A 54,253-nucleotide genomic window follows, 5' to 3' on the forward strand; every position below is an offset into this window, starting at 1 on the left:
CTGCAAAGGTACTAATCCATCTGCGAATAGTTAGTCTATTTACATGAAAATCTGCACTCAATTGTGAAATTGGAACATGATTTAACAAATGAGCTTTCACAATCATTAGTTTTTCCTCCAAAGTTTTTTGCTTTTTGGATTCTTTGTGTCTCAATGCAAGTTCTTGCAACTCCAATAAAACTGAATCTTCGTTTTTCTCCATTTTAAAACGTTTTTTTGATTCAACGTTTTTCAGGGTAAGACAACACGCTATCCTCTATATATATTAAGGTATATGTGATTTGTTGCATATCTCGTAGGGGTGGTTGTTATAATCCTACGAGCGTCCTAACAGATGCTCCCAACTGGCATCCATCTTGCGGCTTTGAAAACGTATAACGCTCCCAAGGTAATGAAAGAACATACCTTCGAGAATAGCCTCATCGAATAGAATGAGAGGTGTGTATTGGATGCCTATACGCTCGACATAGTTCTTGATGTCCTCTGCATTTAGATGTACCTCAGTACGGTAGAGCCTCTTGGGATTGCCGTAGTAGTCGAGTATGTACTGCTTGTCAGAAGCATTGCTGATTTCTGCCGTTTTGTCGTAGGTTAGTACCGTTATGCCCTTACTCTTGTCCTTTATGGCATTGCGTTGCTTGATGTTCACCGTCTTATACTTGTCTTGTTTGTTGAGGCTACCGCTGTTTGTGTATGTGATTTCTGGTCTGTCCTCGTCTCTGTCAATGATGCGTTTGCCGTTCAAGATGGCGGTCACGTCTTTGTTGTGGAGGTATGCCTTAACGAGTGGACTAACACTGAATGGGGTATCAAGGCACAAGTCAAGACTCGTCACGTTATGGAACTCCAGCCCAAGTCTCTGCTCTATGTAGGTCAGAAAAAAGATGTCCTTTGAGTAGAGAGTCTCGTTGTTGAGGCTGAGCCAAACCTTACGCAGCCCATTTGTGTGCGTGTTACTCTGCTCGTCACCTCGTGCGAGATTGAATTTCAGATGTCCGAACTCTATATCACGTGTGCCATTGTCCAATCGAATGGCATAGACGTTTTCAAAATATCTGCCCTCTGTTCTGTATAGTCTAAAGTTGCTTTGGCTTTCATCTTCTATGTCGTTCACATCTAAACGCTCACCCATTTCAAGGTGGCTGAGTTGTTCAAAGTAGTAAGGATGCACGACCTCGTAACAAAGGGTCGCTGCATCAAGTTGAATAGGTCTGTTACATACTCGTTTCATCGTTTTGGTTATTACTCTCGTTATTTTCCTCATCCTTGTAAGGGATTGTTGACCAGTACGCTTTCATTGCGTCTGATATTGCTTGTTTGTGGGTCTCGCTGTGCGAACGCCCCTTCAAACTCTGTGAGATACGCATTTTGGTATCGTCACGTAAATCTCTGTATTGTCTTTTCATTGTCTTAGTTCTTTTATTATAAATATTACGTTAGATAGAAAAAGTTGGTATAGTAGCGATAAAAATATTTAGTAGGTTGGCAGAATTAATTGAAAGAACGGTTCTATCCCTACTATTAAGTAGGAATGAAAAAGTGCGAAGAGGATACATAGACCCTACCCCCATAGGCAGAGGGCTTTCCCCCTACTTATGGCGATTTTGGTTTTACTATGCGTGAGACATTGCAAGCATAAAGTTCACGATTTTGTCGAAGTCCTCGATGAATTTTATGTTCGATATTTCGTCAGCGATGCCGACTGGAAAAAGCAAAGGTGGTCGAACATGACCACCTTTGCTTTTTTTGTTGACTACTCAAAGACTTACCTCGGGTACCACCTGACCATCAAAAAGATTGATGATGCGTTGAGCATAGCCGGCATCGCGCTCAGAATGAGTAACCATCAGCACAGTAGTACCTTCTTGGTTCAGTTGTGTGAGGAGCTGCATCACCTCCAAGCCGTTCTTTGAGTCAAGATTTCCAGTAGGCTCATCGGCAAGGATCATCTTGGGATTCATCACTACAGCACGAGCAATGGCCACTCGCTGCTGCTGTCCACCTGAGAGTTGCTGGGGGAAGTGATGGGCACGATGACTGATAGCCATGCGGCGCAGTACCTCTTCAACACGCTGCTTGCGTTCCTTCTTAGGTACACCCAGATAAGTCAACGGCAGTTCCACATTTTCCTCAACATTCAGTTCATCAATCAGGTTAAAGCTCTGGAACACAAAACCAATCTGGCCCTTGCGAACCTTGGTACGCTGACTTTCTTTTAGCGAACCAACATCCTGACCATCAAGCAGATACGTACCACTCGTCGGATTGTCGAGCAGACCCAAAATATTGAGCAGCGTTGATTTACCACAGCCCGACGGTCCCATAATGGCCACGAACTCACCCTTCTTTACTTCAAACGATACGCCACCTAAGGCTACGGTCTCCACCTCTTCCGTGCGGAACACCTTCTGGATGTTTTCTAACTTAATCATATGCTTATTTGACTATTTGACAATTTACAACTTGACAATTTATTCTGTCTTGATGCTGTCGACAGGGTTGGCCCTAACAGCTTTTATAATCTGGAAGCCAACGGATAGCACAGCTACAATGAGGGCAAAGGCGCAAGCGGCGACAAATATCCAAGGGCTCAGCGTGAGGCGGTAACTGAAGTTGGTAAGCCAATCGCGCATGATATACCAAGCCAACGGCACGGCAATAACAAATGACACCAGCAGCGGAGCACAGAACGTGCGGAGCATCAGAGCCATGACCTCAGCCGAAGTCGATCCCATAATCTTACGAATGCCTATTTCCTTCTGGCGCTGGCGGATAAAGAAGAGCGACATGCCTACATAACCCATCACTGAGATGATAATGGCAATGATGGTGAAGATGGTGATAATCTTCAACGTATTCTGCTGTTCAACGAAGGTCTTGGCAATATCCTCCTCCATGCCAGAAACATACCATTCCAATTGTTCCTCAGGAACATCTAATTCTCTCATCAGATCGACGAAAGCTGCCTTCGCCTGTTTATCGCCGTTAGTTCTGACAAGGAAACTGGGATTTTCCATATGCTCATGCAACTGAATGCCAAAAGGATCTGCTTCATGTAGCACGTTGATGTTATGGAATTCTTTGAGGATGCCGTTAACGGGGGCCTTATCATTCGCCATACCTATGGGCATCTCGCGGTCATCATCCTTCAACTCCATCGTACGCATGGCAGCCTCGTTCAGATAGTAGCCTTCAATGGTATTACCATAATTCTTAAGCAACTCTAGGTCTAAGAGATTGAAGGCAGTAGAATCCATTTCTGCAACAAACAGGCTCATCCATTTACCATCGCGCATGACACCCACCATGATAGCACCACCGCTGTTAGTAAAGGGCGTTCCGCTGTACTCACCAATGCGCTCCACAAAGGGCATCTTCTCCAATTTATTCCTAACCGTCTGACTCTTATCCTGTGGTGCACCCACATAGTAGAGATTCTTAGTGTTGTAGCCTAACGGCGCATGAATGAGATGGTTCAATTGGAGCCAAATGACAAGACTTGCTATAAGCATGGTAACTGTGATGACGTTCTGCAAGATAATGAACAAACGGCCCAACACCATCTTTGAGCGGAAGCGGAAATTACCCTTCACGATGTCGATGGGTTGGAAACGTGACATTTGCCACGACGGCAGGAGACCAGAGATAAAACCCACCAATAGGATAAGGCCCAGACAGATGCTCACGCTACCGATATTGATATCGTCGACCAATGCTATCTTACCCTTGAACAAGTTGGCAGCATCTTGCTGAAAACTAAGCGCCAATGCCAGTCCGATAGCAAAAGAGACAGCCACCATCAATGTTGACTCAGCAATCAATTTCAGAGATATCCTACGCTGACTGCTGCCAAACAGACGACGAGTAGCCATCTCCTTGGCACGAAAGCCCGTATTGGCTACCGTCAGATTGATATAGTTGCTGATAGCAAAGAAGAGGATGGCCAGCACAGCAGCCAGCATGATGCGGAGTCGCGTCTTGTCGCCTTTCAGCACCCCTCGTCCATCATTCTGAGGCGCAAACATCATATCCTTAAGAGGTATGATACTCACCTTATAGTCGCCCATCGCAGGTTGATAATTCTTGGCTAGAAAGTCGTTGATGGTTTTCTTCTTGCTGTCAAGCGACATACCTGGACGAAGCATGAAAAATCCCTTGCAGGCACTTCCAGAACTATAAGCATATGAGTAATTTTCGAACTTATGTCCCTCAATCTGTGGATAACGCTCCATGCTGGCAATAACCTGTGTTTCATTAGGCAGTGCCGTATAGTCGAAATTCCTGGCAACAGCACTAACAGTATACACCAAGGTGCTATCGTAAATGGTATTGCTTGGATCCACCTCGCGATCGCCCATAATCTGCAAGGGCTCACCTATAGGGTCTTTATCACCAAAGAGGCGTTTAGCCAATCTATCAGTAATGACACATTTGTTGGGGGCATCTAAAGCCGTACGACGGTCGCCCTCTAACAAGGGGAAATCGAAGAACTGGAAGAATGTAGAGTCGACCAGCAAGACAGAACCATTCCCCTTATCATCATCTTTTACCTCCAACTGATGATATCTGATTTTGCATTTTGAACTCATCACACAGCATTTCTGCTCAATCTCAGGACACATATTCTTTATCTGGACGGCAGCCTCTGGCCACAAGGCGAACGACGTTTCGCTGCCTATCATACAGATACGGTCGGCATTCTTATGCCAGGTATCAATACTGTACTGGCGCCAGGCATAGTCGCCCAACAGAATGATAAACATCAGCGATACTACTAGGCCCGCTATATTAATAAAGGTATAGGCCTTATTACGTGACAGGAATTTGAAATAACTCTTCATTTCTTATTCTGTTTTAATACTTTCTACGGGATTAGCATTAGCAGCACGCCAGCTTTGGATGATGACGGTAGCAAGGGTGATGGTGCCTACAGCGAGCAGGGTTAGAGGGAAGAGCCACCAATAGATAGGGGTGCGCTCGGCAAATGACTGGAGCCATTGCTGTCCGATATAGTAAGCAACGGGAGCAGCAACGATGAAACTTACGGCGAGCAGCAGGGCATAGTGACGGCAGAACATCATGAGGATTTCCTGTGTCGAAGAACCCATCACCTTGCGGATACCAATCTCCTTACGACGATATTCTGTCTCGAACATTGTCATGCAGAACACACCGATAAGGGTGATAATGAGACAGATAATCGAAAAGACCATAACCTGACGGATGAATCGAAACTCGTCCTGATAGGTGTTTTCCAAGTCCTGGTCGAAGAAACTGACATTCGGTTCATGCTTGGCACCAAGTTTCATGCAGATGTCCTTGATTTTCTGGCGCATCCGAAGCTTATCAACACCCGCCGCCACACGGACATTCATCACGCCGAGATTGTTAGTCCACCCATTGCTCAGGTAGTTTTCGCCATAGACGAGGAAAACCATAGGCGTGTCGTTGTTGTCTACACGGGTAGAGCCATAGCGCACATTCTGGCACACTCCGACGACAGTCATTGATTCGTCGTTGTCTAACAGTTTCTTGTCCATCTCCACCCAGTCCCATTTCTTGCGGGCAGTCTCGTTGATGATATAGCAGTCGCCGTCATGTTCCGTAAAGTCACGCCCCTCAACAACCTTGATACCCATTGTGCGCAGATAGTGATAATCTACGGGCAAAGCAACAAACTGCACCTGATGATCCTTGTCGCCACGCCCCCAGCTCATATAACTGTCGGAGGTTCCAATCATAAACTGCGAATAAGCTACATCTACAACACCCGTCTGCTGTAGCAACTCAGAGCGCAGGGCCTCTTGCTTGTCAAGAATCTCCCATGTGTCGCAATACAGAATCTCGTCCTTCTCATAGCCATAGTCAGAATTAAAGATGTAGTGACTCTGAAGATAGAGAATACCGATGTAGACCACCATAATACTGGTGATGAGGAATTGCAGGCAGAGCAGAGCGGTACGCAACTTGCGACCTTTTGGTGTAAGTCCGAATGAGCCTTTCAATACCAAAGCTGGTTGGAACGAGGTGACATAGAAAGCAGGATAGAGACCGGCCACAATACCCACCAAGATGGCAGCGGCGGACAGAACAGCCAATAGAATACCATGATCGCCAAGCGCGATACTACCAACAGTAAGTTCCTTTAGGAACGGCCATTGCGACAACAGGTAGCATACAACTACAGCCAAGCCAAAAGCCAATACCGAAGTTAAAACCGTTTCAACAACAAAGCTGAGACGTAGCGAACTTACTGAGCTACCTAAAACACGCCGTGTATTAATACTCTTGATGCGCATGGGGCTCTCAGCCAATGTAAAGTTCAAAAAATTGATAGCAGCAATAATGATGACCAACAAACATGATATCTGTAGAATCATGTCAACAGCCTTGTTACCCCTGTCTTGCCCGGCATCCACACCCGAGAACCAAGTCTCTGTGAGTGGTTGCAGACGCATTTTGTAGCTTTCTCTTGCATCAGCCTCATCCCACTGGCTTTCCATTCCATGGTCTATGTACATTTGGTGAATCTGTTCCACTAATGGTTCTAAGATAGTTTTCCTGGTCTCTGCAGTATCCAATTGTTGGCGGAGGCGCAGATAGCAATAATAGTTGTAGTTCTGGAAGTTACCCTTGTTTTCGTCTCCCATATTACCATAGACACAATTCCTTATAAGACAATTCTCAGGAAAATCCTCGTAAACGCCTCTCACCAAAATGCTATCTTTGCCATTCCAGAAATAACGACCTGCAGCCTGTATCGTTCCGAAGTATTTCATGGCTACAGAAGCTGGTATGACGCGACCTTTTGTGTCTTCATCCGTCCAACCTATCTCACCATCCAATACTTTCGGAGCAAATGTCTTAAGTGCATCATTGGTTACTCTACAGCTACTAAACATCATCTCCGTATTGCCCTTCATAAATCTGGCGGTATTATACCATGCCTGGAAAAGACCCATACTTTCCACTTGAGGCATAGAATCAAGCCGTTCTGCTAGGAAGCGACTTGACAGCGATTGCCACTTGCTGTTATCCATCATGGCTGGAATCTCCACACGATAGAGCTGTTCGTAACCAGTCAGTTCCTTATTATAAGAATGGTTATACGTCACCTGCGTCAAGAACAGATAGCAGGCAGCAAAGGCTACCGTGAGTCCCACAAAGTTCAGCATCGTCGCCGTCTTGAAGCGTCGTGCCATATACCAGATGTTTCTAAATACTTCTTTCATATTGCAAGCGATTTTTTGATGCTGCAAAGTTACGCCAATAAAACGAATCCGCCAAGGCTTTTACCCCTGACAGATGTAGTTTGTCTAAAAATTAGACATCTCAGCGTATGATTTTTAGACACTTTACGCATTTTTTCTCTCATCTCTCAACAAATCTCTCGAAACGCCCGTGTATAAAGGCGATGCGAAGCATGAGAGATATTAAAAATCTCTCCCTAATCTCTCAACCATCTCTCAAAGGACAAGGATACGCTTACAGATAACATGAGAGATTAGGGAGGGATTCCTGAGAGATTCCTGAGAGATAAAAACAGTAAGAATGCCCTGTTTATAAGGGTTTCAAGAAATTTTAGGGAGAGATGAGAGATTTTCTATGATTTTCTATTTTTTCTGCAAAAAGAAGCATTCAAAGTAGAAAAAAATTCCCAACTTGGGAACAAAACATTCCCAGCTTGGGAACAAAACGTTCCCTTACTGGGAATAATCTCAAAAGCTATGCTTTTGGATTTTAATTCAGGACTAACACCTCATTGTCCTTAAATGCCTCATAGCCGCTGGTAACTACGCGCTCGCCTAGCTCCAGGCCCTCAAGAACCTCGTAATATTGAGGATTCTGGCGACCTACGCGGATATTGCGGCGATAAGCTTTTGAGCCGCTCTTGTCGAGAACGAAAATCCATTGCCCGCCTGTGGTCTGGAAGAACGTGCCGCGAGGAATCAGTATGGCCTGCTCGGGCTGACCTAACTCCAAATCAATGTAATAGGTCTGACCTGTGCGGATATTCTCAGGGCGCTCGCCTTTGAAGACGAAGTCGCAACGGAACTTGCCCTCGCGCACCTCGGGATAGACCTTGCGCACCTGAAGCTGATACTGCTTGTCGCCACGAATAAAAGTGGCGGTGAGTCCTTGGCGCACGCGATCGATATAATGTTCGTCGATCTGTGCCTGCACCTTATAGTCGCTGAGGTCGTTCAGCTGTCCTATCTTTTGTCCTGGTTGGATGCTCTGACCCAGTTCTACATCAAGCAGTCCCAGTTCGCCATCGATAGCTGAGCGGACTTCAAGCTTGTCCTTACGCTGACGAACCAGCACCACATTCTTCCGCATGTTCTGCAGATTGTCTTCCATCTGGTCCATCTGTGTGGTGCGATAGAGCGAATCTTGCTTCAGGCGCTTGGATATCAGCGTGCGTTTCTTGGCAGAAAGCTGGTAGTCCTCTTGCGACTGGAGGTAGTCCTCACGGCTAATGAGCTTCTCCTGATAAAGTCGCTTGTTCTGCTCGAAGGTGCGCTGCTTGCGCTGGGTGTCCATATCCAGCTGCGCCTGCTCCGTCTGGTTGTTCAGTCGGTCTTGCTGCATAGCAACCTGAGTATTACGGAGCAGGTTCTGTTTCTCGGCCAGTTCAGCCTCAGCATTCAGAATCTGTAGGTCGAGGTTAGAGTTGCTCAGACGTACGATAACGTCGCCCTTCTTCACGTGAGTGCCCTCTTCAACCACCTTCTCCATCACGATACCGCCTTCTTCTGGCGAGATCTGAACAACTTGGATGGGCAGCACTTGTCCGTTGGTACGCACATAGTCCTTGAACTCCGCCTTAGTTACATCACTTACCGTCAAGTCGTCGGCACTTACTTTCAATGTTGAGGCGTGATTGCCGAACACCAGCCAACCGATTGTCAGCAGCAGCAATGCACCGCCTGCTGCGTATGGCCAATACTTCATCAGTCGTTGCGACTTTGTCTTTTCTATTATTCTGTCCATATCGTTTCTCCGTTATAATATCTTACTAATTGTTCTTTTACCATTGCCATCAGTTGGCATTGCAGCAGGGTGGCTTTTGAGTTCAGCAGTTGGGCTGAAGTGGTTCGCAGGTCGATAGCCGTCGATAATCCTTCCTCGTACTGACGACGTGTGAGCTGATAGGCAATGCTGTCGGCCTCAACCTTATGAGTCATCTGAGCCGTCTGCTTCAGGTAGCCCTGCAGGTCTTGCCAAGCCTCGCAGCTCAGTTTCTCCAACTCCAACAGCTTCTGTTCGTAAGCCTCGCGGGCCATCTTATAGTTGTTCTTTGCCTTGCGGATGTTAGTGATGGACTGCAGACGATTAAAGAGCGGAATACTCAGTGTGGCACCAACGTACTCACCCATATTGTTCTTAAACTGACTGCTGAACGAGGCTGCAGTCTCAGATTGTAACGTTTTATAATAAGTGGTATTCAAGCCCGCACTCAGAGAGAGAGCAGGTAACAGCGAAGCACGGGCCTGACGCCACTCATGTTTTGATGCCAACATCTGATAACGCGATGCAAGCAGCTCTGGATGTTGTTCTGTCATGTTCAGTTGTTCAGTCGGATTTGTCGCTCGGCTTTGGCGCTTGGCTTGTCCAAGAATTCGATTGCCGTAATCAAGTGTTGTGCTGAGGCTGTCGTTCAAAGGATAACCCATCGTTTTCTTCAGTTCCAGCATGGCCGAGGCGTATAGGTTCTGCTGACGAGTCAGCTCGTAGTCGGCTTCAGCCTGCTGCGATTCTACCTGAGCCACATCAGCCGCACTCTTGCGCCCCACCTCCTCCAGCACTTTTGTCTGCTTAAGCAACAACATTGTTTCTTCTACCTTTTCGTTGGCCATCTTGACCAATCCCTCGTAGTAAGCCACATTGGTATAGGCTTGCAACACATCGAGGGCTGTCAGATTCTGACGTTGGCGAAGAGCCGACTGTCCCATTAGCACACTGGCCTGAGCAGCCTTGAGTGCATGCAGACGGTTGAACCCATCGAACACAGGTAGCGAGGCCGACAGCTGATAGCCATTATAAAAAGTGCTGACATCTGTATAGGTGTTAGTCTCAGGGTCGATAGCGCGTCCGAAGTTGTATTGGGCACCAATGCCGGCATCAACATATGGCAGGAACGAACCTATGGCGCCAGTCTTCTGTGCCTTGTAGTTGTCGAGTTCCAACTCAGCCCGTTTCACGTCGTGGTTATGCTCCACAGCGTACTGCATACACTGCCACATAGTCCACTGCTGAGCTTGTGCTGTAGTAAAGCACAGAACAGCCGAGGCACATAGAACAATACTGATTCTTTTCATATCCTTGTTGTTTTTGATTGCAAAGGTAGATGTTTTACAGCAAGTCTGCAAGTTTTGGGGTATCGCCAGAAGCAGAACGTCTAAAATTTATACACTCTGATGTATGATTTTTAGACAGAAAGTAGTATCTTTGCAAACAAAAAGACAGCATGAACAAATACGGAACTATATTAATCGCTGACGACAACGCCTCGATACTGACGGCGATGCACTATCTGCTGGACGAGACCTTCGACCAAGTGCTGACAACAACCCAACCCGATGACATACTGAAGCTGATGGCTCAGCAACCCATTGATATGGTGTTGCTCGATATGAACTTTACGCTGGGCGTGAATAGCGGTCAGGAAGGTCTGTTCTGGCTTCGCACCATCCGCAAGCAGCACCCGCAAACGCCAATAGTATTGCTTACAGCATATGCTGATGTGAACCTGGCAGTAAAAGGACTGAAGAGCGGAGCTGCCGACTTTATCACCAAGCCTTGGGACAACGACGAACTGGTGCGCAAGCTGAAAGATGTACTCGATATGCAGAACGAAATCGTCAGCCTCGACGAGATGGAGAAGGATCATATCCGCCGTACCATCGATCATTGCCACGGCAATCTCACGCAAGCTGCTGAAATACTCGGCATCACGCGTCAAACTCTCTATAACAAGATGAAACGATTATGATTTGGCTATATATTATAATAGGTGTAAGCGTTGTTGCATTCGTATGGTGGTTCGCACATCACCAACGAAGACTTCGACTGCGTGCCCACTTGATGCAGGAAGCCATTCGCAATCAAGACTTCACCTTCCGCCTGCCTACCGACGGACTGTTACCTGGCGAACGTGCTATGCAGGAAACGCTCAACCAGTTAGGCGACACTATCCGCCAGCAAGTGAGTAAGAACGAAGTAGAGTCGTGGGAGCGACTCACCCGTGTGCTGACTCACGAGATGATGAATGCCACAGCCCCCATCACCAGTATCAGTCAGTCAATGCTCAATCGTACCGACGTGAAAGGCACGCCACTTGAAGACGGCATACAGGCTATTCACGACACATCACGTCATTTAAGCGAGTTTGTAGCCAACTATCGAAAGATGTCGGAACTAGAAAAGCCCGTCATGACTGATGTGCAGCTCAGACAAATGCTTGATGACATCAGCAGGGCTTATCCACAACTAAGTTGGGAAATCAGCGTGTCGGCAGATACCATTGTAAATGCCGATGCAGGTATGCTACGCCAAGTTTTAATGAACCTCATCAAGAATGCGATAGAAGCCGAGGCTCAGAAAATAGTGATTGCCATTATCAACGAAGAGGCAATATCGAACAACCAATCATTAACACTATACGTAGGAAACGACGGAGTGCCCATCCCTGCCGAAAACCGACAGTCTTTATTTGTGCCATTCTTTACCACCAAACGCAGTGGTAGCGGTATCGGCTTATCGTTAAGCCGCAGAATGATGATACAACAAGGCGGCATGCTCGACCTGGCCGAGAAACCTTTTGAGGGATGTCGGGCAGGTTTCATATTGACACTTCGAAAACAGCAAATTATGCATATATGACATTTTTTTGGGGCTATTTTCGCATTTTTTTGCGTTTTCTTTTGGTTTTCCCGTCAAAAATGAATAATTTTGCACCCCAAAAGTTGGTATTTAAACAAAATATTATGGCAGAAACATTGGAAGTGAAGGAGCTAGACCAAGTGGTCGTACGCTTCTCAGGTGATTCCGGCGACGGTATGCAGCTCGCAGGAAACATCTTCTCTACGGTCAGTGCCACCGTTGGTAACGGCATTTCTACGTTCCCCGACTATCCCGCCGATATCCGCGCCCCGCAAGGTTCGCTTACTGGTGTGTCTGGTTTCCAGGTACACATCGGTGCTGGCAAAGTCTATACCCCTGGCGACAAGTGCGACGTTCTGGTTGCCATGAACGCAGCAGCACTTAAAACTCAGTATCGTTATGCCAAGCCTGGTGCCACTATCATCATCGACACCGACTCTTTCGGTCCTAAGGATCTGGAGAAAGCCCAGTTCCAAACTGAGGATTATCTCGGCGAGATGGGTATCGATCCAGACCGAGTTATCCAATGCCCACTCACCACTATGGTAAAAGAATGTCTGGCCGACTCTGGCATGGACAACAAGGCCATGCTGAAGTGCCGTAACATGTTCGCTCTCGGACTTGTTTGTTGGCTCTTCGACCGCGACCTGAACCTGGTAGGTAACTTCCTGAAGGAGAAGTTTGCCAAGAAACCCGCTATTGCCGAGGCTAACATTAAGGTTATCCAGGCCGGTTGGGACTACGGACACAACACGCACTCAAGTGCCATCAATGTTTATCGCGTAGAAACCAAGGAGAAGACTCCTGGTCGCTATATGGATATCACAGGTAACAAGGCTACAGCCTATGGTTTCATCGCAGCTGCCGAGAAGGCTGGTCTGCGTCTCTACCTGGGTTCTTATCCTATCACACCCGCAACAGATGTTCTGCACGAGCTTTCTAAGCACAAGTCATGCGGTGTCATCACCGTTCAGTGCGAAGACGAGATCAGCGGCTGTGCATCAGCCCTCGGCGCTTCATTCGCAGGTGCACTCGGTGTTACTTCTACCTCTGGTCCTGGTGTATGTCTGAAGTCTGAGGCTATGAACCTCGCTGTCATCATGGAGCTGCCTCTGGTTGTTCTCGACGTACAGCGTGGTGGTCCTGCTACTGGTCTTCCCACCAAGTCAGAACAAACCGACCTGCTGCAGGCCCTCTTCGGTCGTAACGGTGAGAGTCCCATGCCAGTAATGGCTGCTACCAGTCCTGCCGACTGTTTCGACGCAGCTTATCAGGCTGCCAAGATTGCCCTGGAGCACATGACTCCTGTCGTACTGCTCACCGATGCATATATCGCTAATGGTTCTGGAGCCTTCAAGCTGCCAGAGATGGCTAAGCTCGACGCTATCAATCCTCCATACGTTCCAGAGGAGCTGAAGGGTAAGTGGACGCCATATATGCGTGCTGAGAATGGCACACGCTACTGGGCTGTTCCTGGTCGTGAGGGATTCGCTCACATCCTGGGTGGACTGGAAAAAGACTCAGAGACAGGTGCTATCTCAACCAACCCTGAGAACCACGACCTGATGACACGTCTGCGCCAGCAGAAGATTGATAATATTCAGGTGCCTGACCTCGAAGTAGACGGCGACGTACAGGATGCCGACCTGCTCATCGTAGGCTTCGGTTCTACTTACGGTCATCTGCACTCTGCTATGGACGAACTCCGTGCAAAGGGCTACAAGGTAGCTCAGGCTCAGTTCAAGTATTTGAACCCACTGCCAAAGAACACTGCCGAGGTACTGAAGAAGTACAAGAAGGTAGTTGTAGCCGAGCAGAACATGGGTCAGCTCGCAGCCTACCTCCGCATGAAGGTCGACGGCTTTGTTCCTTACCAGTTCAATCAGGTAAAGGGCCAGCCATTCATTGTTTCCGAACTCGTCAATGCGTTTACTGAGATAATTAAAAAGTAAGTAACGACTACGAATTAAACGAATTAAACGAATTTAATGATGATGGAGTTGAATCATAAGACAAACCTGACATTTCCAGAAGAGTCACATCAGATTATTGGGGCAGCAATGGCTGTGCACAGATATTTCGGTTGTGGTTTTTCTGAGAAGGTATATCAAGATGCTCTTGAGGTTGAATTCCGGAATCAAGGAATACCCTATCAAAGAGAGGTTCAATTGAAGGCCGTTTATAATGGGGTGGAATTATCCTCTTCATATATTCCAGATTTTATCTGCTATGATAAGATTATAGTAGAACTAAAAGCTGTAAAGGAGCTTGAAGACATACATCGATCTCAGGCCATCAATTATGCGAAGGTATCAGATTATCCTTTGGCCTTACTGATTAACTTCGGTGAATACTCACTCAAGTTCGAGCGTTTCCCTAATCGAAGATAATTCGTAAAATTAGTGCAATTCGTAGTATAAAAAATAAGAAGTTATGAATAATTACAGTGCAAGTGATTTTAAGAAAGGCCAGCCTCGTTGGTGCCCTGGTTGCGGCGACCACTTCTTCCTGGCTTCACTCCATAAGGCTATGGCCGAGATTGGCGTAGCTCCTGAGAACGTAGCAGTTATCAGCGGTATCGGTTGTTCAAGCCGTCTGCCCCACTATATGGCTACCTACGGCATGAACACCATCCACGGTCGTGCTGCAGCCATTGCTACTGGTGCCAAGGTGGCCAACCCTAACCTCACCGTATGGCAGGTATCTGGCGATGGCGACGGACTCGCTATCGGTGGTAACCACTTCATTCATGCCAACCGTCGTAACATCGACCTGAACATGATTCTCTTGAACAACCGTATCTACGGTTTGACCAAGGGACAGTACTCTCCAACCTCACCTCGTGGCTTCGTGTCTAAGTCAAGCCCTTACGGCACAGTAGAGGATCCATTCCGCCCTGCCGAGCTCTGCTTTGGTGCTCGCGGACACTTCTTTGCCCGTTGCGTTGCTACTGATGCCAAGGGAACCGTTGAGGTTTTGAAGGCAGCTTACGAGCACAAGGGTGCAAGTGTAACCGAGGTACTGCAGAACTGTGTAATCTTCAACGACCACTGCCACGATGTTGTTTACAACAACGAAGGCCGTAAGAAGAACGCCATCTACGTAAAGCATGGTGAGAAACTGGTGTTCGGTGAGAACAATGAGTTCGGTCTGGTACAGCAGGGCTTCGGACTGAAGGTAGTAGAGATTGGCAAGGATGGCTATACCATCGATGATGTACTGGTTCACGATGCTCACTGCGAGGACAACACCCTGCAGTTGAAGCTCGCCATGATGACTCCTGAGGATGGCTTCCCCATCGCACTCGGTGTGATCCGCGACGTAGAGGCTCCAACTTACAACGATGCCGTTCACGCTCAGATTGCTGAGGTAAGCGCACAGAAGAAGTATCACAACTTCGAGGAGCTGCTCGAAACCAACGATATCTGGGAAGTTCGCGAGTAAGTGAGAAGAAAGTTAAGCTTGCTTACGCTTTCTCGAACGTGAGCGAACTCGAAACGAAGTTTCAAGTTAAATAACCCGTAAGTTTGTAAACTCCACATATCAATCATCCCTATGGCATTTTTCCATAGGGATGATTTTGTGTTAATATACACTCATTATTCGAATTAATTAATAGTATGGATTTTGGAATTAAGAAAATAATTGTAACTTTGTGCGCGATTTTTGAGCTTGAAACCAAATAATCAATAACAACTTTATACAAATATGTTTCACATTTACGAAGGATTTCACCTCGTTGAGACGTATCACAAAATGCGTCACGACCGCAAGTATCATCCTGCCGATGGTACCAAACGAGCTATTAAGATTGCACTGGTAGCACTCATTACTCTCTTACTCTGGAATATGCCTGCCGACTGGTTTGGCATCCAGAACCTAACCGTCATTCAGCAGCGTGTTATCGCTATCTTTGCCTTTGCCACGCTGATGTGGATACTCGAAATAGTATCATCGTGGGCCACATCTATTGCTATCATCGTGCTCATGTTGCTTTTCTGTTCCGACAGTGGTATCAAACCTATGGTCGACCCTGAAGTAGTTGGAAAGCTTCTTTCTCACAAGGGCGTGATGGCCTCGTTTGCCGATCCTATCATCATGCTGTTCATCGGTGGATTCGTACTGGCTATTGCCGCTACAAAAACCGGTCTTGATGCACAGTTGGCAAAAGTTCTGCTTCGCCCTTTTGGCACACGTAGTGAGATGGTACTTCTGGGCTTCCTGCTTATCACAGGTTTGTTCTCAATGTTCGTATCTAACACTGCTACAGCAGCTATGATGCTTACATTCCTTGCACCTGTATTCCATCAGCTTCCTCCAGAGGGTAAGGGACGTATTGCACTCGCAATGTCTATCCCTGTAGCAGCCAACCTCGGTGGTATGGGTACACCTATCGGTACACCTCCAAACTCTATCGCTCTGAAGTACCTGAACGATCCTGAGGGATTGAATATGGGGCTTGGTTTCGGACAGTGGATGATGTTCATGTTCCCACTTGTTATGTTGCTGCTGTTCATCAGTTGGCGTCTGCTGCTTAAGTTCTTCCCATTCAGCCAGAAGACTGTAGAGCTTAAAATTGACGGTGGAATGCAGAAGGGTTTCCAGTCAACGGTAGTAATCATCACATTCATACTCACTGTAGTTCTCTGGCTGTCTGACCGCGTTACTGGTATCAATGCCAACACAGTAGCTATGATTCCATTCTGTGTATTTGCCCTTACGGGAGTTATCAACAAGCGTGACCTTGAGCAGATTAACTGGAGTGTTATCTGGATGGTAGCCGGTGGTTTCGCACTGGGTTACGGTCTTAACGCTTCTGGTTTGGCTGCAAATGCCGTAGAGAGCATCCCCTTCGGTGAGTTCTCACCAATACTTATCCTGCTGATTGGTGGTGCAATCTGCTATCTGCTGTCGAACTTCATCTCTAACTCGGCAACAGCAGCCCTGCTGATGCCTATTCTGGCTATGGTATGCGGTGCTATGGGCGATAAGCTGGCTCCAATCGGTGGCACACCAACCATCCTTATCGGTGTTGCCATTGCAGCCTCATCAGCCATGATTCTGCCTATCTCTACCCCACCAAATGCGCTGGCATTTGCTACAGGTTATGTCAAGCAGAAAGAGATGTCGAAGATTGGTATCATCATGGGTATTATATCAATGGTATTAGGCTTCGGTCTTGTTTACCTGATGGGAACACTTCACCTCATCTAAGATATAAAAAGAAATCCCGCTCGGTTTTGAGCGGGATTCTCTTTTTATTTATCAGCGTGCTTACGGAAACTCTGTAGCTTTTCACCGTAGCACAGATCGCCGCAGTCGCCAAATCCTGGTACGATATACTTCTGTTCGTTCATACCCTGGTCGATGGCCGCACACCAGATAGTAGAACCATCAGGCAATGCCTCTTTCACCACTTCGATTCCCTCGGGAGCAGCTATCACACAGCACAAATGAATTTTCTTTGGTTTTCCCGACTCCAATAGTGATTCAATTGCAGCAGCCAAACTTCCTCCGGTAGCTAGCATGGGGTCTACCACCAACAGTGTTTTGTTCTTCACGCTTTGTGTGGCGATATACTCTGTATGTACACCCACCTCGGTATGCTCTCTATTGATATACATACGGAAAGCTGACACAAAACCGTTGTCAGCCTTGTCGAACACATTCAAGAAGCCCTCATGGAAGGGCAGTCCTGCACGCAGCACCGTAGCTACCACCATATCGTCCTTTGGCAGGGGAATATCAATTGTTCCCAGAGGTGTGGTGATAGTCTTGGTTTTGTACTCCAGAGTCTTCGACAGTTCATACGCCATCATCTCGCCTATACGCTTGATGTTATGACGGAACAGCAGTCGGTTCTTCTGATAGTTCTTGTCTCTCAACTCAGCCATATACTGGTTGAGTACCGAATTGGTTTTGCTAAAATCTACAACTTCAATCATATTGGTCATTTTAATAGTTTGGGTGCAAAGTTAATCATTTTATTCAAAAACAATTGGTTATATCGGAAAAAAAAACTATTTTTGCACACGAAATGTCAATATTATCTCGAAAATACCCGTTTCCACCTAGCAGTCACTGGTTTAGAGACTGTATCGTGTATTGTATCATCGTATTCATGATACTATATTTACTACAGCCGTTCGGGTTCAGTATGTATCAGGGCAGCAAGCTTTTGGTATCACTATTGTTCGGATTTGTTACATTCGGATGTTGTCTGGTGTTCGGACTTGCCGAACGCCCGCTTCACAAGTACATCGTTCCTTGGCGTATCTGGCACGAGTCGTTGGCTATACTCGGCATGATACTTTTCATCGGCATCTGTAACTTCCTGGTCTTTTCGGTAGTTTTTTCATTCCCCATCACACTCGTTATGTTCCTAATGTTCCTTTATTGGACGCTCATTATCGGTGTGTTTGTAACTATTTGTTCAGTTAGTCAGAACTACTATCGCTACCTGCGCAACCAACTTGAAGCCCTGCTCGATAAGACCACCGATCAGCAAACCGACATCATCATCACCATCCGCGATAACAACGTAAGGGGAAACGACCTACAGATACCCATCAACAGTCTGCTTTATATTGAGGCTCAAAAGAATAATGTTTCCGTATGCTATACTAATGATGATAAGATAGCAACAGCTGAGCTACACACCACACTCGCCGCTGTGCTTGACGATTTACAGGCTTACCAGAATATCTTCCAGTGCCATCGCTCGTTTGTGGTAAATCTTAACAACATCACCTCTGCCCAAGGGAACTCAAACGGCTATCAGCTTAATCTTGGCAAATGCCATACGGTAGTGCCGGTTTCACGTACTTATGTACCGAAACTCAAGTCGTTTATCGCTTAGTCATTCATCCTTTTTTCTAGTTATTCGTCTGGTTGATTAGTTATCTGTCAGCCATCATAGTCGTCTGTCCCGCAAATTTGGAAGTTCGGTTTTACCTTTCTATCTTTGCGGCATGAAACATCAATTCGCACATATCATCATCATGCTGTTCGTAGCCTTGAGTGCTAAGAGTCAGACCACCGTTTCGGGGGTAGTAACCGACGGGCGCGAACCGCTCGCAGGTGCAAATGTTTTTATAGTAGGAACCATAGACGGTTGTCTTACCGACTCACTAGGCCGTTTCTCGTTTGAAACCACAATAACAGGCGAAGCAACCCTGCGCGTTACCTATATGGGGTTTGATGACTACAACCTCACCCTCTCACCTTCTCACCCTCTCACCTTCTCACCTTCCCACCCTCTCACCATCTGCCTCCACGAACGCGCCACAGCCATCGATGAAGTAGTGGTTACAGCCAGTACATACAGCTTTGGCAAGAGTGACAACTTTAAGACAATGAATGCGCTCGATGTTGTTATGAGCGGCAACTCGTGTGGCGATATTGTAGCTTCTCTGCAGTCGCTGCCCGGCACACAGAAGGTAGGCGAAGATGGAAAACTATATGTACGCGGCGGTGAAAGCGAAGAGTGCCAGACATTTGTAAACGGCATGCACGTGCTTGTACCTTACTCCACCAATACCGAGAACACTGCCGTACGCGGCCGTTTCTCTCCTTTCCTGTTCAAAGGTATCAACTTCTCTCTTGGTGGCTATAGCGGCGAATATGGTCAGGCACTCTCGGCTGTGCTTCCTATGGAGACTACTGATATGGCCACAAGCGATAAGTTTGGTGTCAGTGCTTCGCTTGTTGATTGGAACGTTGGTGGCACCAAGGTTTTTACCAATAGTGCACTGTCATTCAATGCCGCCCTCACCAGCATGGGACTCTACGACCGCTTGTTCACTCAGCGTCAAGACTTCACACATCCATACCGCAAACTATCGGGCGAGGCGCAATATAAAAAGGAGTATCATGGGCGAGGTGTGTTGAAATCATACGTAGGTTACGATTTCACATCGGTCGGACTTCATCAGGACGAGCGCCACCTGAGTCTTAAAGAGCATAACATCTATGCCAATCTCACATATAAGACTCCTGTAGGGAGAGGCTATACTCTTTTTGCAGGTATTGCCAACAGTTCCGTATTCAATCATATAGACGATGCCGTTAGTGTAGGCGATCACTATTGCAACTTCCGTAACGAGGTCCATCTTAAGGTTGAACTGCGAAAAGTATGCAACAGTGTACTTAAGGTGCAGGCTGGTATTGAAGATTACATTCGAAACAGCACATTGCGTTTTGCACCTTACCGATACAACCTTGATTATAACCTCCTTGCAACCCATATTGATGCCCAATGGCGCATGGTACCAAAACTATTCCTAAATGTATCGGCCAGAATGGAGATGATGGATCGCCATTGTCAGCTTATGCCACGAGCCACACTCAGCTATATCCCCAACAAGCGATGGCAGTTCTCACTAGTGGCAGGACAATACAGCCAGACAGCAGAAGATGATATCTTGGCCCAAAGCAACAAATCGCTCTGCCAGAGCACAGCCAGTCATATCATTTTATCGATGCAATACAAGTCTGCATCATCTCTGCTACGCATAGAACCTTATTATAAGAAGTATAGCCACCTGCCTTTGTTACACAACGGCATCTACCAGTCAGATGGCTATGGCTATAGTAAAGGTGTGGATGTATATGTTGAGAACCACTCTATAAGCAGTCGCCTCAGTACAACATTGGCCTATTCTTTTAACGATTCAGAACGATTGTATATGGACTATACCCAGCCATGCACCCCAGGTTTTGCATCTCGCCACAACTTGCGCCTTACTGCAAAATACGCCCTTGGGAAGTTCATCATAGGTATTGCCGACAGTTACGCTACAGGCCGGCACTATGCCAATGGCACTACGCCATATTATAACAGTCTGGATGCCAACATCACCTACCTGCTCAGCCCGAAGGTTATTATCTATTCCTCGCTGAACAACATCCTGGGGCGCACCAATATCTTCCGTTACGATGCAGCCGGAAACGGCATCACATCATCGCGTGACAGATTCTTTTACATCGGTATTTTTGTTTCACTTAAAAATAATAAAGCTTATGACATCTCAAATTTTTAAGCAGTTCGCTGCTATCGTAGTGTTCGTTTTCGCAGGAGTAATTAACATCAATGCCCAGCAGGCTAATGCCGACGACATGCTTCAGCTTGTGGCCAAGCTACAACGCCTGGAAGCCATGCAGCCCGACTGTGTAGGACCTAAGTATCAGTTGGCTTTGCAAAGCCTCAACTATGCCGTTATGAATCCGTATGCGCCACAAACCGAGAACGTTATAGCGCAAGCCGAAGAAGCTATCAACAAGATGGAAAAAATGAAGGGTGCCGATCAAAGTGACCTTTGCACCCTCCGTGGTTTCCTCTTTATGGTACGCATTGTTCAGAATCCCGCTCAGAACGGTCAGCGTTACTACATGGATGTATTGCAGAACTACGAGAAGGCTCTTCGCCTTAATCCCAACAACGCCCTCGCACAACAGCTTCAGCAGAAGTTCCTTGAAGGCATGAAGCAGCACACCAACTAAGCGTTACTTGTTACAACGCTCCGTGTAGAACTTCTTGAAGTCGGTCCACTTATAATATGGATAGCTTGTTGTTGGCACAGGCAGAGTTGCCTCTTCACCGTTCATCAGGCACTTCACCAGAATATCGTCAGCAGCTTTCTTGCTGCGATAGAAAATAAGCTGGATGTTACTGGCCTTACAGGTTTCCCAGCTTTGGTAACAGTTCTTCACCTCGTTGGGATCCTCTGGGTCCTTATCGGCTCCGTTAATACCCATCAGCACTGTAAGTGGACCGATGCAGGTATCGTGGCCGAAACGCAAATCAGCCACACGGTCGCTACTGCCATCAATGGCGGCAGCGGCCTTTTTCAGTATATCCTGCAGAATGGGTATCATCTGATACTGCGGACCAAACACCCATGAGTAGGTGCCCAAGTTGTCAGCTTCCCATCTGTCGGCTATCTCCTGGTCGGTAATAATGTCACCCATCATTCCTTCGTGATCAATGCTGGGCAATGATGTATACAGACTAATCAGATTGCTCTCTATGCGGTATTTATGTCCAGGCAATCCCTCAGTGCTTGTAAACACACGCTGAAGCAGGTTCTTCCGCAAGTTATCCTCGGCCTTAAACATGCTGCGATTCTTTTCATAGCGCGGTCTCAGGCCTCTCGGATAATTATGTTTAACAGGATTGCGCCCATCAGTGGGCACTACCCCATCGAGCGTAAAGCGCGATGATTGCTCACGAATCTCCAATTTGGGGTTACACTGCACCAGCTCCTGACAGAAGGCGGCCATACTGATAACACAACGCCCTACCAGCGATGAGATGGCCAATACATTGCCCCCCTTCTTAAATACCTCTGGAAAGTTGTTATACATCGTACGAGCAATACCCTGATGCTGCTGCCAGCCCACCTCGGTCAGCTCCTCAACACCAGTCTGCAGCTCGTCTTTAGCTGCCATAAACTTCTTGCAGAACTCTTCTCCTGCAGGGGTCAGCAACTGTTTCTGGTGAGCTACAGTAAGCAGGGTATCCAGTTCCTTGTACAAACTGCTGCTCCAATAGTAACGCGAACCATGACGTGCATAGTGGCTGATATAGAATGGTTTGTAACCGCTAGGTGCCTTAGTTAGCTTTACTGTGCTCGTTTGTTTGTAAGGATAGTCGGTTCCGTATGCCCTACGTGGATCTGCCTTCAATCTGTCTAAGGCCGAAATGCCCTGACCCATTGTTGTCAAGACAAGAAGTAGCATAAGCGCTACCGAAAGAAAACTCTTCTTCATTTTTTCTTAATTTAGTTATTCGGTTGCAAAAATACAATATCTTCGCGAAATAACCAAGGAATAACATAAAATAATAAACAAAGATCAAAACTTTGTAATCCTAGAGGCAGATTCAGACTGCAGCATCTTCGGTGGCATTGGTGGCAGAGTCGACAACCGAGCCATACTCGCTGATGGAATAATAAATATAGACAAACACAAAAGTGCTAATGCATAGCAGAACAGTGTATGGCCAGATATTGACCGGGAACAGCGAGGTAAACACAATGCTGCCTATGCCAAAGGCGATGATGAAGTGGCAGGAGCGCAGCATCCACCGCATAAAGCCCTCAACGCTACCCTGCTTCATGGCTATCAACCGCCGACTGACGCGGAAATAGGTGGTGTAGAAGTCGAACGACATCCATGTGGCATGGGCCAAGAAGATGAGGAGCGAATAGTGGAGCGTGAGCAGTGAACCGTAAGTGGCCGAAATCCAATAGGCGGGCAGACCTACAACCAGGAAGGCTACATCGCGCGCCACAACCCTGCCACTAAGGTAGCGAGGGTTGAGCAGCGACGTATGGCTCCAGGTAATAGCAACACCCGAGATATGGAAATAGGTGGCAGAGAGTGCCGTGGCCATCAACGGATAGGACATGCGCCACTGGAAGTGATAGTGCAGTAGCAGGCCTATACCGAACACGGCAAAGAACAGGGCCGTGAGTCTGAGCGAGCGGCGGTACACCGGGTAATGGCGATAGGCATAGTTGTTTATCAACAAGCCTAAAGCCATTGCGAGGTCTAACACCCCCACTATAACTAGTGTAAGATTATACAATTGTTCATCCATAGTTCTATCTATCAATTCTCACTTTACGGGTATTGACAGTACCATCGGTCTTGATCTCACGGAAGATGTAGACGACATTCTGCGTCAGGTTGCGACGATCGAAGTCGGCATAGCTGCCGCTATATACCTGACGGCCTGAGAGATTAAAGACTGACAAGCGGCTGCTTGCATCGAACACAGTCTCCGAGATGTCGGTAGTTATGGTTGCGCCAATAACAAACGGACTGCGAACGTTACCAAGATGATGATCAATCCTGAAATTAAGGATCGTTACAGGTTGGTCTTCATCACTAAGTTCGGGTACATTAGCCTTAAGAACAAGAGGTTCGCCAGTCATTTTACCGCTGATGACGACGAGGTATATGCTATCGCGCACGCACTTGACTGAGTGGCCACGAAGTTCGCCTTCGTTATCATAAGCTGCTATAGAGCTGGCTTTAAGAGGATTGTTATTTTTATCGTGAACGGTACAGGTAACAGCCATGTTATGAGGATAATAGTAGTTGGCCGACACCCCTGAAGTGAGAACGTTTACGGTGTCGACATCTTCAGTTATATCACTTGGGAATGTAAACGTCTTGCTAGTTTCAGACTGCGAGACGTAGATATAGCCCTTGCCCGGCTCGATAACCGAGAGACTGCCGAACCACTTACCATTGACAAACTGACTGAACGACGTCTGGTTCTTAACATAGTCGAGCTCCTCAGGATTGAGACCGGCAAAAGCCTCATCGATGGTCATATACTTGGTTGAAGGAACACCCACCCAGTTAACACCATGCTTGATGGTTACAGGACAATCGGCAGGGTTCATGTTCTCGCCCACTACATACAGGTCGGCTGCATTGTTCATATCTACCTTCATCATCTGACCGATCTTCAGTTCGGTATCGGCATCCCACTTGCCATTCTCGTTGTAATAAGTCTTGTCTTCAAGCTCTACACTGTTTACCTGGTTGTTAACAGGACTGAACACCTGAGAGAGCTCGGAATAAGCAGGAATGACGTTAAGAGATACCCAGTTGTAATACGGCTTAAGTGGCACGGTTTGCATCACCGTTTCATTATTCTCCCAGATAACGGGTTTCATCACGTCGCCCACTATAGCATCGCGGCTGAAGACGACATCCTTTGATACCGTGGTCATAGGATAAGTAAAACCGGTAGAAGCATCGTAGAGACGGAACAGAACCTTGTCGGCTTTAGCACTCATCTCCTTAGTACCGTAGATATAGAGGAACACGTAGTAGGCATCCATGGTCTTGTAATAAACAGGCTGAGCTACGCCTATACACTCGCCTCCCTCGGTAAAGGCACCAACCATGTCGTTAGGATCATTAGAAAGCAGACCGTCGATCTTGATCTGGCCGATAACCGACATACTCTCATTGTACTTCTTGGGCGTCCAGTCGGGTTTCTTGCCTTCAACAGTCAGGCAGATATCGAGCGGTGTGTCGATGCCCTTCTGACCGCGAGCGCTGATGGTGGTGAAGTACTTGCCGATGGCATTGCCAGACTTAACCGTGAAAGTAATCTGGGTGGAGCCGTGGGCAAAGATCAAGCCGCTGGTCTCGCTGGCCTCCAGCCATGAAGGTAGCTGGGTGAACGACCACTCCTGGTCGGCAGGGCCGTTGTTATAGAGCGTAGCGGTGAAGGTGTTGTCGCGGTCGGCCAGCACATTCATATCAATCTGATCGGTATTCCAACTCAGCGTATTCTGCTTAACTACAAAGCTCCAGGTGATGGGGCGGCCAACGTTGGTGTGCAGGTCATAGTAGTCGCGCAAAGTAGTGAAGACGGTACAGCCTTCAAGCTTCTCTGGACTGTGGTCGAGCGTGACAGACACGGTGCGCTCGTTGGCCACAAAGCTGAAGTCGAGGTTGGTCTTGTTAGGTGCCACCTTCAGACCGGGAGCCGAGTTACCGGCAACGAGGCTAGCTGCGCTGCTGGCTACAAGCGAGGTGGAAGCAGTAGCACCTTTAGCCATATTCTCAACAGCGAAGCTATAGACGCGCTGGTCGTAAACATCGTAGTACGACTTCTCCATAGGCCAATAGCCTACAAGGCCATCGGTCTTAGAACCGTCGAGGCGGTAGTACATACGGTCGACAATCGACTCCTGGGTGTTGGTAGCGTTCCAGAGGCGAACCTCGTCGATAGCACCCTTCAGATCTATACCCAGATGAAGCTGTGCACCGGCCAAAGCTGGAATCTTGGCCGACTCAAGGTTGCTGAGCACAGCAACGCCGTCGACAAGCAGGCAGGCTGCCTTACCGCCAGCACCCTTCAGCACGTTGAGTGCAACGTGGTGCCACTGGTTGTCGTTGATGACGGTAGTTGTAGAATATGCAACGCTATCGGCCACCAAATGGAGTTTGCCATCATTCAGAATGACATCGAGCACCTGGCCCTCGTCGAGCGACATGAGCTTGGCACTCTTAGAGGTTGGATCAACCTGAGCCCACATCTCAACGGTATAGCTGTTAAGATTGTTCATGGAGAGATTGCCCATAGGTATAGAGGCATAGTTGGTATTATCGAGAGCTAGCGAGATATTCTCGTTCTCCATATACCATGCATTGTTAGCCGACAGGCGCATGTGGCGGCTGCGGGCGCGGTCTTCGGATATATTGCCGTGGCCCTCGTCAAGGCGCCAGTAGCCAATGAGAGCAGGTGTAGTGTTGCCCTTGCCGAGATACATCTGGGCCTTGATGGTGGTCCAGGTAAGAGCTGCACTGTAGAGCGACAGCTCGTGCATGGCACCCTTGAGCCCCTTGCCAACATAGATAGTTCCTTCGGCAGAGAGCTTCTTGCCTACTTTCTCGTCTACGATCAGATTCGTCTCTGAGTCGCCATAAGCAGCGTAGGCAGAGATAGACTCGTTCTGATAGTCGTATACAAATGCCAGGTAGGTCCAGGTATCCATAGGCAGGGTATTATTCGACTTGTAGGTCTTTCGTGTACCTAAAGTATCTTTCATCTCAACCAGCAGATAGCCATCAGCATCAATATTGAGGCTGAGCGCATCATTAGCCTCGCCATGCTGATAGAAGGTACCCGCCGTGTTGTCGCGCTTTACCCATCCGCAGATGGTGAACGACGTACCACCAAGCGTAAGCTTGCTCTGGGTAGAGGCAGCTGCTACATTAGAGCCACTAAGCAGCAAGGCGATGTCGTGGGCCACAGAGTCGGTATTAAGCACACTCTGAATCACAAAGTTATCGTTCTCGGTAAGACTCTGTGAGTAGATATCCTCATTGAACTCAATGCTGATCTCATCGCCTTCGCTAAGCACACCATCCGATGGTTGTGGCAGGTGGATAGGAGCTGGCAGGGTTACGTCCTTGGTGACCTTGATTATCTCACTCTCACCAAGTACATCCTGGCTGCCAACAGTACAATCGGTAACAGCACGGAACTCGTATTCAGCATCGGGATATGCAGTCTGGTTACGCATGTTGATAAGCGTATCGATGCTACTCTCGGGCAGCGGACTCTCGGTAGAGCCGGCAGGCGTGCCCTTAACCCAAGTGTGGATGGTGGTCCAATCGGGGGCACCCACCTTGCGCTGCTGCATGCGAACGGCGTTAAGGATACTGTTGTCGCGATTGTAGCCTGAAGCTGTGAGCACCAGCGTGCTATCGGTAGCAGTATTAATCAGCGTCTTAGAGGCTGTAAGCGTGACGGGCTCGGCCTGAGGCTGGAAGTGAGCCGACAGGTAGATATCGTCGCTCATGCTTATTTGGCCCGCAGAATAGAAGCTAACATGTAGACTATCGATGTGGTTGATCTCGTTAGAGGCAGGCTTCACCTTGAGCGTCACCATAGCACTATCGCCAGGAGCCAGAGAGATGTCAAAGTTGTAAGCATCAGGAGAGCCATTGATAGATACTTCCGACATCTGTCCCCACTTGTCGTAATCAACCATCAGATTGAAATCAATACGGCGCGACAGGTTGGCCAAAGTGGGGTTGGTAAGCTTCAACTGGAACACGGCAGGATCGCCAGCAGGTACACCTGTAAGCACGGGCTGAGCACAGAATATCTTTGGTGTTTCAATCTGTACAGTAGCGTTAGAGAGTATATATTGGCCAGGATGGTAGTACTTGGTGCGCTCCTCGCCCTCGTAGTTGCGACTTGTCTGACCGTCAGACTGGCGGGTAATCAAACTGAAGTCGCCCGGATCCTTATAGATTCTCACTTCGTGGAAGTTGTCGGCAACAGGATCGCTCAGGTTAATGGTGTAGGTATTGCTGCTTTTATGCGAACGAGAACCAGTACCATCTAATGTATTATCGAATGTAAAGGTAAAACCACCAGAGAAGGCACTTACATTTCCTTGATTAGCAGCAGCAATTGCATAGAATTTTTTATAAGTATTTAAATTATGCGAGAGTTGCAGATTCTCATTATCGGTGACTGATGTTGAGGCTGAATAGGATACTGTTGATCCACTATCAAAACTATAATACTTTTCGGGACTATTGCTATACGCTTCTATCTTCTGCTTTTCATTAAACGACAAGTAATCTTCCCACAGTTGGATATTTGAGTTGATAGTTACAATGGCATCCCACATCTCTTCATCATTATGGTATTTGGCACTGGCTGGCAAGAAAGCAGTATAGCTGGGACCATAGGTACACAGACTGTCACTTCGCCACTTCAAATCCCATGTATTCACAGCCTGGTCGCCCCAAGCAAGAGAATCATCGTTGCAAGTACCGAACCTTGGATCATCGGGAGAAAGTGAAGTCATGTAGATGATAGAGTCGGTATTGTTTACAAAGCTTGCTCTTTTCTCCAACAAAGCAGCCTCACTAACCTGTACGAGTCGGGCCTCGCGCATACGTTTGAAGCTTGGTATGAGGTGGTTTATAATATGGTCCTGAGTATAAGCAAATTCTGTCTCAATAGAATCGGCAGTACAGATGACTTCACGAGTTCCAACAGCATAGCTACCGTTCTGCTTATCAACAAGCATGACTTCAAGACCATCGCCATAAATGAGCGAGCCAGAAACACCAATGAAAAGGTCGCCATTAGGACCATCATAATAAGCCTGTGATGATGTGGAGAAATTCTCGGTAGTAGTGAATTGCCAATCAACACCACCACTTAAATTAAATCCAACTTTCCAACTGATACCTGTACCTCTATTTCCTTCAGCCATTCCTCCTGATTTGACATATAATCCTGGTGCGCCCTCAGCAATCTTAATAGCAATACCACTCGTATTATTAGTATCACTTCCTAACTTTACTGATGCGCCAACAGATGTTTTAAATGCGTAATCAGTGACAGAACCAGAGCTCCATGTCTGGTTTGAATTACTTCCAAATGGGTCGCGGATAATATTAATCAGCTTGTCGGGAGCAGCAGTAACGCTGGTATTGCCAGTTAATACAGAACCAAACACATAGCATTCCATTGGTCCTACATAGCTGCCGTTAGTCCAATCCCAAGCATATACATTATCACCGATGGTGAGTGAGACATTAAGATTGTTAGTATAAGGAGATACCTCATTTGGATATACAGGTATAAATGAATAGGTATATGTTCCATCAGAGTCTAAGAATGCCCTTTCTACCTGCACGGTGTCATTATTAACCGCCCAAGGATTTCTGAAGGTAAGGTATCCAGCAGTAGGCACATGCTGTTCGCGTTTGTTTTCGGCTACACCTGGGTCATAATTCACGTAGCGCTCGAACGACGAAATCTTAAAGTCGTATTTATATCCGCTTAAGAAGATCGGATAACCATAATTGTATTTAATTGAATCGGGTGTAACGGTGTAGGCCATTACGCTATCCCCTACTTCGCCTGCAGGAACCTTGAAATCGCCAAAGGCACCATCGGTATTGTCGGTCTGTTCAACCGTAATAACCGGACTTGAGGTGTAGGTCTGCACTAAAGCGGTGTTATAGTAATACTTCAAACTATCGGTTCCCATAGTTAAGACAGAACAAGTAGAGTCGCTGATATTTGAACAGTCGAGCAGAACCTTGCTTGAAAAAGATGCCGAAGCCTCTGTGTTATTATCAACCACTGTAGAAATATAATAAGGTACAGGTGGCATATAGAATGCAAACTCACCATTCTCAGGGTCGGTCTTGATGGTAATGGTCTTAACCTTATCATCGCCCTCGCTCTTACCGCCTACGTAAGCCTGGCAGTTCTTGATACTGTCGGAAGCCTGCTTATAATAGATTCTGTCTGGGTTACTATCGAAGGTGCCCTGGATAGAGTCGATATATACGTTCATGCGCTTAGCATCCTCGAGAGAGCTGGCGGTGAGCAGAGTCAGTGTGGCAGCACCGATATTAGCTGTGCTCTGACCGAAGCCAAGAGGTTTGCCCTTCTCAACAGCTCCACCAACTACACGACCCACTACCTTAGCCTTGGTCATATCGGTAAAGGTAAGGTGACTGATGCTGTCGTTGAAGTTCTTTGTACCTGTGGCTGGATAACGGCCATTATTTAGAAAGGTGTGATCAGTCTTAAGAATCTGGATAAAGTGATCGCCTATGGGCACAGAGAGAGTATATTCGCCTTTATCGTCGGTCTTGATGATATTGCCGTTGCTATCTTTCAAGATAGTCTCGCCATCAAGACGGAAATAACAGTCTTTTACGGGATAAGTGGTATTCTCGTAATATACAATACCCTTTACATGGAAACTTGACTTATCTTCAAAGTTCTGAGGATCGAAGGTAAGTGTTGTTGGCGAGACATATATGGTTCGGGTAGTAGGACTGAACTCGTGAACGCCCTTGGTTGGTACAACACTATAGGTAGTGCCCTTGCCCATATACGGAATACCGCTGATGGTATAGGCGCCCTTGGTATCGGTCATACCAAAGAGCGAGAGCTGGTTCTGCGACGGCGTAACAATATTGGTTCGGTGACCTGCATAGACTATTGCCTCGTTCTCGTTATTTACAGAATTGGTCTTAGAGTAGTCAAAGGCGGCTCTGATGGTGCTGATGCCTTCGTCGAAGTTCCAATAAACCTTCAGGCCTTCTTCCTCACCACCAAGGATACGGTTGTAGTTCTGCTTAACATCGTGCTCTGTAAGCAGGATGTCGAAGAAGCGCACTTCATCGATATATCCATTAAGAGTGTGGGCTTTATCTGTATCAGAAGCTACAGCCACATGACCATCCATAGAGCTCATGCTAAGCGGCAGGCTGATATTCTCAGAAACGATAGAATCGCCAGCAACAATATAAAGCACTGCGCTATTGTCGCCCTTGTGGACAAAGGTGATGTGGCTAAATCTGTCGGGCATGATACTACGCGTAGAGGTTACGCTTGTTGTGCCATCAGAGAATGTGAGCTTGTAACCGCTATTGGCATCGTAATCGCTCAGTGTAACAAACAGCTTGCCGCCCATATCGAGAAGGCAGGTACCATTGTTCTTATCAGCCTCTGGGCGCACATACATCTGCACACTGAAATCGCCACTGAAATAAGCTTTACGCGATGCATCTAAAGTCCAGTGTAAGCCTCCCTCACCGCCATTAAACTGCATAGAGTTGAATACCTGATTGGTAGTGGCGTTCGACTCGAGGGTTACCTTGACGCCCTCGGCTGCATAAGCGCCATTCTGATAGTTGATAGCGCCGTAGACCGTACCAGTGCTGCGCATAAAGCCATAAGTGCCCAGACGAGAGAACTGAGTATCAGAGCCATTTGTACGGGCTACAATAGCATAAGCATAGTAGAAACCGGGCTCAGCACCACTATCAGTATTATCAATGAATGAGGTTGTAGGACTCGTAACAGGACTTGAATTAATCTTTGTCCACGAAAGCAACTCGGCCGAAGCGACTGACGAAACAGTGTCTTCGCCTTCTACAATCTTATGGCGGTAGATGTCGTATTCAAGATAATCGGTACCTACAAGATTTGCACTCCATTCAAGTTTAATCTTGTCGGTATAGTTTCCATGCGATGCCTTTAGCGACTTGACATACGAGGAACCGGGCTTTCCATCAGGAATGGTAGGACTGGTATATCTTGTTGTGCCCTGAATATTACTGATTACAACCATATACGAGTAAGTCTTATCAGTTTCGAAATTCTCATCGTAGTAGGTATACTTCAGCGTCTTGGGATTTGATACTTCTATATTGCCGATTTTGTCGGTCTCGGTAAAGTCAGTATAATTAAGATTAGGATTATCGGCCGTAACAGCTTTACGATATACTTTAAACTCATAACCAGACCTGTCCAACTCTGGAGAAATAGACCAGTCTAACTGGTACTTTGTATCTAATGCCTTAGCAGAAAGCTCCGACAGTTGTACCGTGCGATTAAGGCAGGCATTTTCTAAAGTAGTGCCGAGATTAGGTTGTTTAGGAGTGTTGTTCCAACCACTTGGAACATAATATACTTCATACGTATATTTCGTATCGTATTCAGCTGTTTTGTCTTCAAAAGAATAGTTGGTATAAGATTGAGCGGCATTTATGATGAACAGTGTATCGTGGTTTGCTGCTATATCTTTGCGATATAAATAGAAGTTTACACCCGCATTATTACTATGGTTTTCAGAATTCCAGGTAAGCTTGATTTTCTTATTCCAGGCATCATACGTTGCATTAAGATCTTTAGGATAAGGCAAAGTGGATGCGCCTTTATTAGCTTGGTCAATAAAACGGATGGCAAATCCATTTGTACTAAGGTCGAAAGTAACTCTGACATACGACAAATAGTCACTTTTACCTGGGGTGGCAATGGTAGCTATAGACTGTGGTTCGGTAAAGCTTTCGGTTTTTACTACCCTGCCATACATATCCATCAATTCCAGTTTTATAATATTTCTATCAAGACCTTTTACCGTAATATTTACAGGAAGAGAGTTATCCCAAAAGTAGTACCTGTTAAATATAGTAAGATCTCTATCATACATATAAGCAACATTGGCATTACCAGAGGCTGATATATGATAACGGTTGCCAGCAGGGTTTATCCAAAAAACGAATTCAGTGGTTCCGTTATCAGTGTATTTCCTTGAATGATCGTCAACATTGTATACGCCACAATAATTATAACCAACTTTATACGAACAACTATCCTTATAGTTGGGATTAGAGCTATAATCCTTGGTAACTGAGCCATTTTCTCCATAATTTATAGTGCCACTATAAACATCTTCAAGGTTTATTGTGTAATTACCCCATCCGCTGCTTGGTTCATTCATTTCGGTAGAGGTGAAAGTAAGCTTACCGGGGTTACTCCATTGCAAATGAGTAAGTTTAGTGGATAATTCTGTAGGGCTTTTAGTTACATGTGTTTCAACGAAATACTCTTTATCATCATACGACTTGGCTGTCATTTCATTCTCGCCATCGTCAGTCTCCATTAAACCCTTAACTTCAATTTTATGATAGGCGCCGTTCCTGTTCCTGCTAATATAGATGTCGACGGGAATATACCAGTCTTGGTCACAGTTGGAATAATTCGCAAGATTAGTGTATGTAAGCCAAAACTTTTTGTTATCATCATTTTTAGCCATAAAGCCTGGACGGGTACGCGCAATGTAGTAAACACTATCGGCATCACAGCAAACATACTGGTAACAATCTGTCGATTTATTAAATCCATGATCACCATGAATATCACTGAGCGTTACTCCATGTCCATCGACATACAATGTTGGTGCCTCTTTCCAGTAGGTATCAGAATGATCCTCGTTACGCACCCAGACGTATACGGTGAAATACGGTTGCCTTTCGGTAATAAACGATGTACTACCAATAACGCCATCATCATCACCATTCGTTGTTAGGGATGGAAGAATAATACGAGGCAGATTGTCATCGGCTTTGACAGTTTGCGTGCCAACCAAAAGCAACATGGTTAGCAGTAGCAAAAAAAGCTGAATGCGTTTTTGTTGATACATAATGATATTGATTAATAATATTTAAATCTTTGGAATTTGGGTGCAAAAATAGACAAAATTTTCCGAATAAGGTGTTCAAAAATCGCAAATGGTGTTAGAAAATCAACAATTAGGTGTTAAAAACGTGGCCTTTTTAACACCCAAATCAATATTTTTTGTATATTTGCACCCAATTAATCGAAATTAAGAGGGAGATGATACCTATAGACCACATGCAATTTGCGGGCATCGTACTGACCAGTGGCCTGACTATGATGTTGGCATTTATGCTACCTCAATGGCAATCTAATAGCAAAGTATTCAGCCGGTCACGATGGTTGATGACGGCTGGAACAGTGCTGCTACCCATACAATTCTTACTGCAATATACACTGCACTTCCGCCAGATGGGTGTGACACAGGCGGTAATGGTGAACCTGCTGTTCTTTATTCCATCGGCATGTCTGATAAGTCTAGCTGTGATGAACCTGCTAAGACAAGGTCGGATTATGAAACGCGACTGGGCGGTGGGAATCGTGACATATCTTCTTGCGGTAACAGCGCTACTGACCGCAGCTATTGCAGAAGACCAGCCATTGCTGAACGACACACCTGAGATGCGTACGGCAGAGCTGATTTCAGCTGTACTCTACTTATTGATGCAAGCATATTATAGCGGTTTAAATGCATTAGAGCTGAAAAGGCTGAAGCGTGCACTGGAAGGATATTACGACCAGGATAAGGGCGAGATACTGAACTGGATGACAATCAGCGTGACTCTGCTTGGACTATCGGGGCTGATGGCACCTATAGCTATCTTCTGGAGTAACGGTTGGCTGCTGGCTTACTCGATGACGTTGTTCTTTACCATCTTCTATTGCGTTATCAGTTTCTACAGCTATGGCGTGGATCACGCACGACAGAAGGAGTTGAACGACGCAGAGGAAAGCGCTGAAGAAGCCGGACTGAACGAAGGAACAGATAGCTCAACGATGGACGAAAAAGACCTTCGATATATAGAGAAAGCCATAAAGCAATGGACAGCAAAAGGTGGACACCTGAAGAACGGCATCAACATGGCGCAAGTAGTAAAAGAAATAGGTGTGCCGAGATATCAACTCACGCAGTGGCTCAAGCATACTGAATGGGAGTTATTTAACCCCTGGCTGACACACCTGCGACTGGAGGAAGCCAAACGACTGATGAAGGAGCATCCCGATTGGAACAACGACACCATAGCAGAGAACTGCGGCTTCAGCTCGCGCTCATACTTCCAGACCATCTTCAAGAAACAAACCGGAATGACGCCGGCACAGTTCATTGAGACGCAGTAAAAAATGATATGTCTAAATGACAAAAGGACTGCCAAGTGACTGGTTTTTAATTTCTTTAACCTAAAAAGAATTGTGTGCGCACAAAATTTTCTTAATTCTTACATCTTAATTCTCAATTATTTCGTATCTTTGCAGCGCTTTTTAGAAAGTTATATATAACAGAGGATAATATTCACAATTTAAATAAAGATTAGTAATATGGCAAAGTTAGATTTGACTCAGTATGGCATCACCGGTTCTACCGTGATTGCTCACAATCCATCGTATGAGACTCTGTTCGCAGAGGAGACAAAGGCTGGTCTCGAGGGTTTCGACAAGGGCGTAAACACCGAGCTCAACGCTGTAAACGTAATGACTGGTATCTACACCGGCCGTTCACCTAAGGACAAGTACATCGTAAAGGATGCACAGAGCCAGGATAAGGTTTGGTGGACAACTGAGGAGTACAAGAACGATAACCACCCAATGTCTGAGGAGGTTTGGGCAAAGGTTAAGGAGATCGCCATCAAGGAGCTCTGCAACAAGGAGCTTTACGTAGTTGATGCATTCTGCGGTGCTAACGAGGCCACTCGTCTGGCTGTTCGCTTCATCGTTGAGGTAGCTTGGCAGGCACACTTCGTAAAGAACATGTTCATCCAGCCAACAGCTGAGGAGCTTGAGAAGTTCGAGCCTAACTTCGTTATCTATAACGCTTCAAAGGCTAAGGTTGAGAACTACAAGGAGCTGGGTCTGAACTCAGAGACTTGCGTAGCATTCAACACTACAAGCCGCGAGCAGTGCATCATCAACACATGGTACGGTGGTGAGATGAAGAAGGGTATGTTCTCAATGCAGAACTACTATCTGCCTCTGCAGGGTATCGCTTCAATGCACTGCTCTGCTAACACCGACATGGAGGGTAAGAACACTGCTATCTTCTTCGGTCTGTCAGGTACAGGTAAGACCACTCTTTCTACCGATCCAAAGCGTCTGCTGATTGGTGACGACGAGCACGGATGGGACGACGAGGGTGTATTCAACCTTGAGGGCGGTTGCTACGCTAAGGTTATCAACCTGAGCAAGGAGAACGAGCCTGACATCTACGGCGCTATCAAGCGTAACGCTCTGCTGGAGAACGTAACAGTAGCTGAGGATGGTAAGATCGACTTCGCTGATAAGAGCGTAACCGAGAACACTCGTGTATCTTATCCTATCGACCACATCGAGAAGATTGCTCAGAAGGTTAACGGTAAGAGCGCAGGTCCTGACGCTAAGAACGTTATCTTCCTTTCTGCTGATGCATTCGGCGTACTGCCTCCAGTATCAATCCTGACTCCAGAGCAGACTAAGTACTACTTCCTGTCTGGTTTCACAGCTAAGCTGGCTGGTACAGAGCGCGGTATCACTGAGCCAACTCCAACATTCTCTGCTTGCTTCGGCCAGGCATTCCTGGAGCTGCACCCAACAAAGTATGCTGAGGAGCTGGTTAAGAAGATGGAGAAGAGCGGTGCTAAGGCATACCTCGTAAACACTGGTTGGAACGGTACCGGCAAGCGTATCTCTATCCCCGATACACGTGGTATCATCGACGCTATTCTGGACGGAAGCATCCTGAAGGCTCCTACAAAGAAGGTTCCTTTCTTCGACTTCGAGGTTCCAACAGAGCTGCCTAACGTAAATCCTGCTATCCTTGATCCTCGCGACACTTACGCTACTGCTGCTGAGTGGGAGGAGAAGGCTAAGGATCTGGCTGCCCGCTTCATCAAGAACTTCAAGAAGTACGAGGGCAACGAGGCTGGTAAGACACTCGTAGCTGCAGGACCTCAGTTGTAATGTTGATTAAACTTTCTTGGCTAGCCATACGGCGAAGCCGAGCTAAAGATTAAATATTACAAGATTGGCTGCGCCGAAAGGCGTGGCCAATTTTTATTGATATTTAGCCTTGATTTTTGTCAGAAAAACATAAACTAACTTAAAAACGGGCTATTTTAGCCATATTTTAATTAATTATAAGCAGAAATGTGCTCATTTTTGCAGAAATGTGCGTAAATTTGCAGCCAAATTGGAATTAAAGCGATATAATACGCAATGAAAAGATATATTTCTACACTATGCACAATGCTGGTTTGTGTGCTACTCGTCACCTCATGCCTGAAAGATGAGGACACAAATACCCAGTATTATAACGATACTGCTATTGCCTCTTTCAAATTGGCAACGGTTAACCGTTACTTACATACAACCTCGTCTACAGGTACCGACTCTGTATATAAAGTAACACTCTCAGACCCAGTTGTTTTCACTATCGACCAGCAGCAGTGCAAGATATACAACACTGATTCACTGCCTTCGGATGTTGATCTGAACCACATACTGGCCACCATCACCAGCAAGTACAGTGGTACTGTAGTCATCAACTACCCTGCAACCGACGGACTGGATTCGCTGCTATACTACAGCAGTAGCGACTCTATAGATTTCGAGAAGCTAAAGGACTTGCGTGTGTATGCCCAAGATGGCTCGGGCTATCGCAGCTACGAGGTAAAAGTAAACGTGCATAAGGCACAGACCAATAAGATGATATGGGAGCAGAAGACTGCCGCCGACCTGCCAACAGACAGCAAGAAAGCTATGTGGGAACAGATAGCAGCTACTGCTGGCATGAAGCAGTTTATTGGCTACGGTACTGTAGAGAGCTATGCTTACAGCAACGATGGCAAGCTGATGGTAACACGCGACAATGGCGAGACATGGGCTGCCGACGAGCTGGATGAGGATGCATCATGGCTACCAACTGAGAATATTGCTTTTGTTTCGTGGCCATATACCACTAACGACTCTACCGACTATCAGCTATTAGCCGGGTCAAGCAACAAGTCAGATAATGCTTGCATGGTATGGCGTAAGGTTGCAGAATACTCAAAGAACAGCATTCCTTCAAAATGGGTACTGATTCCATTGGTGGATCAGGGGAAATACTATCTGCCAAAGATGGAGAACCTGAACCTTGTAAGATTCAATGGAGCTGTGCTAGCCATCGGAAATGACAAGACAATATATGTGAGCCGCGACCAAGGTATCACTTGGAAGACGAGTTCTAAATATACGCTACCAGAAGGACTTGGCACAAACAATCTGAGTGCCACAACCGACGATAATGGCTATCTATGGCTTGTAGGCAAGGACACTGGAGAGGTTTGGCGTGGACTGATAATTGAATAGAGTGAAAAGGCTGTTGGCAGTAATCTTCATGATGGCCACAACGATGGCTGCCAGTGCCCAGGATGAGCCTGAGTACAAGATGGAGATAGGTGCCGGAACAGGCCTGGTGAGCTATGTAGGCGACTACAACGGCAATCTATTAAAGGGTATGAAGCCATGGCTGATGTTAATGGCCAAATACAAGATGAATCCTAGAACGGCATTGAACCTAAACATCGGCACAGGAAAGATAAAGGCCGAAGAGTTTAATCACCGAATTACAGAAACCGATCTGCGCTTTGAGTATAACTTCTGGGCGTATGGCACGGGCAATGAGTACAGAGGTGCAAGACGCTTTACCCCATACATCACCGCAGGACTAGGAGCAACATTCTACGGTGGACCTGAGAAAGGAGCTACAATGAACCTTCCCTTAGGTGCGGGTGTAAAATACAAGATAGGTAACAGGTTGAACCTGATAGCAGAATGGGCCATGCGATTCACGCTGAGCGACAAATTGGACGGCAGTAAAGACCCACTTGGCATCAAGAGTAGCGGATTGTTTAAAAACACCGACTGTTACAGCGTGCTTCAGATAGGATTGAGCTACGACCTCTGGGAGAAATGCAAAACATGCTATCGGGAGTGAAGAAGCAATAAGTAAAGAAATGAAAAAGTAAATATTAAGATATATGAAGGAACTTTTAGACATGAACAGGATTCCCCAGCACATTGCCATTATTATGGATGGTAACGGCCGCTGGGCCATGGATCGTGGCAAAGACCGCAGTTTTGGGCACCAGGCTGGAGTTGACGCAGTGCGTCGCATCACATCAGAGTGTACCCGACTAGGGGTCAAGTTCTTAACCCTATACACATTCTCAACCGAGAACTGGAATCGTCCTGCCGACGAGGTAGCAGCTCTGATGGGACTGGTACTGACATCGCTCGAGGATGAAATCTTCATGAAGAACAACGTACGTTTCCGCGTTGTTGGCGACCGTTCGCGCATACCCGAGGTTGTGAACAAGAAACTGGCAGAGACCGAAGAGCATACTGCAAAAAACGACAGCATGACAATGGTTGTAGCACTGAGCTACTCGTCAAAGCTGGAGATTACTACTGCTACCAAGCAGATTGCCCAAGAGGTGAAAGAGGGTAAATTGGATATAAACGACATCACCGAAGATACTATCAACGAGAGATTGTGGACAAACTTTATGCCCGATCCCGAACTGCTGATTCGTACCGGAGGCGAAATACGTATATCAAACTATCTGCTTTGGCAGATTGCATATTCAGAGCTGTACTTCTGCGATACATACTGGCCCGACTTTATGGAGGAAGACCTCTATAAAGCCATCTACAGCTATCAAAACCGCCAGCGCAGATTCGGCAAGACCGAGGCTCAAATTGAAGCTGAAGAGACGGAGAAAAGTGAAGAGTGAATAGTGATTAGTGATTAGTGAATAGTGAAGGCCGCGATTAAGTGAAAGCAGAGTCAAGCTTGCTTGAGCTATGCTGAACGTGAGCGGACTAGATGTGAAACATCAATAGTATTAATTTAAAATGCTCTATAATATAATAAGGTATAAGGAAGTGAAGGGAATTAGTGTAGTGAAAGTACTGGTTGTACTATTCACTATTCACTGTTCACTATTCGCTTCTACTGCAACTGCTCAGGACAAGATCGTAAATCCCGATATTTCGTACGCCGGTACACCACGTACCTGCGAAATTGGTGGTATCGCCGTTGAGGGCGTAGAGGGTTACGAGGACTACGTATTGGCTGGTCTTTCAGGACTGACCGTAGGACAGGAGGTTGAACTGCCAGGAAGCCAGATAACAGAGGCTGTGAAGCGCTACTGGCGCAACGGACTATTCTCGAAGGTACAGATAACAGCCGACTCTATCGTAGGCAACAAGGTATATCTGTGCATCCACCTAGGCATGCGCCCACGTATCAAGAACATCAACTATAACGGCATCAAGAAGTCGGAACGCGAGGACATGGAGGCCAAGCTGGGTATGGTTAAGGGCATGAGTCTTACCCGTAACATCATAGACCGTGCAAAGATTCTGGCTAAGAGATACTTCGACGATAAGGGCTATAAGAATGCCGAGATTGAGATAGTACAGCGCGAGGATGCCTCGGGCCAGGTAACACTCGACGTGAACATCGACAAGAAAGACAAGATGAAGGTTCACGAGTTGATATTCCAAGGCAATGAGAAACTTAGCGTCGGAAAAATCAAAGGTTCGATGTTCAGCAAAGGTGCATTCGGTAAGATTCACGAGGCAGGCAAGCTGAACAACTTCTTCAAGGCCAAGAAGTTCACCGACGAGCGCTATAAAGAGGCTAAGCAGGCACTGATTGACAAATATAACGAGCTGGGATTCCGTGATGCAACCATCCTGGAAGACTCGGTATACAGCTTCGACGACAAGCATGTAAACATCCTTGTAAAGATTGACGAGGGTGAGAAGTATTACGTGCGCGACATCACATGGGTAGGAAACACCGTAGTTACTACCGACTATCTGAATGCCGTACTTGGCATGAAGAGAGGCGACGTGTACAATCAGAAGCACATTGACAAGCGACTGAAGGAAGACGACGATGCCGCAGGCAACTGGTACTATAACAACGGTTACGTATTCTCGAACATCGACCCCGTTGAGGTTAACATCGACGGCGACTCTATCGACATCGAGATGCGAGTAACCGAGGGTCCACAGGCCCGTCTGAATCACGTTCGTATTTACGGTAACGACCGACTGTATGAAGAGGTTGTTCGCCGCGAGCTGCGCACAAAGCCAGGCGACCTGTTTAACAAGGAGGCTCTGATGCGTTCGGCACGTGATATCGCCTCAATGGGATTCTTTGATCCTGAAAAGGTGGTGCCCGATGTAAAGCCTAACGTTGAAGACGGCTCGGTTGACATCAACTGGAAATTGGAGCAGAAGAGTAACGACCAGCTGGAGTTCTCGCTGGGTTGGGGACAAACAGGTGTTATCGGTAAGATTGGTATTAAGTTCAACAACTTCTCTATCCGCAACCTGTTTGGTAAGAACAAGCTGCACCGTGGCATCCTGCCTTATGGCGATGGCGAGCAGCTGGGATTCAGCTTCCAGACCAACGGTAGCTACTACAGCTCACTGAGTGCCAACTACGGTACTAACTGGTTTGGCGGCAAGCGTCCTAACAGCCTGAACGTAGGTGTATTCTACTCAAAGCAGAGCGACATCTCTAGCTACTATCGTAACAATGCATTCTACAACAACTACGCCATGTACAGCTACGGATATGGTAGCTACAACCCATACTACTACAACTACGAGTCGATGCTCGACGACGACAAGACCATGACCGTATGGGGAGCATCGCTTGGTTGGGGTAAGCGTCTGCGCTGGCCTGACGACTACTTCCAGTTCTCAGCTCAGCTTGGATACTCACGCTACATGCTGCGCGACTGGAGCTACTTCTATATCCACAACGGTAACTGTAACAACATCAATCTGGGATTAACTCTGAGTCGTACATCAACCGACAACCAGCTCTTCCCACGTCGTGGATCAGAGTTCATGGCTTCGGTAACAGTTACTCCACCATGGTCGCTGTTTGATAACAAAGACTATGCTAATCTGGCCAAGAACTCAAGTTCGGCTACCTACGAGGACGAGCTGCAGGACGTTTACCGCTGGATTGAGTACCACAAGTGGAAGTTTAAGAGCCGCACCTTTACAGCCCTTACCGGCGGTCAGAAGTGCTTTGTGCTGATGACACGCGTTGAAATGGGTCTGCTGGGTAGCTACAACAAGGATAAGCGCTCACCATTCGAGACCTTCTACGTGGGAGGTGATGGTATGAGCGGATACTCTTACGGATATTCTGAGGAGACCATCGGTCTGCGTGGTTACGACAACGGAGCTCTCTCATACTCTTCGGCCTACGAGACCATGATGAACGGTGGTACCATCTCATCTTACAACTCGTACGCCTACGACCGTTTCACACTCGAGCTGCGCTATCCGTTTATGCTGGGCAACACCACCATCTACGGACTGGGATTTGTTGAGGGTGGTAACGCATGGGCCAATGCTAAGGACTTCAACCCATTCAAGATGAAGCGTTCGGCCGGTCTCGGTGTTCGTATCTATCTGCCAATGGTAGGACTGATGGGTATCGACTGGGCATACGGATTCGACAACGTTTACACCAACCAGTACGGAGCACAGAAGAGGGGCGGAAGCAACTTCCACTTCATCCTCGGTCAGGAGTTCTAAGATAATTAAGAGTTAAGAATTAAGAGTTAAGAAAATAGTTAAGAGTTGTTTATAGTTGAAACCATCTGAGACCTGATACGTCAAAATGGTGTATAACATTAAATAGAACAATTATGAAGAAACTGATTATTTGCGCACTCTGTGCTATCTTCGGATGGACAGCAGCATCGGCACAGAAATATGCCGTAGTAGATATGGAGTATATACTCAAGAACATTCCCGCCTATGAGCGTGCTAACGAGCAACTGAACCAGGTATCAAAGAAGTGGCAGGGAGAGGTTGACGCACTGAACGCCGAGGCTCAGACCCTCTATAAGAACTATCAGAACGAGGTGGTGTTCCTGTCGAAGGAGCAGAAGAAAGCCAAGCAGGATGCCATCGTAGAAAAAGAGAAGCAGGCTGCCGAGCTTAAGAAGCGCTATTTCGGCCCCGAAGGCGAGCTTTTCAAGAAGCGCACCGCGCTGATGTCGCCCATTCAAGACGAAGTTTATAACGCTATCAAGGACATTTCAGAACTGCGAGGTTATCAGCTGGTACTTGATCGTGCCAGCAACGCCGGCATCATCTTCAGCTCTCCGAAGGTTGACATCTCATCCGAGGTACTTCGCAAGCTAGGATACGCCAACTAATTGATAATTGATAATTGATAATTAGGAATAATAATTTAACCAATAAAGAAATGAAAAAATTGATTATCTGCGCACTATGCGCAATCTGTGGTTTCACAACCGCAAATGCACAGGGTAAGTTCGGACACGTGAACACCCAGGAAGTAATGCAGGCTATGCCTGAGTTCACCAAGGCACAGAACGAGATTAAGGCATTGCAGGACCAGTACGAGGCCGACCTGAAGAGCATGCAGGATGAGCTGCAGAAGAAGGGCGAGGCTTTCGATAAGGAGCAGGCCAATCTGCCAGAAAACATCAAGCAGCGCCGTCAGCAGGAGCTGCAGGACATGTACCAGAAGATTCAGCAGAGCTTCCAGGACAACCAGCAGGCACTGCAGAAGGCTTCACAGGAGAAGATGCAGGCTATCCAGACCAAGATTCTTGATGCCATCAAGGCTGTAGGTCAGGCTGGTCAGTACGTTTACATCATGGAGAACAACTCACTGCCTTACATCAGCACAAGTCTCTCTACCGATGTTACTGCACAGGTTAAGGCCAAGCTCGGTTTGAAGTAAATCAAATTAGTTTAACTACAAAATTCAAACATCATGAAACGATTCCTCGTACTTCTTGTGGCATTCGTATCGCTCAACGCTTTTGCTCAGGGTGATGCCACATCATCAAGTTCAATTAAGTTTGGCTACCTCAGTTATCAGGCAGCTATCAAGTCGATGCCCGACTATACTCTGGCTCAACAGGCACTTATTGACCTGAAGGCAAAATATCAGGCCGAAGCCAAGCGAGTAGAAGACGAATTCAACAGAAAGTACGAGGAATTTCTTGAAGGTCAGCGCGAGTTCCCCAAGAGCATTCTGCAGAAACGCCAGACGGAGCTGCAGGAGCTGATGAAGAAGAACATCGACTTCAAGAATAAAAGCCTGGACGAGCTGAAAAAGGACGAAGCCCAGACCTATGCCCCACTCTATGCCAAGCTGAACGCTACGCTGGCTAAGATTTGTGCCGAGAAGGGCTACGCCTTTATCATCGATACAGATACCAAAGCAGTACCTGTGGTTAATCCGCTGATGTGCGAAGACATCAATCAGGCAGTACAGGATGCTCTCCAAGCTGAAAACGATGCTCAGCAGTAATCCAGGACCGATTGGAATTTTCGATAGCGGCTACGGCGGCCTCACCATCCTGCATGGCATCCGCCAGCTGCTTCCCGAATACGATTATCTTTATTTGGGCGACAATGCCCGTGCCCCTTATGGACCACGTTCGTTCGACGTGGTCTATGAGTTTACGCGCCAGGCTGTAGAAAAACTCTTCGCCATGGGTTGCCACTTGGTGATACTGGGCTGCAACACCGCCTCGGCCAAGGCCCTGCGCACCATCCAGCAGAACGACCTGCCCAAGATCGACCCCAACCGCCGCGTTTTGGGCGTTATCCGCCCCACTGCCGAGGTGATAGGCAGCCTCACCCAGAGCCGCCATGTAGGCATCTTTGCCACCGAGGGCACCATCCGCAGCGAGAGCTACAACCTAGAAATACAAAAACTATATCCCGACATTCAGGTGGCAGGTGTGGCCTGTCCCTTCTGGGTGCCATTGGTAGAATACAACGAGGCCGACTCGCCTGGAGCCGACTACTTTGTCAAGAAGCGTATCGACCAGATTATGCGCGAAGATCCACTCATCGACGCCATTATCCTTGGCTGCACCCACTACCCCCTGCTCATGCCCAAGATACTGAAGTATCTGCCAGCAGGCGTGCGCGTGGTGCCCCAAGGCGAATACGTGGCCGAGAGCCTTAAGCAGTACCTGCAGCGCCACCCCGATATGGAGCAGCGCTGTTCAAAAGGTGCAGCCGTTCACTACCTTACCACCGAGAACCCCCAGAAGTTCAAAGAACAAGCCCAAATCTTCCTCCACGAACCCGTAGAGGTAGAAAATATCACATTAGGATGAAGCAATAGAAGCCAAACCATCATAAAAATCATACAAAAACTAGCTCTTTAACGAAAAATAGCATTTTTTGCGATAATTATTTGGAATTATCACAGATAGTTCTTATATTTGTAGCCTAAAAACCCTAAAAAAGATTATTACCAATAACAATAACGCTTATGAAAAAATTATTATTTGTCATTACAGTGGCCTGCTTATATGTATTAAACGCAAATGCAGGTGGCATTAAAACATCTTATCGTAACGCCCTCATCCTAGCTTACTCACAGGCAAATAGTGTTTATGAGGATGATAACATCAAGCTGGAAATATATGATGAGCAATTGTGGGCGATAAACAAAACATCGAAAACCATATTTATTGATCTGGCACAATGTTTTGTTTTCCATAATGGCAGATCAATGCCATTAGCAGGTGGTGAAGAGAAAAAGAGTAAAAAGAATGATGAGAAAAAGGCATCGAAAAGTGGTGTAAGCACAAAAGATGACTTATATATCACTCTTGCTCCAGTTATGGGTAACAAACAAAACGATACTTACATCTGTAACATGTCGATGAGCATCTACAGAGAATACACTACAACAGAAGCCAAAAATGATGATTTCACAGATTATGATCTTCGGCTCCTTAACACTGTTAATGAACTGATAACAGAGTCTAAAAATGCAGATCCTAAAAGCAGTGAATATAAAGGAACTGCAGTAAGACACATGACCGAAGACGAGAGCATTAATAATATCGGTGCATCGGTAGCGTACGCATTCAACAAAAATACAGAAAACTGGACCACGATATCCATATCAACATGGGTTAGCGACGTTATCTTTGCCCCTATCTTTATTGAGATGCCTAAAGACCTTAAGAAAAAAGAGATGAGAGGATTCGGAGTAAAAGAGACCGAGCCCGCTGTAGTACATATCAAAGCCAACTCACCATTTGAATTTGACGAAGACAAATCTCCTATTATCGTCTGCGACTGGACAGGTAATTTTAAGAAAGGAAAATTCTGGCTAAACCCAACATGGATTGTTAAAACCAAGAAGTTAAATGCCTTCCATATTGTTGGAGCATTTTTTACTGCAGGTGTAACATTACTAAGTCCACTCAGACAAGAAGCCTATAAGAACATTCTTAGGTTTGATGGCGAAGAGGCAGATTGGGGTAAACTATCGTATGCAAACAGTCTTGAAGATACAAAACAATCCAAGTAATTAACACAATAAGCTATTGCTCTAAGTTAGAGCAATAGCTATCTTTTATTCAGCCAAACAGTATGAGGAAGTTAGTGTTGTTGATTTTGATTTCAGTTTGCCAATACACATTGGCAATTAATATTAACAAGAAAACCATTGCAGCATTAGAGCATATCAGCAATGGATACGTACAATATGGCTGTGAAGAATTGAAGAAGACGGCTGCAATGAACGATCTTGCAGCACAATTCTATGTTGGCGTTTGCTATGAGAATGGCATAGGTGTAGACAAGGATCTTTCACAAGCATTCAAAATGTATCGTAAGGCCGCCGAGCGTGGTCTTCCTGATGCCATGTTCCGCCTAGCTTCTTTCTATAAAGATGGTGTAATAGTTCCTCGTGATATAGCAAGAGAAAGCGAATGGATGAAGCGCTATAGTCAGAAGGGAGGAGAGCCTGTTTTAGCTGACCTCATCAGTATTTATAATGAGGGCGTAAAGCATTCAGAAAATTACGCTCTTAATCCCAATGGCGATGAAGAGGACAAGGGGAACCAAATAGCTCAGTTCAAGAATCAGGAATCTGAGCCTGTACAAGATAAAAAGGTCATCTCACCCATTGTTGTACAACAACCTAAAAAAGAAAACCGATCGGATGTTGATATCAACATACCAATAACTCAGCTAGAGCAAAAGAATACATTTGTATTAATTATTGCCAACGAGAACTATCAGGAAGTATCAAAGGTGCCTAATGCACTAAACGATGGAGCTGTGTTCAAAGAATACTGCATTAAGACTTTAGGCATACCTCAAGGTAACATCAAACATATATCTGATGCCACGCTAAACGGAATGAAGCGCCAAATAACATGGCTAACACAGGTGATAGACGTTTACAAAGGCCAGGCTAGCGTTATCCTTTATTATGCTGGTCATGGTATTCCCGACGAAAGTAACCGTGAATCATTTATGTTACCAGTTGATGGTTATGGTAATGATACGTCATCTGGTTATAGCCTAGAGAAGTTATATAAAGAACTTGGATCGAAGCCTGCAAAATCCGTATTAGTACTTCTTGATGCATGTTTCAGCGGGGCAAGTCGTGATGGAAGCATGCTTGCATCTGCCCGCGGTGTAGCAATCAAAGCCAAACAAGATACCCCTCAAGGCAATGTTGTTGTAATCTCAGCATCACAGGGCGATGAAACAGCCTATCCATATAAAGAAAAGGGGCACGGATTGTTTACATATTATCTACTCAAAAAAATACAAGAGTCTAAGGGTAATACAACTTTTGGTGAATTAGCAGATTATATTTCAACCGAAGTTAAAAAAGCCAGCATTGTTATTAATGGTAAAATGCAGACTCCTTTAGTTTCTCCATCAAGTAACGCAACAGACTGGAGAAATTGGAAATTTAGATAATTTATATAAACCTACATTCTCTCAACACTTCCAACCAGACACAAAGTCGCTTAAGGTTAGCTATCGCCTCATGGCTTGGGATGTTATACACTTCGGGATGCGAGTTTCCATTATTTCTTTCTCTTTTTTGTATCTCCCGTCGTCCATCTGCTCAACCAAGCCCTGAATACGCCAGTTCTTTAGCATCTGCTGAACGCTGTTGCGGGTAACACCAGCACCCTTTAGTGCTATCGAGAACTGCTTGGCTCGCACCTCGTCGTTAAACTTAGTGGCGATGTAGAGCGTCTCGGTTTTGGTAAGAGAGTAACAGGGTTTTATACGTCCCAATCGGTCTTTATATTCGATGAGCTCAAATTTGAGCCCATGTACTTTCTCCCAAGCGGGCTCCATGTTTCTGATGTCTCGCATCAGGTTCTTGTGTTGCTTACCAGTCAGCTCAGCAATCTCGAGCGACGTCATTGTCTGTTCTATTTTAATAATGTTGTACACCGTTGTCATGGATTGTCATTGTCATGATTGTCATTAAGGGGTTGGAGGTTGGAGGGGTAAATTTACCTCTATAAAATATATATTATATATAATATATATTTTATAGCTACTTTTTAGAGTTCAGAAAGCTTAATGACCTTAATGACAATGACAATGCTGACAACAAATTAGTTAAAATTTCCCACAATTTATTAGAAAAACATTCGTATACCGCAATCAGAATGTAGTACCTTTGCATCGTAAAAATAACGCTCCCACGTGTGCGTAAAAACTCTCACGTGCGGCGGTAAACATTGAACATTGAACATTGAACATTTCACTATTCACTAATAATTATTCACTAAAAAGTTATGGCACTAAAAGTTAAAGCACAAGAGAAGTTGCAGAAGATTGGCACCTATGCTGGCACGTACCGCTACATCATGATGCCTGAGTTGTACACCGCCCTCACCCAGGACAAGGTGATTAAGGAGGCTGCCCTGCGCAGCGGCGTGAGCAAGGGCGTGATGCAGGCATGCTGGGATGCAGCCGGCGAGGTAATCAAGGCGTGGGCCACTGAGGGTCACTCGGTAGCGCTGCCTGGATTGGGCACCATGCGATTCGGTCTGCGCGCCAAGTCGGTCGAGAAGGTAGAGGACGTAAAGGCAGGCCTCATCACCAGCCGCCGCATCATCTTCACCCCATCGGTTGACCTGAAGGACGAACTGGCCGCAACCGCCGTACAGATCAGCTGCTACGACCGCGACGGCAAGGAGGTGAAGCGCGTAACCAGCACCGACAGCGGCGACATCGAAAACCCCGAAGATGACGGCCCAACCGGCGGCCTCACCCCTAACCCTGGGGATTAAGGAGTAATCGGGGGTACCCCCGTACCCCCGCTACCGAAAGTACTAACCATTTAAAACAAAAAACAACTATGACCAAGAAAGAAACCATCAAATTCATCGCGCAGATCATTGCATCTGCAGCCACGGCTATCCTTACCGCCCTCGGCGCAACTAGCTGCATGGGCGTGTGAACCACGAAAAAGAAGCGAGGAGTCTCCAATCAGGGCTCCTCGCTATTGCTTATAATAGCGTGGCTGACAGACGTTAATCTCCTAATTCCCCTTCATGTAACCACACCCGCCATCCAGTCACTTTCAAACATCACACGGTCTGTCCCCGTGTCAGGTTAAGGGATTTGGGGATTAGATAGATTTTATAATAGAAAATTGTGGGGAATGGAAAATTTTGGGGTAATAAACTTGTGGGGAATGGAAAATTTTACTATCTTTGCCGCGTAAACAAAGGTTTTATGGAAGAAAGACTGTTCAAAAGAAAAATTTACACCCAACTGCTGAACTGGAAGCAGGAATCGGACGGTAAGAGTGCATTGCTTGTTGAAGGTGCACGACGTGTCGGCAAATCGACCATCGTAGAAACCTTCGCCAAAAACGAATATGAGTCATACTTGCTGATAGACTTCAACAAAGCATCGAAGGCCATCAAGGATTTGTTCAACGACCTGATGGATTTGGACTACCTGTTCCTATATCTCCAGACGGCATATCATGTGACGCTGAAACCAAGGAAATCTGTTATCATCTTCGACGAGGTGCAGAAGTGCCCGCTGGCACGTCAAGCCATCAAATATCTAGTGGAAGACGGACGTTACGACTACATCGAAACAGGTTCTCTAATCAGCATCAAAAAAAATACGGAAGGCATCACGATACCCAGCGAAGAGGACAGAATACAGATGAATCCGATGGATTTTGAAGAGTTCCGATGGGCATTGGGCGACGAAGCAACTGTTCCCCTGCTACGCAAGTTTTGGGAGCAGCAGCATGCCCTCGGACCAGCCCATAGGGAAATGGCACGCAACCTACGGCTATATATGCTGGTGGGTGGTATGCCGCAGGCCGTCAATGCCTATCTTGATACCAATAATTTCAGTAAGGTGGATCAGGTAAAGCGACGCATACTCAAACTGTATGAGGACGATTTTCTGAAGATTGACCCCTCGGGACGCGCGTCGGTCATGTTCCGTTCCATACCGGGGCAGTTAAGCCGAAATGCCATACGATATGTGCCCTACGCGGCAGTAGGCAAGGTGGACGATGATAAAATGACGGAACTTCTAAAGGCTCTTCAAGACAGTAAGACGGTAAACATGTGCTATCACGTGAATGACCCACAAGTGGGTATGGGGCTTTCGAAAAACAAAGACCAATTTAAGATGTTTGTTTGCGATACGGGGCTGTTCATCACGCTGGCTTTCTGGGACAAGAGCTTTACAGAGAATATCATTTACGAGAAGCTTTTGGCAGACAAACTACCTGCCAATTTGGGCTATGTTTATGAAAATCTTGTTGCCCAGTTGCTGGTGGCTGCAGGGAATGAACTTTTCTACCACACATGGCCACGCGATGAGAAGCACTACTATGAGACAGACTTCCTGCTTTCTCGTGGAGCAAAGATTTGTCCTATTGAGGTAAAGTCATCGAGCAGTAAGTCGCATGCTTCGCTTGATGAGTTCTGCCGTATTTATTCGTCCAGGATATTGTGGCGTTACCTGGTATATACCAAGGACTTTGCAAAGGACCAGGAAACCATTATGCTTCCAGCATACATGGTACCGTTTTTATGATGAATTAGAAAAAGGTGCTTGCTGCCTTGCAGAAAAAGGACTGGAAAGCGTTTGCCCGTTTCTATAACGGACCGGCATACGCACAGAACCGTTATGACGAGAAACTCAGCATGGTGTATTCTTCTTTTAATAATAAAGGTTAAACTGTGTTAAAATCGGGGGGGGGTAAAAATGCTTAATCCATAAAAAGTAGATTTTATTTTGTAACTTTACCCGCTGAAACATTACTTTATGGATAAATTACCCTATAGAGAATTCCTGGCGATGTTACAGGAGAAGACCCGCGAGGCGGACATCCCGTATAGTGGCAGTTTCGAGTTGACACCGCTGTGCAACCTCGACTGCAAGATGTGCTATGTGCATCTGCAGGATCCTTCGGTGAAGCACCAGATGCTCTCGGGCGAGCAGTGGATATCGCTCATCCAGCAGGCAATCGACGAGGGCATGATGGAGGCACTGCTCACGGGCGGCGAGGCGATGACGCACCCCGCCTTCTGGGATATCTACATGTATCTGATCAACCACGGCATCGTTACCCGTGTCAAGACCAACGGCCTGCTGCTCAACGAAGAGGCCATCAAGCGGTTTCAGGAGTACAGGCCTTTTCAGATTGACATCTCTCTTTATGGCTGCGACAGCGAGTCGTATGTGGCGGTGACGGGTGTGGATGCCTACGAGCAGGTGGTGAGCCATATCCGGATGGCCATCGATGCTGGGCTGCATATCCAGATTATGATAACCCCCAGCAGTTATATGTCGCCCTGGACGGAGCGGGTGATGCAGCTGGCCAAGTCGTTTTACGTCAACGTGATGGTGAATGACACCCTGATTGACCCTTATGACAATACAGGTAGGCAGAAAAAGGACTTTGATATTCCACTTGAAGAAGACCTGAGAATCCAGGAAAAGAGAAAGGAACTATTTTCGTCAGGATATTCTACTGACGACCATGAGTTCTTTATGAAGCGACTCAACCGTCCTATGTTATCGGACAAGGGACTGTATTGCAGTGCCGGGCGTTCGGGCTTTGCTGTCAATTGGGATGGTGTCTTGCTGCCCTGTCTGTCATTCCCCAGGGATGTGGTGTGCGCCCATCCCCTGCGCGACGGGTTCCATCAAGCCTGGAATGAGATGAACGATGTGGTAAAGAACTACGAGGTACCTAAGGCTTGCCACAGTTGCGAACTGAACGACAAGTGCCATTACTGCCCGATGCATCATCAGAAGGTGGCAGCCAAGCACCTGTGCGATCCTGATTATTGCAACTATGTAAAAGCAAGAATCAAAGCGGCAGAAAAGACTAATAAAGATAATTAACGGCCGAAAGGTCATATTGTATAACAATTAAACTTTAAAAAAGATGAAAACAGAGAAAATGACTTACGAGAAGCCGACGGTACAGAAAGTGGAATTCGACTTCAAGACGAGAATCGCTGCATCGGGGTGTAATGCTACTTCAAGACCTTTTGATGACTGCTCTACTAATAATGAGTAAGCTAGGTAATGAGCAAACCACTATTGAACAAAGACTTCGTGCTCCGCAAGGTGTGCGGTCTGAACGTGGTACTGCCTACGGGGGCGAACGTCAAGGACTTTGGCGGCGCATTGAATCTCAACGATACCGGTGCGCTTATCTACGAGCAGCTGCAGGCTGGCAAGACCGTCGAAGAGACGGTTTCTGCCCTTGTGGCGGCGTATGACGTTACGCCCGAGACGGCCCTCGCCGACGTGCAGGAAACCATCGAATCGCTGCGGGAGGCAGGCGTAGTGGCCTGACCTCCGCCAGCGAGACATGATGGACAAGAAGATATCGTTGACCGTAGAGCAATGGGTAGCGCTGCAGGAGCAGTCGCCTGATGGAACGGGGCAAATCCCTGTCTGGTTTCAGGTGACGGGTGGTAGTATGCTGCCTTTCGTCCGTCCCTACCGCGACGACGTGATGATTGTAGCCGTCAAGGAAGAGGAACTGAAAGTGGGCGACATCGTGCTGTTTCCTGGCAAATACCTTGGTGGCGACTACTGTCTGCATCGGCTCTACCGGATAGACGGTGACCGCGTGCAGACCTTCGGCGACGGCAACCTGCGCCCTGACCATTGGCAGCCCAAAAGGCAGATTCTCAGCAAGGCACTGTTCATCAAGCGTGGACGGCTTACCATCGATTGTGAATCGCCCCGATGGCAGAAGGTATTTCGACTGTGGAACGCGCTGTTGCCCTTGCGCCCTGTATTGCTGCTGCCATTTAGGGTGATGAATAAGTTACACCGCCTATTCCCACGAATCTTTTAGAGTATGCACGAATACTACTTTGCCAACTACCGCCTGCTGGTGGATGATGCCATCAATAACGATGAGTATATGGACTACCTGGCTGGATTCAGCCAGGCGATGCCCGCTACCCATACCTTTACGCTCCATCTGGGCGACGAAGCACAACTTGGCCCCTTGTTCGCAGAAGCTATCCTGCATCCGATTGTCTGCACGACAGACAGGTTTAATATTCACGATACGCAGGATTCGTGGACATTCCTCTCGAATATGGATGACGAAGTGGCAAGGCGCATTGGCAAGTTTGTGCTGATCTGCGCCAGGGACTATAGCGAGATGACGCTATACGTCTCCCAGCGCATCCCCATGTCCTCTGCCATCCGTGCCGCCTGTGAGGCAGGTATGACGATGCGAGACGGGATGCCTCTGCATGCTGCGCTGGTAGAGAAAGACGGCTACGGTGTGGTGTTCCTCGGTCCCTCGGGCATGGGCAAATCGACGCAGGCAAAGCTGTGGGTGGAGCATCAGGGTGCCGACTTCATCATCGGCGACCGCCCAGGCCTTCGCCGCATCGATGGCCAATGGATAGGCTTCGGCATGCCGTGGGACGGCAAGGACGGCATCAAACAACAAAAGCAGGTACCCATCCGCGCACTCATCTCCTTGGAGCAAGCCCCTGAGAACAGCATCCGCCGCCTCACGAAACAAGAGGCGATGATCGTACTGCTCAACCAGGTGATGATGCCCATGTGGGACGATGCCGCCATGGCGCTGCTCACCCCCTTGATGGGCCAACTCGCCACCGAGATACCCTTCTACCATCTGAAGAACCTGCCTAACAGGGAGGCGACTGAGTTGACTCGCAACACCATCATGCAATGACAGATAACGATGTTATAGAGGAAGCTATCTTGAATCACCCTATATAATGAAATATGTAAGTTGGCTTTGGCGGAATTCATGCGGCATCCGCTGGAATACGGTGGTGCGTATTGTTACTGGCATCGTTCAGGTGGTACTCAGCCTATTGATGGTGTGGCTCAGTAAGCGGTTCATTGACGAGACCATCCGCACGGGAACGGCTGACGATGTGCTGAGGATGGTTGAACTGTTGGTGCTGACCGTCGTGGGCGGTGTTGTGTTGAGACAAGTGGGCTATTGGCTGAAAACCTCAGCAAATGTACGGCAGTCGAACGCCCTGCGCCTCCGCATCTTCGGCAGGTTGTTTCACAGACAGTTGTTCACGGGCGACGAACTGCACTCAGGAGACGTGTCCTCGCGACTGGCTAAGGACATTGAACAGGTGACAAAGGTCACGACAGATACCCTGCCCGAAATGGTGATTACAGGCATCAAACTCTGCGGCGCCTTCCTGCTGATGCGCTGGTTCGACGAACGGCTGGCATGGGCATTGCTGTTACTGACACCATTGGCCATCGTTTTCGGCAAACTGATTGCCCGTCGGTTGCGCACCATGACGCTCGATA

The 54,253-nt window shown here is 46.9% G+C and carries 43 protein-coding genes; 31 read left to right on the top strand and 12 right to left on the bottom strand.

Annotated elements, in window-relative coordinates; all coding sequences use genetic code 11:
• The 7 genes from BUB86_RS17835 to BUB86_RS04940 all read right to left on the bottom strand — a co-directional run.
• Nucleotides 1-202 (bottom strand): hypothetical protein (locus BUB86_RS17835; protein WP_217653224.1); only part of this gene is annotated, 202 nt, incomplete at its 3' end.
• A gap of 114 nt (nt 203-316) precedes the next feature.
• Nucleotides 317-1,231 (bottom strand): hypothetical protein, encoded by a 915-nt coding sequence (locus BUB86_RS04910; RefSeq protein ID WP_073206389.1) that lies wholly within the window; start codon nt 1,229-1,231, stop codon nt 317-319.
• Between the two features lie 526 nt (nt 1,232-1,757).
• On the bottom strand, nt 1,758-2,432 hold the full coding sequence (locus tag BUB86_RS04920) for an ABC transporter ATP-binding protein (protein ID WP_073206393.1): 675 nt from the start codon (nt 2,430-2,432) through the stop codon (nt 1,758-1,760).
• A 39-nt stretch (nt 2,433-2,471) separates the two neighbouring features.
• The gene (locus tag BUB86_RS04925; RefSeq protein ID WP_073206396.1) at nt 2,472-4,841 is read right to left on the bottom strand and encodes an ABC transporter permease; all 2,370 of its coding nucleotides are present in this window, start codon (nt 4,839-4,841) and stop codon (nt 2,472-2,474) included.
• A 3-nt stretch (nt 4,842-4,844) separates the two neighbouring features.
• Nucleotides 4,845-7,232, bottom strand: coding sequence for an ABC transporter permease (locus BUB86_RS04930; protein ID WP_073206399.1), 2,388 nt, complete (start codon nt 7,230-7,232; stop codon nt 4,845-4,847).
• Nucleotides 7,233-7,740: 508 nt separating this feature from the next.
• A complete protein-coding gene (locus tag BUB86_RS04935; RefSeq protein WP_073206402.1) occupies nt 7,741-8,994 on the bottom strand; it encodes an efflux RND transporter periplasmic adaptor subunit in 1,254 nt (417 codons plus the stop codon).
• Complete coding sequence (locus BUB86_RS04940) at nt 8,982-10,322, bottom strand: TolC family protein (RefSeq protein ID WP_073206405.1); 1,341 nt, start codon at nt 10,320-10,322, stop codon at nt 8,982-8,984. The genes BUB86_RS04935 and BUB86_RS04940 overlap by 13 nt, the downstream gene beginning before the upstream one ends.
• 149 nt (nt 10,323-10,471) lie before the next feature.
• On the opposite strand from BUB86_RS04940, the gene BUB86_RS04945 reads away from it, so the two are divergent.
• The 6 genes from BUB86_RS04945 (at nt 10,472) to BUB86_RS04970 (ending at nt 17,100) form a co-directional block, all read left to right on the top strand.
• Entirely contained in the window at nt 10,472-10,996 is a 525-nt protein-coding gene (locus BUB86_RS04945; RefSeq protein WP_073206408.1) for a response regulator, read from the top strand.
• Nucleotides 10,993-11,886, top strand: coding sequence for a sensor histidine kinase (locus tag BUB86_RS04950; RefSeq protein ID WP_073206411.1), 894 nt, complete (start codon nt 10,993-10,995; stop codon nt 11,884-11,886). Before BUB86_RS04945 ends, BUB86_RS04950 begins: the two co-directional genes overlap by 4 nt.
• A gap of 104 nt (nt 11,887-11,990) precedes the next feature.
• Complete coding sequence (locus BUB86_RS04955) at nt 11,991-13,838, top strand: 2-oxoacid:acceptor oxidoreductase subunit alpha (protein WP_073206414.1); 1,848 nt, start codon at nt 11,991-11,993, stop codon at nt 13,836-13,838.
• Nucleotides 13,839-13,877: 39 nt separating this feature from the next.
• Complete coding sequence (locus BUB86_RS04960; protein WP_254795096.1) at nt 13,878-14,276, top strand: GxxExxY protein; 399 nt, start codon at nt 13,878-13,880, stop codon at nt 14,274-14,276.
• Between the two features lie 43 nt (nt 14,277-14,319).
• Complete coding sequence (locus BUB86_RS04965) at nt 14,320-15,330, top strand: 2-oxoacid:ferredoxin oxidoreductase subunit beta (protein ID WP_073206418.1); 1,011 nt, start codon at nt 14,320-14,322, stop codon at nt 15,328-15,330.
• A 264-nt stretch (nt 15,331-15,594) separates the two neighbouring features.
• The gene (locus tag BUB86_RS04970; RefSeq protein WP_175549414.1) at nt 15,595-17,100 is read left to right on the top strand and encodes an SLC13 family permease; all 1,506 of its coding nucleotides are present in this window, start codon (nt 15,595-15,597) and stop codon (nt 17,098-17,100) included.
• A gap of 44 nt (nt 17,101-17,144) precedes the next feature.
• On the opposite strand, the gene upp is transcribed toward BUB86_RS04970, so the two are convergent.
• Nucleotides 17,145-17,828, bottom strand: coding sequence for a uracil phosphoribosyltransferase (gene upp, locus BUB86_RS04975; RefSeq protein ID WP_028906643.1), 684 nt, complete (start codon nt 17,826-17,828; stop codon nt 17,145-17,147).
• Nucleotides 17,829-18,007: 179 nt separating this feature from the next.
• On the opposite strand from upp, the gene BUB86_RS04980 reads away from it, so the two are divergent.
• The 3 genes from BUB86_RS04980 to BUB86_RS04990 all read left to right on the top strand — a co-directional run bounded on the left by BUB86_RS04980 (nt 18,008) and on the right by BUB86_RS04990 (nt 21,387).
• Complete coding sequence (locus BUB86_RS04980; RefSeq protein WP_175549415.1) at nt 18,008-18,745, top strand: LytTR family DNA-binding domain-containing protein; 738 nt, start codon at nt 18,008-18,010, stop codon at nt 18,743-18,745.
• A 112-nt stretch (nt 18,746-18,857) separates the two neighbouring features.
• Nucleotides 18,858-20,927, top strand: coding sequence for a TonB-dependent receptor (locus BUB86_RS04985; RefSeq protein ID WP_073206428.1), 2,070 nt, complete (start codon nt 18,858-18,860; stop codon nt 20,925-20,927).
• The gene (locus BUB86_RS04990; protein WP_073206431.1) at nt 20,908-21,387 is read left to right on the top strand and encodes a hypothetical protein; all 480 of its coding nucleotides are present in this window, start codon (nt 20,908-20,910) and stop codon (nt 21,385-21,387) included. The genes BUB86_RS04985 and BUB86_RS04990 overlap by 20 nt, the downstream gene beginning before the upstream one ends.
• 3 nt (nt 21,388-21,390) lie before the next feature.
• Here BUB86_RS04990 and BUB86_RS04995 read toward each other — a convergent pair whose 3' ends face one another.
• The 3 genes from BUB86_RS04995 to BUB86_RS05005 form a co-directional block, all read right to left on the bottom strand.
• Entirely contained in the window at nt 21,391-22,656 is a 1,266-nt protein-coding gene (locus BUB86_RS04995; protein ID WP_073206434.1) for a hypothetical protein, read from the bottom strand.
• Nucleotides 22,657-22,768: 112 nt separating this feature from the next.
• Nucleotides 22,769-23,488: a hypothetical protein gene (locus tag BUB86_RS05000; protein WP_139261423.1), complete on the bottom strand. Its 720-nt coding sequence runs from the start codon at nt 23,486-23,488 to the stop codon at nt 22,769-22,771.
• A 4-nt stretch (nt 23,489-23,492) separates the two neighbouring features.
• Nucleotides 23,493-33,401: a LamG-like jellyroll fold domain-containing protein gene (locus BUB86_RS05005; protein WP_081373108.1), complete on the bottom strand. Its 9,909-nt coding sequence runs from the start codon at nt 33,399-33,401 to the stop codon at nt 23,493-23,495.
• 194 nt (nt 33,402-33,595) lie between these two features.
• Between BUB86_RS05005 and BUB86_RS05010 the strand changes: the two genes are divergently transcribed.
• The 12 genes from BUB86_RS05010 (at nt 33,596) to BUB86_RS17540 (ending at nt 47,380) form a co-directional block, all read left to right on the top strand.
• Nucleotides 33,596-34,714, top strand: a complete 1,119-nt coding sequence (locus BUB86_RS05010) for a helix-turn-helix transcriptional regulator (RefSeq protein ID WP_073206444.1) — start codon at nt 33,596-33,598, stop codon at nt 34,712-34,714.
• A 198-nt stretch (nt 34,715-34,912) separates the two neighbouring features.
• Nucleotides 34,913-36,526, top strand: coding sequence for a phosphoenolpyruvate carboxykinase (ATP) (gene pckA, locus BUB86_RS05015; protein ID WP_073206447.1), 1,614 nt, complete (start codon nt 34,913-34,915; stop codon nt 36,524-36,526).
• 255 nt (nt 36,527-36,781) lie between these two features.
• Nucleotides 36,782-37,915 (top strand): DUF6242 domain-containing protein, encoded by a 1,134-nt coding sequence (locus BUB86_RS05020; RefSeq protein WP_139261425.1) that lies wholly within the window; start codon nt 36,782-36,784, stop codon nt 37,913-37,915.
• A 1-nt stretch (nt 37,916) separates the two neighbouring features.
• Nucleotides 37,917-38,543 (top strand): DUF6089 family protein, encoded by a 627-nt coding sequence (locus BUB86_RS05025; RefSeq protein WP_073206451.1) that lies wholly within the window; start codon nt 37,917-37,919, stop codon nt 38,541-38,543.
• Nucleotides 38,544-38,586: 43 nt separating this feature from the next.
• Nucleotides 38,587-39,342 (top strand): isoprenyl transferase, encoded by a 756-nt coding sequence (locus BUB86_RS05030; RefSeq protein ID WP_073206453.1) that lies wholly within the window; start codon nt 38,587-38,589, stop codon nt 39,340-39,342.
• Nucleotides 39,343-39,463: 121 nt separating this feature from the next.
• Complete coding sequence (locus tag BUB86_RS05035; protein WP_073206456.1) at nt 39,464-42,181, top strand: outer membrane protein assembly factor; 2,718 nt, start codon at nt 39,464-39,466, stop codon at nt 42,179-42,181.
• Nucleotides 42,182-42,294: 113 nt separating this feature from the next.
• Entirely contained in the window at nt 42,295-42,810 is a 516-nt protein-coding gene (locus BUB86_RS05040; protein ID WP_073206459.1) for an OmpH family outer membrane protein, read from the top strand.
• A 50-nt stretch (nt 42,811-42,860) separates the two neighbouring features.
• Complete coding sequence (locus tag BUB86_RS05045; RefSeq protein ID WP_073206461.1) at nt 42,861-43,364, top strand: OmpH family outer membrane protein; 504 nt, start codon at nt 42,861-42,863, stop codon at nt 43,362-43,364.
• Between the two features lie 33 nt (nt 43,365-43,397).
• Nucleotides 43,398-43,940: an OmpH family outer membrane protein gene (locus tag BUB86_RS05050; protein ID WP_073206463.1), complete on the top strand. Its 543-nt coding sequence runs from the start codon at nt 43,398-43,400 to the stop codon at nt 43,938-43,940.
• Nucleotides 43,927-44,760 carry a glutamate racemase gene (gene murI / locus BUB86_RS05055; protein WP_073206465.1) on the top strand — a complete coding sequence of 278 codons (834 nt, stop codon included), beginning with the start codon at nt 43,927-43,929 and terminating at the stop codon, nt 44,758-44,760. The genes BUB86_RS05050 and murI overlap by 14 nt, the downstream gene beginning before the upstream one ends.
• Before the next feature lie 158 nt (nt 44,761-44,918).
• Nucleotides 44,919-45,971 carry a hypothetical protein gene (locus BUB86_RS05060; protein WP_139261427.1) on the top strand — a complete coding sequence of 351 codons (1,053 nt, stop codon included), beginning with the start codon at nt 44,919-44,921 and terminating at the stop codon, nt 45,969-45,971.
• Nucleotides 45,972-46,033: 62 nt separating this feature from the next.
• The gene (locus BUB86_RS17540) at nt 46,034-47,380 is read left to right on the top strand and encodes a caspase family protein (RefSeq protein WP_073206471.1); all 1,347 of its coding nucleotides are present in this window, start codon (nt 46,034-46,036) and stop codon (nt 47,378-47,380) included.
• A 60-nt stretch (nt 47,381-47,440) separates the two neighbouring features.
• Here the strand turns inward: BUB86_RS17540 and BUB86_RS05070 are convergent, their stop codons facing one another.
• Nucleotides 47,441-47,878, bottom strand: coding sequence for a Rha family transcriptional regulator (locus BUB86_RS05070; RefSeq protein WP_073206474.1), 438 nt, complete (start codon nt 47,876-47,878; stop codon nt 47,441-47,443).
• A 341-nt stretch (nt 47,879-48,219) separates the two neighbouring features.
• Here BUB86_RS05070 and BUB86_RS05075 point away from each other — a divergent pair, with 341 nt between their 5' ends.
• The 10 genes from BUB86_RS05075 to BUB86_RS05110 form a co-directional block, all read left to right on the top strand.
• Nucleotides 48,220-48,717 carry a DNA-binding protein gene (locus BUB86_RS05075; protein ID WP_073206475.1) on the top strand — a complete coding sequence of 166 codons (498 nt, stop codon included), beginning with the start codon at nt 48,220-48,222 and terminating at the stop codon, nt 48,715-48,717.
• Nucleotides 48,718-48,785: 68 nt separating this feature from the next.
• Nucleotides 48,786-48,887, top strand: a complete 102-nt coding sequence (locus tag BUB86_RS17545; protein WP_175549416.1) for a smalltalk protein — start codon at nt 48,786-48,788, stop codon at nt 48,885-48,887.
• Nucleotides 48,888-49,165: 278 nt separating this feature from the next.
• Nucleotides 49,166-50,500, top strand: coding sequence for an ATP-binding protein (locus tag BUB86_RS05080; protein WP_073206478.1), 1,335 nt, complete (start codon nt 49,166-49,168; stop codon nt 50,498-50,500).
• A gap of 14 nt (nt 50,501-50,514) precedes the next feature.
• The gene (locus BUB86_RS05085; protein WP_081373109.1) at nt 50,515-50,643 is read left to right on the top strand and encodes an N-acetylmuramidase domain-containing protein; all 129 of its coding nucleotides are present in this window, start codon (nt 50,515-50,517) and stop codon (nt 50,641-50,643) included.
• Between the two features lie 88 nt (nt 50,644-50,731).
• Nucleotides 50,732-51,817, top strand: a complete 1,086-nt coding sequence (locus BUB86_RS05090; RefSeq protein WP_073206481.1) for a radical SAM protein — start codon at nt 50,732-50,734, stop codon at nt 51,815-51,817.
• A 43-nt stretch (nt 51,818-51,860) separates the two neighbouring features.
• Nucleotides 51,861-51,995 (top strand): hypothetical protein, encoded by a 135-nt coding sequence (locus BUB86_RS18115; RefSeq protein WP_262503380.1) that lies wholly within the window; start codon nt 51,861-51,863, stop codon nt 51,993-51,995.
• Nucleotides 51,996-52,003: 8 nt separating this feature from the next.
• Nucleotides 52,004-52,276: a PqqD family protein gene (locus tag BUB86_RS05095; RefSeq protein ID WP_073206484.1), complete on the top strand. Its 273-nt coding sequence runs from the start codon at nt 52,004-52,006 to the stop codon at nt 52,274-52,276.
• A 19-nt stretch (nt 52,277-52,295) separates the two neighbouring features.
• Nucleotides 52,296-52,787 carry a S24/S26 family peptidase gene (locus BUB86_RS05100; protein ID WP_175549417.1) on the top strand — a complete coding sequence of 164 codons (492 nt, stop codon included), beginning with the start codon at nt 52,296-52,298 and terminating at the stop codon, nt 52,785-52,787.
• 3 nt (nt 52,788-52,790) lie between these two features.
• Nucleotides 52,791-53,648 carry a hypothetical protein gene (locus BUB86_RS05105; protein ID WP_073206490.1) on the top strand — a complete coding sequence of 286 codons (858 nt, stop codon included), beginning with the start codon at nt 52,791-52,793 and terminating at the stop codon, nt 53,646-53,648.
• Nucleotides 53,649-53,796: 148 nt separating this feature from the next.
• On the top strand, nt 53,797-54,253 hold a 457-nt coding region (locus BUB86_RS05110), incomplete at its 3' end, for an ABC transporter transmembrane domain-containing protein (protein WP_254795101.1).

Source organism: Xylanibacter ruminicola, assembly GCF_900142525.1.
GTDB classification, from domain to species: Bacteria; Bacteroidota; Bacteroidia; order Bacteroidales; family Bacteroidaceae; genus Prevotella; species Prevotella ruminicola_A.

What these genes read in the sequence shown, in the direction of transcription:
- BUB86_RS04965 (WP_073206418.1), top strand. Translation starts at nt 14,320, where the DNA reads ATGAATAATTACAGTGCAAGTGATTTTAAGAAAGGCCAGCCTCGTTGG.
- BUB86_RS04940 (WP_073206405.1), bottom strand. Translation starts at nt 10,322, where the DNA reads ATGAAAAGAATCAGTATTGTTCTATGTGCCTCGGCTGTTCTGTGCTTT.
- BUB86_RS05095 (WP_073206484.1), top strand. Translation starts at nt 52,004, where the DNA reads ATGAGCAAACCACTATTGAACAAAGACTTCGTGCTCCGCAAGGTGTGC.
- BUB86_RS05000 (WP_139261423.1), bottom strand. Translation starts at nt 23,488, where the DNA reads ATGGATGAACAATTGTATAATCTTACACTAGTTATAGTGGGGGTGTTA.
- BUB86_RS04990 (WP_073206431.1), top strand. Translation starts at nt 20,908, where the DNA reads ATGACATCTCAAATTTTTAAGCAGTTCGCTGCTATCGTAGTGTTCGTT.
- BUB86_RS05090 (WP_073206481.1), top strand. Translation starts at nt 50,732, where the DNA reads ATGGATAAATTACCCTATAGAGAATTCCTGGCGATGTTACAGGAGAAG.
- BUB86_RS04920 (WP_073206393.1), bottom strand. Translation starts at nt 2,432, where the DNA reads ATGATTAAGTTAGAAAACATCCAGAAGGTGTTCCGCACGGAAGAGGTG.
- BUB86_RS04930 (WP_073206399.1), bottom strand. Translation starts at nt 7,232, where the DNA reads ATGAAAGAAGTATTTAGAAACATCTGGTATATGGCACGACGCTTCAAG.
- BUB86_RS04955 (WP_073206414.1), top strand. Translation starts at nt 11,991, where the DNA reads ATGGCAGAAACATTGGAAGTGAAGGAGCTAGACCAAGTGGTCGTACGC.
- BUB86_RS05010 (WP_073206444.1), top strand. Translation starts at nt 33,596, where the DNA reads ATGATACCTATAGACCACATGCAATTTGCGGGCATCGTACTGACCAGT.
- BUB86_RS04995 (WP_073206434.1), bottom strand. Translation starts at nt 22,656, where the DNA reads ATGAAGAAGAGTTTTCTTTCGGTAGCGCTTATGCTACTTCTTGTCTTG.
- murI (WP_073206465.1), top strand. Translation starts at nt 43,927, where the DNA reads ATGCTCAGCAGTAATCCAGGACCGATTGGAATTTTCGATAGCGGCTAC.
- BUB86_RS05075 (WP_073206475.1), top strand. Translation starts at nt 48,220, where the DNA reads ATGGCACTAAAAGTTAAAGCACAAGAGAAGTTGCAGAAGATTGGCACC.
- BUB86_RS04925 (WP_073206396.1), bottom strand. Translation starts at nt 4,841, where the DNA reads ATGAAGAGTTATTTCAAATTCCTGTCACGTAATAAGGCCTATACCTTT.
- BUB86_RS05005 (WP_081373108.1), bottom strand. Translation starts at nt 33,401, where the DNA reads ATGTATCAACAAAAACGCATTCAGCTTTTTTTGCTACTGCTAACCATG.
- BUB86_RS04950 (WP_073206411.1), top strand. Translation starts at nt 10,993, where the DNA reads ATGATTTGGCTATATATTATAATAGGTGTAAGCGTTGTTGCATTCGTA.
- BUB86_RS05100 (WP_175549417.1), top strand. Translation starts at nt 52,296, where the DNA reads ATGGACAAGAAGATATCGTTGACCGTAGAGCAATGGGTAGCGCTGCAG.
- BUB86_RS05045 (WP_073206461.1), top strand. Translation starts at nt 42,861, where the DNA reads ATGAAAAAATTGATTATCTGCGCACTATGCGCAATCTGTGGTTTCACA.
- BUB86_RS04935 (WP_073206402.1), bottom strand. Translation starts at nt 8,994, where the DNA reads ATGGACAGAATAATAGAAAAGACAAAGTCGCAACGACTGATGAAGTAT.
- BUB86_RS04980 (WP_175549415.1), top strand. Translation starts at nt 18,008, where the DNA reads ATGATACTATATTTACTACAGCCGTTCGGGTTCAGTATGTATCAGGGC.
- BUB86_RS05040 (WP_073206459.1), top strand. Translation starts at nt 42,295, where the DNA reads ATGAAGAAACTGATTATTTGCGCACTCTGTGCTATCTTCGGATGGACA.
- BUB86_RS04960 (WP_254795096.1), top strand. Translation starts at nt 13,878, where the DNA reads ATGATGGAGTTGAATCATAAGACAAACCTGACATTTCCAGAAGAGTCA.
- BUB86_RS18115 (WP_262503380.1), top strand. Translation starts at nt 51,861, where the DNA reads ATGAAAACAGAGAAAATGACTTACGAGAAGCCGACGGTACAGAAAGTG.
- BUB86_RS17540 (WP_073206471.1), top strand. Translation starts at nt 46,034, where the DNA reads ATGAGGAAGTTAGTGTTGTTGATTTTGATTTCAGTTTGCCAATACACA.
- BUB86_RS05035 (WP_073206456.1), top strand. Translation starts at nt 39,464, where the DNA reads ATGCTCTATAATATAATAAGGTATAAGGAAGTGAAGGGAATTAGTGTA.
- BUB86_RS05070 (WP_073206474.1), bottom strand. Translation starts at nt 47,878, where the DNA reads ATGACAACGGTGTACAACATTATTAAAATAGAACAGACAATGACGTCG.
- BUB86_RS04970 (WP_175549414.1), top strand. Translation starts at nt 15,595, where the DNA reads ATGTTTCACATTTACGAAGGATTTCACCTCGTTGAGACGTATCACAAA.
- BUB86_RS04910 (WP_073206389.1), bottom strand. Translation starts at nt 1,231, where the DNA reads ATGAAACGAGTATGTAACAGACCTATTCAACTTGATGCAGCGACCCTT.
- BUB86_RS05080 (WP_073206478.1), top strand. Translation starts at nt 49,166, where the DNA reads ATGGAAGAAAGACTGTTCAAAAGAAAAATTTACACCCAACTGCTGAAC.
- BUB86_RS05050 (WP_073206463.1), top strand. Translation starts at nt 43,398, where the DNA reads ATGAAACGATTCCTCGTACTTCTTGTGGCATTCGTATCGCTCAACGCT.
- BUB86_RS05030 (WP_073206453.1), top strand. Translation starts at nt 38,587, where the DNA reads ATGAAGGAACTTTTAGACATGAACAGGATTCCCCAGCACATTGCCATT.
- pckA (WP_073206447.1), top strand. Translation starts at nt 34,913, where the DNA reads ATGGCAAAGTTAGATTTGACTCAGTATGGCATCACCGGTTCTACCGTG.
- BUB86_RS04945 (WP_073206408.1), top strand. Translation starts at nt 10,472, where the DNA reads ATGAACAAATACGGAACTATATTAATCGCTGACGACAACGCCTCGATA.
- BUB86_RS04985 (WP_073206428.1), top strand. Translation starts at nt 18,858, where the DNA reads ATGAAACATCAATTCGCACATATCATCATCATGCTGTTCGTAGCCTTG.
- BUB86_RS05105 (WP_073206490.1), top strand. Translation starts at nt 52,791, where the DNA reads ATGCACGAATACTACTTTGCCAACTACCGCCTGCTGGTGGATGATGCC.
- BUB86_RS05020 (WP_139261425.1), top strand. Translation starts at nt 36,782, where the DNA reads ATGAAAAGATATATTTCTACACTATGCACAATGCTGGTTTGTGTGCTA.
- BUB86_RS05060 (WP_139261427.1), top strand. Translation starts at nt 44,919, where the DNA reads ATGAAAAAATTATTATTTGTCATTACAGTGGCCTGCTTATATGTATTA.
- BUB86_RS17545 (WP_175549416.1), top strand. Translation starts at nt 48,786, where the DNA reads ATGACCAAGAAAGAAACCATCAAATTCATCGCGCAGATCATTGCATCT.